59 protein-coding genes and 1 tRNA gene (2 of these 60 cut by a window edge) are annotated in these 57671 nt (G+C 43.0%); 8 read left to right on the forward strand and 52 right to left on the reverse strand.

Annotated elements, in window-relative coordinates:
- The 44 genes from L2740_RS13785 to L2740_RS14000 all read right to left on the reverse strand — a co-directional run.
- Positions 1 to 754 carry the 5' portion of a chemotaxis protein CheA gene (locus L2740_RS13785; protein WP_248950738.1) on the reverse strand. Its footprint begins 1514 nt before the window's first position, so 754 of the gene's 2268 nt are visible here — the first part of the coding sequence; it begins with the start codon at positions 752 to 754; its stop codon lies off the left edge, out of view.
- Positions 755 to 766: 12 nt separating this feature from the next.
- A complete protein-coding gene (locus L2740_RS13790; RefSeq protein WP_248950739.1) occupies positions 767 to 1504 on the reverse strand; it encodes a protein phosphatase CheZ in 738 nt (245 codons plus the stop codon).
- 13 nt (positions 1505 to 1517) lie between these two features.
- Positions 1518 to 1901: a chemotaxis response regulator CheY gene (cheY, locus tag L2740_RS13795; protein ID WP_012276572.1), complete on the reverse strand. Its 384-nt coding sequence runs from the start codon at positions 1899 to 1901 to the stop codon at positions 1518 to 1520.
- Between the two features lie 59 nt (positions 1902 to 1960).
- Positions 1961 to 2680, reverse strand: coding sequence for an RNA polymerase sigma factor FliA (locus tag L2740_RS13800; protein WP_248950740.1), 720 nt, complete (start codon positions 2678 to 2680; stop codon positions 1961 to 1963).
- Entirely contained in the window at positions 2673 to 3554 is an 882-nt protein-coding gene (locus tag L2740_RS13805; RefSeq protein WP_012154630.1) for a MinD/ParA family protein, read from the reverse strand. The genes L2740_RS13800 and L2740_RS13805 overlap by 8 nt, the downstream gene beginning before the upstream one ends.
- A gap of 4 nt (positions 3555 to 3558) precedes the next feature.
- Positions 3559 to 4968, reverse strand: a complete 1410-nt coding sequence (gene flhF, locus L2740_RS13810) for a flagellar biosynthesis GTPase FlhF (protein WP_248950741.1) — start codon at positions 4966 to 4968, stop codon at positions 3559 to 3561.
- An 11-nt stretch (positions 4969 to 4979) separates the two neighbouring features.
- The gene (gene flhA, locus L2740_RS13815) at positions 4980 to 7079 is read right to left on the reverse strand and encodes a flagellar biosynthesis protein FlhA (protein ID WP_248468612.1); all 2100 of its coding nucleotides are present in this window, start codon (positions 7077 to 7079) and stop codon (positions 4980 to 4982) included.
- A gap of 154 nt (positions 7080 to 7233) precedes the next feature.
- Complete coding sequence (flhB, locus tag L2740_RS13820) at positions 7234 to 8367, reverse strand: flagellar biosynthesis protein FlhB (protein ID WP_248468613.1); 1134 nt, start codon at positions 8365 to 8367, stop codon at positions 7234 to 7236.
- Between the two features lie 86 nt (positions 8368 to 8453).
- The gene (gene fliR, locus L2740_RS13825; protein ID WP_248468614.1) at positions 8454 to 9254 is read right to left on the reverse strand and encodes a flagellar biosynthetic protein FliR; all 801 of its coding nucleotides are present in this window, start codon (positions 9252 to 9254) and stop codon (positions 8454 to 8456) included.
- A 23-nt stretch (positions 9255 to 9277) separates the two neighbouring features.
- Complete coding sequence (locus tag L2740_RS13830; RefSeq protein WP_248468615.1) at positions 9278 to 9547, reverse strand: flagellar biosynthetic protein FliQ; 270 nt, start codon at positions 9545 to 9547, stop codon at positions 9278 to 9280.
- A gap of 7 nt (positions 9548 to 9554) precedes the next feature.
- Positions 9555 to 10301: a flagellar type III secretion system pore protein FliP gene (gene fliP, locus L2740_RS13835; RefSeq protein WP_248950742.1), complete on the reverse strand. Its 747-nt coding sequence runs from the start codon at positions 10299 to 10301 to the stop codon at positions 9555 to 9557.
- A complete protein-coding gene (gene fliO, locus L2740_RS13840) occupies positions 10298 to 10696 on the reverse strand; it encodes a flagellar biosynthetic protein FliO (protein ID WP_248950743.1) in 399 nt (132 codons plus the stop codon). Before fliO ends, fliP begins: the two co-directional genes overlap by 4 nt.
- Before the next feature lie 21 nt (positions 10697 to 10717).
- The gene (fliN, locus tag L2740_RS13845) at positions 10718 to 11095 is read right to left on the reverse strand and encodes a flagellar motor switch protein FliN (protein WP_248468618.1); all 378 of its coding nucleotides are present in this window, start codon (positions 11093 to 11095) and stop codon (positions 10718 to 10720) included.
- A gap of 12 nt (positions 11096 to 11107) precedes the next feature.
- Positions 11108 to 12136 carry a flagellar motor switch protein FliM gene (gene fliM, locus L2740_RS13850; RefSeq protein WP_248468619.1) on the reverse strand — a complete coding sequence of 343 codons (1029 nt, stop codon included), beginning with the start codon at positions 12134 to 12136 and terminating at the stop codon, positions 11108 to 11110.
- Between the two features lie 132 nt (positions 12137 to 12268).
- Positions 12269 to 12787: a flagellar basal body-associated protein FliL gene (fliL, locus tag L2740_RS13855; protein WP_248950744.1), complete on the reverse strand. Its 519-nt coding sequence runs from the start codon at positions 12785 to 12787 to the stop codon at positions 12269 to 12271.
- 74 nt (positions 12788 to 12861) lie between these two features.
- Positions 12862 to 14457, reverse strand: a complete 1596-nt coding sequence (locus L2740_RS13860) for a flagellar hook-length control protein FliK (protein WP_248950745.1) — start codon at positions 14455 to 14457, stop codon at positions 12862 to 12864.
- A gap of 246 nt (positions 14458 to 14703) precedes the next feature.
- The gene (gene fliJ / locus L2740_RS13865) at positions 14704 to 15144 is read right to left on the reverse strand and encodes a flagellar export protein FliJ (RefSeq protein ID WP_248950746.1); all 441 of its coding nucleotides are present in this window, start codon (positions 15142 to 15144) and stop codon (positions 14704 to 14706) included.
- An 81-nt stretch (positions 15145 to 15225) separates the two neighbouring features.
- Entirely contained in the window at positions 15226 to 16566 is a 1341-nt protein-coding gene (gene fliI / locus L2740_RS13870; protein ID WP_248950747.1) for a flagellar protein export ATPase FliI, read from the reverse strand.
- Positions 16538 to 17479, reverse strand: coding sequence for a flagellar assembly protein FliH (gene fliH / locus L2740_RS13875; RefSeq protein ID WP_248950748.1), 942 nt, complete (start codon positions 17477 to 17479; stop codon positions 16538 to 16540). Before fliH ends, fliI begins: the two co-directional genes overlap by 29 nt.
- A complete protein-coding gene (gene fliG / locus L2740_RS13880) occupies positions 17479 to 18528 on the reverse strand; it encodes a flagellar motor switch protein FliG (RefSeq protein WP_248950749.1) in 1050 nt (349 codons plus the stop codon). The genes fliH and fliG overlap by 1 nt, the downstream gene beginning before the upstream one ends.
- On the reverse strand, positions 18518 to 20218 hold the full coding sequence (fliF, locus tag L2740_RS13885) for a flagellar basal-body MS-ring/collar protein FliF (RefSeq protein ID WP_248950832.1): 1701 nt from the start codon (positions 20216 to 20218) through the stop codon (positions 18518 to 18520). The genes fliG and fliF overlap by 11 nt, the downstream gene beginning before the upstream one ends.
- Before the next feature lie 41 nt (positions 20219 to 20259).
- Positions 20260 to 20592, reverse strand: coding sequence for a flagellar hook-basal body complex protein FliE (fliE, locus tag L2740_RS13890; RefSeq protein ID WP_248468626.1), 333 nt, complete (start codon positions 20590 to 20592; stop codon positions 20260 to 20262).
- A 248-nt stretch (positions 20593 to 20840) separates the two neighbouring features.
- Positions 20841 to 22193: a sigma-54-dependent transcriptional regulator gene (locus L2740_RS13895; RefSeq protein ID WP_248950750.1), complete on the reverse strand. Its 1353-nt coding sequence runs from the start codon at positions 22191 to 22193 to the stop codon at positions 20841 to 20843.
- Complete coding sequence (locus L2740_RS13900) at positions 22186 to 23280, reverse strand: sensor histidine kinase (protein ID WP_248950751.1); 1095 nt, start codon at positions 23278 to 23280, stop codon at positions 22186 to 22188. The genes L2740_RS13895 and L2740_RS13900 overlap by 8 nt, the downstream gene beginning before the upstream one ends.
- Before the next feature lie 176 nt (positions 23281 to 23456).
- Positions 23457 to 24890: a sigma-54 dependent transcriptional regulator gene (locus L2740_RS13905; protein ID WP_275974246.1), complete on the reverse strand. Its 1434-nt coding sequence runs from the start codon at positions 24888 to 24890 to the stop codon at positions 23457 to 23459.
- A gap of 279 nt (positions 24891 to 25169) precedes the next feature.
- Positions 25170 to 25580 (reverse strand): flagellar export chaperone FliS, encoded by a 411-nt coding sequence (fliS, locus tag L2740_RS13910; RefSeq protein ID WP_248950752.1) that lies wholly within the window; start codon positions 25578 to 25580, stop codon positions 25170 to 25172.
- Between the two features lie 7 nt (positions 25581 to 25587).
- The gene (locus tag L2740_RS13915) at positions 25588 to 25914 is read right to left on the reverse strand and encodes a hypothetical protein (RefSeq protein ID WP_248950753.1); all 327 of its coding nucleotides are present in this window, start codon (positions 25912 to 25914) and stop codon (positions 25588 to 25590) included.
- Positions 25915 to 25950: 36 nt separating this feature from the next.
- Entirely contained in the window at positions 25951 to 27321 is a 1371-nt protein-coding gene (gene fliD / locus L2740_RS13920; RefSeq protein WP_248950754.1) for a flagellar filament capping protein FliD, read from the reverse strand.
- 41 nt (positions 27322 to 27362) lie between these two features.
- Positions 27363 to 27740, reverse strand: a complete 378-nt coding sequence (locus L2740_RS13925; protein ID WP_248950755.1) for a flagellar protein FlaG — start codon at positions 27738 to 27740, stop codon at positions 27363 to 27365.
- A 147-nt stretch (positions 27741 to 27887) separates the two neighbouring features.
- A complete protein-coding gene (locus L2740_RS13930) occupies positions 27888 to 28706 on the reverse strand; it encodes a flagellin N-terminal helical domain-containing protein (protein ID WP_248950756.1) in 819 nt (272 codons plus the stop codon).
- A gap of 309 nt (positions 28707 to 29015) precedes the next feature.
- Positions 29016 to 29837: a flagellin N-terminal helical domain-containing protein gene (locus tag L2740_RS13935; RefSeq protein WP_248950757.1), complete on the reverse strand. Its 822-nt coding sequence runs from the start codon at positions 29835 to 29837 to the stop codon at positions 29016 to 29018.
- Between the two features lie 93 nt (positions 29838 to 29930).
- Positions 29931 to 31121 (reverse strand): flagellar hook-associated protein FlgL, encoded by a 1191-nt coding sequence (flgL, locus tag L2740_RS13940; RefSeq protein ID WP_248950758.1) that lies wholly within the window; start codon positions 31119 to 31121, stop codon positions 29931 to 29933.
- 39 nt (positions 31122 to 31160) lie between these two features.
- Positions 31161 to 33083 (reverse strand): flagellar hook-associated protein FlgK, encoded by a 1923-nt coding sequence (gene flgK / locus L2740_RS13945; protein WP_248950759.1) that lies wholly within the window; start codon positions 33081 to 33083, stop codon positions 31161 to 31163.
- A 46-nt stretch (positions 33084 to 33129) separates the two neighbouring features.
- The gene (flgJ, locus tag L2740_RS13950) at positions 33130 to 34266 is read right to left on the reverse strand and encodes a flagellar assembly peptidoglycan hydrolase FlgJ (protein ID WP_248950760.1); all 1137 of its coding nucleotides are present in this window, start codon (positions 34264 to 34266) and stop codon (positions 33130 to 33132) included.
- A 28-nt stretch (positions 34267 to 34294) separates the two neighbouring features.
- Positions 34295 to 35401, reverse strand: a complete 1107-nt coding sequence (locus L2740_RS13955; RefSeq protein ID WP_248950834.1) for a flagellar basal body P-ring protein FlgI — start codon at positions 35399 to 35401, stop codon at positions 34295 to 34297.
- Between the two features lie 36 nt (positions 35402 to 35437).
- Positions 35438 to 36112, reverse strand: a complete 675-nt coding sequence (flgH, locus tag L2740_RS13960) for a flagellar basal body L-ring protein FlgH (protein ID WP_248950761.1) — start codon at positions 36110 to 36112, stop codon at positions 35438 to 35440.
- Between the two features lie 22 nt (positions 36113 to 36134).
- Entirely contained in the window at positions 36135 to 36923 is a 789-nt protein-coding gene (gene flgG / locus L2740_RS13965) for a flagellar basal-body rod protein FlgG (RefSeq protein WP_248468639.1), read from the reverse strand.
- 10 nt (positions 36924 to 36933) lie between these two features.
- Positions 36934 to 37677: a flagellar basal-body rod protein FlgF gene (flgF, locus tag L2740_RS13970; protein WP_248950762.1), complete on the reverse strand. Its 744-nt coding sequence runs from the start codon at positions 37675 to 37677 to the stop codon at positions 36934 to 36936.
- Positions 37678 to 37875: 198 nt separating this feature from the next.
- Complete coding sequence (gene flgE, locus L2740_RS13975) at positions 37876 to 39237, reverse strand: flagellar hook protein FlgE (RefSeq protein ID WP_248950763.1); 1362 nt, start codon at positions 39235 to 39237, stop codon at positions 37876 to 37878.
- Between the two features lie 104 nt (positions 39238 to 39341).
- Positions 39342 to 40106, reverse strand: a complete 765-nt coding sequence (gene flgD, locus L2740_RS13980) for a flagellar hook assembly protein FlgD (protein WP_420833534.1) — start codon at positions 40104 to 40106, stop codon at positions 39342 to 39344.
- An 88-nt stretch (positions 40107 to 40194) separates the two neighbouring features.
- Positions 40195 to 40611, reverse strand: a complete 417-nt coding sequence (gene flgC / locus L2740_RS13985; protein ID WP_028768665.1) for a flagellar basal body rod protein FlgC — start codon at positions 40609 to 40611, stop codon at positions 40195 to 40197.
- A gap of 2 nt (positions 40612 to 40613) precedes the next feature.
- The gene (gene flgB, locus L2740_RS13990) at positions 40614 to 41012 is read right to left on the reverse strand and encodes a flagellar basal body rod protein FlgB (RefSeq protein WP_248468642.1); all 399 of its coding nucleotides are present in this window, start codon (positions 41010 to 41012) and stop codon (positions 40614 to 40616) included.
- A gap of 188 nt (positions 41013 to 41200) precedes the next feature.
- On the reverse strand, positions 41201 to 42040 hold the full coding sequence (locus L2740_RS13995; RefSeq protein WP_248950836.1) for a CheR family methyltransferase: 840 nt from the start codon (positions 42038 to 42040) through the stop codon (positions 41201 to 41203).
- A gap of 139 nt (positions 42041 to 42179) precedes the next feature.
- On the reverse strand, positions 42180 to 43100 hold the full coding sequence (locus L2740_RS14000) for a chemotaxis protein CheV (protein WP_248950764.1): 921 nt from the start codon (positions 43098 to 43100) through the stop codon (positions 42180 to 42182).
- Between the two features lie 192 nt (positions 43101 to 43292).
- On the opposite strand from L2740_RS14000, the gene flgA reads away from it, so the two are divergent.
- The 3 genes from flgA to L2740_RS14015 all read left to right on the forward strand — a co-directional run bounded on the left by flgA (position 43293) and on the right by L2740_RS14015 (position 44923).
- Positions 43293 to 44066 carry a flagellar basal body P-ring formation chaperone FlgA gene (flgA, locus tag L2740_RS14005; RefSeq protein WP_248950765.1) on the forward strand — a complete coding sequence of 258 codons (774 nt, stop codon included), beginning with the start codon at positions 43293 to 43295 and terminating at the stop codon, positions 44064 to 44066.
- 77 nt (positions 44067 to 44143) lie between these two features.
- A complete protein-coding gene (gene flgM / locus L2740_RS14010; protein WP_248468645.1) occupies positions 44144 to 44461 on the forward strand; it encodes a flagellar biosynthesis anti-sigma factor FlgM in 318 nt (105 codons plus the stop codon).
- Positions 44462 to 44497: 36 nt separating this feature from the next.
- Positions 44498 to 44923: a flagella synthesis protein FlgN gene (locus L2740_RS14015; RefSeq protein WP_248468646.1), complete on the forward strand. Its 426-nt coding sequence runs from the start codon at positions 44498 to 44500 to the stop codon at positions 44921 to 44923.
- Between the two features lie 209 nt (positions 44924 to 45132).
- On the opposite strand, the gene L2740_RS14020 is transcribed toward L2740_RS14015, so the two are convergent.
- The gene (locus L2740_RS14020; protein WP_248950766.1) at positions 45133 to 45582 is read right to left on the reverse strand and encodes an LPP20 family lipoprotein; all 450 of its coding nucleotides are present in this window, start codon (positions 45580 to 45582) and stop codon (positions 45133 to 45135) included.
- Complete coding sequence (locus L2740_RS14025) at positions 45583 to 46194, reverse strand: FlgO family outer membrane protein (RefSeq protein WP_248950767.1); 612 nt, start codon at positions 46192 to 46194, stop codon at positions 45583 to 45585.
- Positions 46195 to 46627: 433 nt separating this feature from the next.
- On the opposite strand from L2740_RS14025, the gene L2740_RS14030 reads away from it, so the two are divergent.
- From L2740_RS14030 to L2740_RS14045, 4 genes are all read left to right on the forward strand, one after another.
- The gene (locus L2740_RS14030; protein WP_248950768.1) at positions 46628 to 47797 is read left to right on the forward strand and encodes a flagellar assembly protein FlgT; all 1170 of its coding nucleotides are present in this window, start codon (positions 46628 to 46630) and stop codon (positions 47795 to 47797) included.
- 218 nt (positions 47798 to 48015) lie between these two features.
- Positions 48016 to 48091: transfer RNA gene (locus L2740_RS14035), tRNA-Arg, on the forward strand.
- A 232-nt stretch (positions 48092 to 48323) separates the two neighbouring features.
- Positions 48324 to 49652 carry a motility associated factor glycosyltransferase family protein gene (locus L2740_RS14040; RefSeq protein WP_248950769.1) on the forward strand — a complete coding sequence of 443 codons (1329 nt, stop codon included), beginning with the start codon at positions 48324 to 48326 and terminating at the stop codon, positions 49650 to 49652.
- On the forward strand, positions 49652 to 49906 hold the full coding sequence (locus L2740_RS14045; protein WP_248950770.1) for a hypothetical protein: 255 nt from the start codon (positions 49652 to 49654) through the stop codon (positions 49904 to 49906). Before L2740_RS14040 ends, L2740_RS14045 begins: the two co-directional genes overlap by 1 nt.
- A gap of 144 nt (positions 49907 to 50050) precedes the next feature.
- Here L2740_RS14045 and L2740_RS14050 read toward each other — a convergent pair whose 3' ends face one another.
- The 6 genes from L2740_RS14050 to pseB form a co-directional block, all read right to left on the reverse strand.
- Positions 50051 to 50680, reverse strand: a complete 630-nt coding sequence (locus L2740_RS14050; protein WP_248950771.1) for a pseudaminic acid biosynthesis-associated methylase — start codon at positions 50678 to 50680, stop codon at positions 50051 to 50053.
- Positions 50681 to 50771: 91 nt separating this feature from the next.
- On the reverse strand, positions 50772 to 51824 hold the full coding sequence (gene pseI / locus L2740_RS14055) for a pseudaminic acid synthase (protein ID WP_248950772.1): 1053 nt from the start codon (positions 51822 to 51824) through the stop codon (positions 50772 to 50774).
- Positions 51817 to 53355, reverse strand: coding sequence for a UDP-2,4-diacetamido-2,4,6-trideoxy-beta-L-altropyranose hydrolase (pseG, locus tag L2740_RS14060; RefSeq protein ID WP_248950773.1), 1539 nt, complete (start codon positions 53353 to 53355; stop codon positions 51817 to 51819). Before pseG ends, pseI begins: the two co-directional genes overlap by 8 nt.
- The gene (pseF, locus tag L2740_RS14065) at positions 53352 to 54050 is read right to left on the reverse strand and encodes a pseudaminic acid cytidylyltransferase (protein ID WP_248950774.1); all 699 of its coding nucleotides are present in this window, start codon (positions 54048 to 54050) and stop codon (positions 53352 to 53354) included. Before pseF ends, pseG begins: the two co-directional genes overlap by 4 nt.
- The gene (pseC, locus tag L2740_RS14070; protein WP_248950775.1) at positions 54050 to 55195 is read right to left on the reverse strand and encodes a UDP-4-amino-4,6-dideoxy-N-acetyl-beta-L-altrosamine transaminase; all 1146 of its coding nucleotides are present in this window, start codon (positions 55193 to 55195) and stop codon (positions 54050 to 54052) included. Before pseC ends, pseF begins: the two co-directional genes overlap by 1 nt.
- Entirely contained in the window at positions 55195 to 56193 is a 999-nt protein-coding gene (gene pseB / locus L2740_RS14075; protein ID WP_248950776.1) for a UDP-N-acetylglucosamine 4,6-dehydratase (inverting), read from the reverse strand. The genes pseC and pseB overlap by 1 nt, the downstream gene beginning before the upstream one ends.
- 692 nt (positions 56194 to 56885) lie before the next feature.
- Here pseB and L2740_RS14080 point away from each other — a divergent pair.
- Positions 56886 to 57671: the 5' portion of a 6-hydroxymethylpterin diphosphokinase MptE-like protein gene (locus tag L2740_RS14080; protein WP_248950777.1), read on the forward strand. The gene runs 1686 nt beyond the window's last position; the window shows 786 of its 2472 coding nt (coding positions 1-786); the start codon lies at positions 56886 to 56888; its stop codon lies off the right edge, out of view.

Consider the following 57671-nt stretch of genomic DNA (forward strand, 5'->3'; position numbering starts at 1 on the left):
TTGCAGCAACAGCTGACGGTGTTTTGAACTGACCAGAACCATGAAGCTCATCAAGCAGTGATTCAAATTCATCATCGGTGATGTCATCTGCTGATGAGTTGGTAACACTAATAGATTCAACAGCAGACGCACTGATTCCCGGGCCATTACCCGTGCCATGCAGCGCATCTAATAGCGCTTCAAACTCGGCTTCATCAATATCATCAATGCTACTGCTATTGGCACTCTCAATCCTAGTGTCAACTTGAGTAATAGATTCAGTTGGCTGCTTTATCTCTTCAACAATAGTTGGCGCTATTATCGATTCAGCTTCAGGTGCTTCTTCGACTACTGCTGACGCTTGCGACATTTCAGACGCAAGTAACTCGCCAGCACTTAAGGTTTTTAATTGGGCCAATAATGCAGGCTCGGCTGGCGATTGGGGTTGGCCAGCTTGAGTTTCAGCAAACATTGAGTTGATGGAGTCTACAGCCTGTAAAATCACATCCATTAGATTGGCGGAAACGCTGCGTTTACCTGTTCGTAAAAGGTCGAATGTATTCTCAGCTTCATGACAAACGTCAACCATAGGCGATAAGCCTAAAAAGCCAGCACCGCCTTTAACGGTATGAAATCCTCTGAAAATAGCATTCAATAAATCAGTATCATCAGGGTTATTTTCTAACGCAACGAGTTGTTCCTGAAGAAGCTCTAAAATTTCACCGGCTTCAATCAAAAAGTCCTGCAGTATCTCTTCATCAACATCAAAGGACATTATTTGACTCCCTTAAAAACCTAAACTCGAAAGCAGATCGTCAACTTCATCTTGACCCGTCACCACGTCCTGGCGGTGCTCTGCATTCATAATAGGACCTTCGGCTTCTACATTTCGCTTTGGTTTGTCATCAGCGGCATTTTCCGGCTGCTCACCAAATGCGGTCAACATAGATACTAAACTACTTTCAACTTCTCTAACTAAATCAATGACTCGACGGATCATTTGTCCGGTCAGATCTTGAAAGTCTTGTGCGAGAAGAATTTGATTTAAAAGCTCTTTCACTCGGCTTGCATCTGACTCACTTCTATCGACGAATAACTGTATATCGTGACAAAGTGTTTTAAATTCAGTCAGAGGAAGTTCGCGGCGCATTAGCTTGTCCCAAGCAGGTTTAATTGCTTGGATATTATCATTGAGCTCAGTAGCAAGTGGCAGGCATTCCTCAACAGCATCCATAGTTTTATTCGCAGCTTGCTCAGTCATATCAATGACATAAGTCAAACGCTCTTTGGCATCTGGGATTTCTGTATTGGCTAATTCAATTAAGCGGCTATCAAACTGAAAGTCAGCAATAGCACTATGAAGCTGTCTAGTTAAACGACCAACTTCATCAAAAAGTTCCTTTTGGATTGGTGCAGCGATTTCTCGAACCAATTCATCTGCTTGATCTTGCTCTCCCTGATTAAGGAGTATCACTAGCCTCTGCGCTTGCTCGAGAGTAATCAGCGGTATAGATTCTTGCAGCATTGCTCATCCCTAATTAACCGAGTCTCTCAAAAATCTTATCTAATTTTTCTTTTAGAGTTGCAGCAGTAAATGGTTTAACAACATAGCCATTTACACCCGCTTGCGCCGCAGCAATAATTTGCTCACGCTTAGCTTCTGCAGTCACCATTAACACAGGTAAGTGTTTTAGGTTGTCATCAGCGCGGATCGCTTTTAATAGGTCAATACCTTGCATGCCTGGCATGTTCCAATCGGTAACGACAAAGTCAAAGTCGCCTTTTTGTAACATAGGTAGGGCTGTCGAACCGTCATCAGCTTCTTGAGTGTTGTTAAACCCCAAGTCACGTAATAGGTTCTTAATGATCCGTCTCATTGTTGAAAAGTCATCAACAACAAGGATCTTCATATTCTTATCCAAGGTTTCCTCCGCGGATCGCGCTTAACTGCGCGTGTAATGTGCTAACAATATTGCTAATTTTAATCTTGCGTCCAATGCTTAAGCTTACCTTTAAGCCTCAACATTGCCTGACTAAGGATCTGGCTCACTCTAGATTCACTGACTTCTAAAATGGCACCAATCTCTTTTAAATTTAATGCTTCATCATAATAAAGTGATAAAACTAATGCGTCTCGCTCTGGTAATAACTTAATTGCCGCGACCAAAGCTGAGTGAAACTCAACTTCCGCAAGCGATTCGAACGCTTCATCTGCATGGCTTTCTTCAGCACTCACGCCTTCAACCGCCACACCTAAATCTTCTATACCCACAACTTTACCCACGGATACGTCATTTAAAATGGCGTAATACTCTTCCATCGGGATCTCAAGTCGTTGGGCAATTTCGGTATCTTTTGCATCACGCCCTAGCTCTTGCTCAAGTTCGTCAATAACTTGTGCAACACGGCGTTGATTACGGTGTACCGAACGCGGCACCCAATCACCGCGTCTTATTTCATCTAACATTGAACCGCGAATTCGAATACCGGCAAAAGTCTCGAATTTTGCGCCTTTACTGCCGTCAAAGTTTGATGACGCTTCAAGAAGCCCCATCATACCGGCCTGTAATAAATCATCTAACTGCACAGATGCAGGTAAACGAGCCAAAAGATGATGGGCTATTCTTTTTACAAGCGGTGCATACTGTTCAACGATAGACGTCTTATTATCAAAACGAGTATACGCAGCCGCTTTATTCACCCGATTTATCCTCTTGATAATCAGGGCGCTGAACTAAGCGCTCAACAAAGAACTCTAAATGACCACCTGGTTGAGACGGCACCGGCCAGCTCATGATTTTATTTGCTAAACCTTGGTAAGCAATCGCAGCCGGAGACTTTGGAAACGCCTCAACAATCAATTTTTGCTTACGCACTGATTTACGCAAATTTTCATCAAATGGCACTGTCGCGACTAACTCTAAAGCGACATCTAAGAATCGATCTGTCACTTTACTTAATTTGGCAAAAAGTTCCATACCTTCTCGTAAACTGCGCACCATATTTGCAACAATTTTGAAGCGGAACACGCCATGCTCACGACTTAGAATTTTAATTAACGCATAAGCATCGGTAATTGATGTTGGCTCGTCACAAACCACAATCAATACATCTTGTGAGGCACGAGAAAAACTCAGCACCATGTCAGAAATACCTGCTGCAGTATCAACAATTAAAATGTCGAACTGAGTTCTCATTTCGCTAAATGCGCGAATAAGACCTGCATGCTGCGCTTGAGTTAACTCAACCATAGCTTGAGTACCTGAAGTGGCCGGAATAATCCCGATCCCTTTCGGGCCTCTTAAAATCACATCATCTAATTCGGCATCACCGGACAAAACATGAGATAAATTTCGCTCGGCGCGCAAACCTAGCATCACATCGACGTTAGCGAGACCTAAATCGGCATCCAATACCAATACACGTTTACCTTTTTCGGCCAACGCTACGGCGGTGTTAATTGAGACGCTAGTTTTACCCACGCCGCCTTTACCACCTGATACGGCGATTACTTTTACTTTTTCATTATTTGGCTGATTCATCATACGTAAACCGCTTGCTTGATCTGGAGTCATGGTTTCACTCAAATGCGTAGGTCATTTCGTTTGACCCGTCATTATTCTGTAATTGTTCTCTGGGTTCGTTATCTAATGCAGCTAATGCGTGATTGGCTAAAGATAAAGTATCAGCCACCTGCATATCTTCAGGAACTCTTTGCCCATCAGTAACATAACTTAATGGCAACCCACTTTGAATTAATACGCTTAGCGCAGGCGCTAACGATATTGATTCATCTAATTTTGTAAGTACCGCGCCCGAAAGCGGAATACGTGTAAACTGCTTTACAGCGTCTTCTAGCACACGACGCTGACCTGTTGCTGACATTACCAGATAACTACGAATAGGTAATCTGCTATTTGCGGCTAAGCTATCGAGCTGCTGAAATAAGCGCTGATCTCTTTGGCCCATGCCTGCGGTATCAATTAAAACCAGTTTACGATTTCTAAATTGATACAGAATTTGTTCTAACTCATTAAAATCATGGGCCTGTTTTACAGGACATCCCATTATTTTGCCATAAGTTGCTAATTGCTCAAAGGCTCCAATGCGATAATGGTCGGTGGTGATTAGTGCAACTTGATCTGAACCATGATGTGCCGCAAATCGAGCTGCCAATTTAGCCACAGTCGTCGTTTTTCCGACACCTGTTGGCCCCACAAAAGCAACCACACCGCCTTTACGAACAATATCGTCGCCTTGGTTATCAAGTAAATTTGCAAGACTACGTGGCAACGAAGCCACAAGTTCAGCAGGAGTATAGTGCTCACTTAAACTCGACAATTTTTTGGCAATCGACGGTGAAAATTCAGCTTCAAGCAATTTGCTTTCAAGCATTGCGCCAACAGGATCAACACGTTTTTTCTGCTCAACCATCAAACTGCTAACTTGGTGAGTCAATAAACTGCGAATAGAAGCCAGTTCCTCTTTCATCGCATCCATTTCTGCGCTGTTATTTTTAGCGCTGCTATAACTGTCTGGCGTGCGATTAGGAGTGAACTCAGCTTTCTTAGGCTCAGCCTTTTGTGGCATTTGTGCCTGTAAACCTTTAGCCCACTCCGGCATATCTAAATCATCGCTACGAGTCGATAACGTTTGCTGACTAATACGACTTTGTTGACGCTCAAGTAATGCTTGTAATGAGTCTGGTGCTGGCGTTGGTTTACTTTGGCTTTGCGCTCTTACATTCGGTGAGCGAGCTGTTTGTCCACCCAGAGTGACTCTTTCTTCAGATAAATCAGTAAACATTTGCGCCGTTGGTTTAGGCGTTGCGATTTTTGGCTTTGGCTCGTCATAGTCAACTGCAGCAACGATTTCGATGCCACCGGTAACTTTTTTATTCGACATGATCACCGCATCCGAGCCCAAGGTTTCTTTTACTTGGGCTAAGGCCGATCGCATGTCTTTTGCTAAAAATCTTTTAATCTTCAATTATTCGACCTCTACTGACCTACTGCCGAGACGATGCGAATTTGCTTCTCATCGGGCACCTCTTGATAAGAGATGACTCGTAAATTTGGAATCGTGTGCTTAACAAAGCGCGATAATGTTGAACGTAACATGCCTGACGTCAATAAAATTGCCGGCTGTCCAACCATTTCTTGACGCTGCGTGGCATCAACTAACGACTTTTGCATACGTTCTGCAAGGCTAGGTTCAATATTTGGACCATCACCACCTGTTGCTTGCATAGACTGATGCAACATTTGTTCCAACTCTGGCGCCAAAGTTATGACGGGAATTTCAAGCTCAGGCCCACTGATCTCTTGAACAATCATGCGTTTTAATGCGATACGCACCGCTGCTGTTAATACCTCGGTGTCATTACTCTTTGGACCATACTCTAGTAAGGTTTGTACTATGGTCTTCATATCACGAATAGACACCCCTTCGTTAAGTAGGTTCTGCATCACTTTAACCACAGTACCTAACGGCATAACATCAGGTATGAAGCCATCAACTAACTTAGGAGAGTGCTTACCAAGCATTTCAAGTAATTGCTGCACTTCCTCGTAGCCAAGTAATTTAGCTGCATTATTACTCAATAACTGGCTGATGTGAGTGGCCACTACCGTTGAAGCATCGACTACCGTGTAGCCAAGAGTTTGCGCATGTTCGCGCATCGCTGGTGCAATCCACACGGCATCTAGACCAAAAGCAGGATCTTTGGTCTCAATACCATCGAGCTTGCCGTAAACTTGCCCTGGGTTAATCGCCAGCTCACAGTCGTGACGAATTTCAGCTTCACCAGAAGAAACTCCCATCAACGAGATCCGGTAAGCATTGGGTGACAAATCTAAGTTGTCACGGATATGTACCGCAGGTACTAAGAAACCTAACTCTTGGGATAGCTTTTTGCGTACACCTTTAATGCGGCCGAGTAATTCGCCACCTTGACCTTTGTCAACAAGCGGAATTAAGCGGTAACCAACTTCAAGTCCAATCGTATCAACATGTTGCACATCATCCCAACTAAGCTCTTTCGGCTGAGTATCTCTTGGCTCAGTAGGTCCGGCTTTGGCAACTTCAAGCGCCCGTTCGCGGTCAGTTTCAAGTTTCTTCTTGATAAAATACGCGCCGCCTGCAGCGAGCGCTGCACATGAAAGAAATACAAAATGCGGCATCCCTGGCACGATACCCATTACAAACATTACGGCAGCAGCAATGGTTAATGCTTTAGGGCTGTCAAACATCTGCCCCATAACCATTTCGCCCATATCGCCAGACTCGTTTTGACGAGTTACCATCAATGCCGCTGCAATTGACAACAATAAACCTGGGATCTGGGCAACTAAACCATCACCAATGGTTAGCAAGGTATAAATCTCTACTGCGGAAGCAAAATCTAAATCATGTTGAGCGATACCAATAATAAAGCCACCAACGATATTAATGACCAGAATTAAAATACCCGCTATCGCGTCACCTTTTACAAACTTTGACGCACCGTCCATCGCACCATAAAAATCCGCTTCACGGGTCACTTCTGCACGTCTTAATCGAGCTTGTTCTTGCGTTAGTAGGCCAGCATTTAAGTCTGCATCAATTGCCATCTGCTTACCGGGCATAGCGTCAAGGGTAAAGCGAGCACTTACCTCTGATATTCGGCCGGCGCCTTTAGTCACAACCGCAAAGTTGATGATGATAAGAATTAAGAACACCACTAAACCAACAGCGTAGTTGCCACCAATCACCACTGAGCCAAAAGCTTCGATAACCTTACCTGCGGCATCACCACCATTATGACCTTCAAGTAGAACCACACGAGTAGAGGCAACGTTAAGCGCAAGGCGTAACAAGGTTGCGACTAACAAAACAGTTGGAAATGCTGCGAAATCTAATGGGCGGTCACTATAAATAGCAACTAAAAGTACGACTAAAGCTAGGGCAATATTGAAAGTAAAAAGAATATCGAGCAGGAATGCAGGCATAGGCAAAATGATCATAGCCAGAGCGGCTAAAACCAATAATGGTGTACCAATACCTTTTAAATGCGCAGGCTTTATCTGTTTTAATTGGCCTAGACTTGCTTTAAATTCCATTCACCCTGAGTCCGATCTTTGACGTCTGCTGCTTAGACAGCAAATACTGTACCAATTATTGGTTTATGCCCATTTTGACGACTATACCCTGAAAGCGATAAGCAAAGAATATCCACGCAATCAAATGGCGCTTTTTTGGTCAAAAATCAGATCTTTAGTGCTTTAACTCATCAGGAATAGGTTGCTTCACAGGAATTGGATTTGGGCGTCGTCCTTTACCTTTTTGATATTGACGTAACTGAAAAACATACGCCAATACTTGGGCTACTGCGGTAAAGAGCCCTTCAGGGATCTCTTGGTCAATTTTGGTGGTATGGAAAATGGCTCTGGCAAGAGGTGGCGCTGACACAATAGCAACATCATGCTCGCGGGCAATTTCACGAATTTTAAAAGCGACTTCATCAACGCCCTTAGCCACAACAAACGGTGCAGTAGATTTGGCTGCATCATATTTAACAGCAACAGCATAATGCTCTGGGTTAACCACGATCACATCGGCATTGGGTACTTCTCCCATCATGCGCCGTTGTGACATTTCATGTTGTAGTTGCCGAATACGACCTTTAACCTCAGGTTTACCCTCAGTGTCTTTGTATTCATCTTTCACTTCTTGCTTAGTCATCTTTAACTGCTTAGCGTGATTCCATACTTGAAATGGCACATCAATCACCACGATTAAAAATGTCGAGGCGCACAGCAGAATAAAAATCCACACGACAATATCCATCGCATGATAAATGTTGCCGGGAAGATGTTCCTGTGAGAGTAATAAAATGTCATTGAGGTAAATTGTTAGCAGTAAATAAGCCGTGATAGCCACTACCGAAAACTTAGCGATACCTTTGGTAAGCTCAACTAATGCCTGCACACCAAACATCCGCTTAAAGCCTGCAACTGGGCTCATCTTACTGGCTTTAGGCATAAAGGCTTTAACCGAAAAAGACATCCCGCCCAAGGCAACATTACCAGCAAAGGCAATTAGCGCTAAAAACAAGATAAAACCAAATAGAGGCACAGCAAGCTCACTACCAACCATGCCCCAAACGTTCATCATTTGATTAGTGTCAAAGATGTCGTCACGACTTAAGGTAAACAGCTTGGTCATGATGTTGTGCAGTGCTTGCGCCATATCAGGTCCGGTCATTAATAAACCGACTGATGCCGCGATAAGAACTGCAGATGTACCGAGTTCTTTCGAGCGTGCAACCTGCCCTTTGTCTTTGGCCTGTTGCAGTTTTCTGGAGGTTGCTTCTTCTGTTTTTTCTTGGCTGCTGTCATTCTCCGACATTTAGAGACGACCTCCCTGATCGAGGAGGCAAAGCTCGAGCACAATTAGTACCGCTTGCCAAATAAAAGTAATACAAGCGCCTAACATTAGTTAAGCCCGCCATCGACTTTGCACTGCAGCTCAAGCGCATTACACAATAGTATTTGAGTTTCGCGCCACACCTCATCAAAGTGCGACATGATAGGAGACAAGGTTAACCACAAAATAAATAATCCCGCGACCATAGTCACCGGAAAACCCACTGCAAAAATGTTTAGCTGCGGTGACGCTCGCGTCATCACACCAAAGGCCAAGTTAATGGTTAATAGCGCCACAATCGCCGATAGCGACATTGTTAGCGCAGCGCCAAACATATAACCCACAAATTCAGTAAATAAGCGATAACCAGTGAGGCTTAGCCCCTGCATTGACACCGGAATAGAGTCAAAACTGGCAATAACCATTTTGATCAGTAATAAATGACCATCTACCGCGAGAAAAATCATCGTCGTTAACAGCAGGAAAAAGTTACCTATTACCGGGGTCTGTTGGCCCGAACTTGGGTCGACCATAGAGGCAAAACCTAAACTGGTTTGCATACCAATAATTTGCCCGGTTAATACAAAAGTTTGCATTAATAGCAATGTGGCAAAGCCCATGGCTACGCCAATAATAATCTGCTGAGCAGTAACAAATGCTGCACTAAGTGAAAACAGATCAATACTTGGCATTGCAGGTAATACAGGAGCGACAGCCGCAGTTACGGTAACCGACAATAGTAAGCGAACACGAGTGGGAGTGGTGGTTGCGCCAAATACCGCCATAACCATAAACATGCTAGAGATCCGTGTTAACGGCCAAAGATAACCAGCAATACCATCCATTATGGTATCGAGCATTATCTCCATAGTTAACCTAGCACTTTCATGAGTTAGCCTATCACTTGGGGGATCATGTCCACCATTTGGAAAAAGAAGTCCATCATCATCTGTACCAACATATGACCCATTAACATCAGAGCCAATAAAGTGGTCAACAAACGTGGTAGAAAACTCAGTGTTTGTTCGTTAATCGAGGTAGCGGCTTGAAACACAGCAACAATAAGACCAATGATAAGGCCTGGCACAATAATCATCGATACGATGATTACAATCACAGCCAGTGCCTCGCGGAAGATATCTATCAGTGCTTCAGGACTCATAGCTTACCTATAATCCAAAACTATTCGCTAATGTGCCCATTACCAGGCTCCAGCCATCAACCAGCACAAAAAGCATAATTTTAAAGGGTAAAGATACAATCATTGGCGATAACATCATCATACCCATAGCCATCAAAATACTGGCAACCACTAAATCTAACACTAGAAAAGGCACGAATAGCATAAAGCCAATTTGGAATGCTGTTTTGAGTTCGCTAGTGATAAAGGCTGGAATAATCACTGTCATCGGAGCGTCTTCAGGCTCGTTAATACCCTGATAGCCTGAGATCTCAATGAAGGTATTCAAATCAGTTAGCCGTGTTTGCGCTAACATAAAATCCTTTAGCGGCCCTTGGCCTGATGTAAATGCTTGTTGTAGCGGCATACCTTGCTCTATGTAAGGTTGTACCGCTTGATCATAAATTTTATCAAACACAGGTGACATGATAAAAAATGTCAAAAACATGCTAATGCCGATCAACACTTGATTAGATGGCGTTTGCTGCAAGCCAATTGCTTGACGCAAAATTGACAGCACCACAATAATCCGCGTAAACGAGGTCAACATAATAACCATCGCCGGAATAAAGCTTAGCGCCGTCATCAGTAACAAAATTTGCATCGTTACTGAGTACTGAGTAGAGCCGTCGCTGCCAGTTGATACTGTTACCGCAGGCAAAATACCGTTTTCAGCCAATGCCGGTGCAGATACCGACATCGCCAATCCGGCAACAAGTAAAATCCATTTCATCATTGTGATTGCTTCGCTTGTCTTAGACGGGTGGCAAAGGACTCGCTTGCAACTTCAACAGGTTGCGCTAACTTATCCACCAAGCTCACCTGGTTTGGCGTTACCCCAAGCAAGTATTGTTGACCATCCACTTCAACTAAAACGAGTTTCTCTTTTTGGCCTAATGGCGTTACAGCAATGGTCTTTAATACTCCTTGGCTACTCGGCACCAAATTAAAGCGCTTTACTAGGTAAGCCAAAAAGAAAATAAGAACCAAAACAACAATGAGCCCACCAACCATACTTGAAAGCGTCGCAATACTTGATGCAGAACTTCCAGTATTGCTCGTTACGTTGGCTGCAGTACTCACTTGCGTCTCAGCACCAGCAAGGCTGGCTAAAACCAAATTAAAGCTCATCAACAATCCCTAATACTTTTATTATTTTAGCTTTTTAATTCGCTCTGTTTGGCTAATCACGTCTGTTAAACGTATGCCGAATTTATCATTCACCACAACCACTTCACCGTGGGCAATTAAGGTACCGTTAACCATAACATCAAGAGGTTCACCTGCAACGCGATCCAGCTCAACAACTGAGCCTTGGTTTAATTGCAGTAAATTACGGATATTAATAAAACTGCGGCCCACTTCCATCGAAATGGTTACCGGAATATCCATAATCGCATCAAGCTTTGATGCTTCTTCTTCGCTCAATGGCGTACTATCGTTACTAAACTCGTCCAACTCTACTGCCTTTGCTTCTTCAATCGCTTGCTCAGCCATCGCTGCAGCCCAATCATCCGTATCTGTACTCATTTACTTTCTACCTTATATCTCTGAGCGATCACGCGCTCGTCCTTTGTGAGTGACAAGCTGCAACTCTGATTTTACTGTTTCTGGTCGCGGAATTTGCTCGCAGATTTTTAATGCTAGATTTTCTTTTGAGCGGCCCATCTTACATCTGTAAGTTGGTAAGTCCTCAACCTTCAAAATAATGTGTTCAGGTAGCTCAACTGGGATCACATCACCGGCTTTAAACTCAAGCACTTCTCTTAATGTGACTTTATGTTCTACTACCGTGGCATCAATACCCACATCAACATCCATGATCTCATCGCGCAAAGCTTGTGACCATCGCATATCGGTATCTTGAGTATCACTTTGTACACCGGCATCGAGTAGCTCACGGATAGGCTCAATCATTGAATACGGCATCGTAATGTGGAAATCACCACCGCCACCATCGACTTCAATATGGAATGAGCTCACCACAACGACCTCTGTTGGACTAACAATGTTGGCCATGGCCGGGTTAACTTCCGAGTCAAGATAATCGAACTGCACATCCATCACCGGCGCCCATGCATCTTTATAATCTTCGAAGATTATTTTAAGCAGCAACTGCACAATACGACGTTCTGTAGGAGTAAATTCACGACCTTCAATCTTTGCGTGGAAGCGGCCATCGCCACCAAAAAAGTTATCCACTAAAATAAATACCAGACGCGCTTCCATGGTGATCAATGCAGTGCCTTTTAGCGGACTAAAACGCACCATGTTTAAGCTAGTTGGGACGAATAAGGTATGTACGTACTCACCAAACTTAAGCATTTGCACGCCGTTAATTGACACTTCCGCAGCACGGCGCATCATGTTAAACATGCTGATCCGTAAATGACGCGCAAAACGCTCGTTAACAATCTCAAGCGTTGGCATGCGCCCACGAACAATTCTGTCTTGCGACGAGAAATCATAGGAGCGTGCGTCTAGCTCATTATCATCAATAATGTCTTCATCAACATCATCGACGCCATGGAGCAGCGCATCAATTTCGTCTTGGCTTAATAAGTCACTCACGATATCGCCTTCACTTTAAAAACCTACTTTCATAAATTGTCACGTTATAAACTAAAACTTAATAAATCATTGCCTTACCGCGTATTACTTTACTATACAGCAATGACTTTACTCACTTCGCTTAGCCTCGCTTTATTGCATGACAAAGCCAGTAAATAATACTTTTTCAACCACTGTGCGACCAGTTACAGGTTGTAGTGTGTTTTGCACATTTCTCAGAGCAAGCAAACGCAGTTCGTCTTTACCTGCAGGAGAGCTCATCTTTTGAATATCTGCACTACTAAAAGTGGTTAGCAACGCATCTTCAATCAAAGGAATGTGTTTCTTAATCAGCGTATCGTCGTCAGTACCACGTACCATAAGCTGCACTTTAATTTCAACTAAACGCGTGCGACCATTATCAGATAAGTTAAATAAGAAAGGTCTTGGCATTGCCGCGTAAAATGCTTCTTTACCACTGGAAACCGCTTGCTCAGCAACAACTTCTTCACCCGGGTTCGCGACTGGCGCATCATCAGAGCTTAATAACATCCATGCAGTGACGGCAATAATAGTAATCAGCACGACACCGATAACGCCAAATAAAATCAGCTTCTTTTTACTTTTAGGCTCAGTGTTGTCTTCCAGCTCTAAGCTTGCTTCTTCTGCCATTTGGCTTCTCCGTCGCTACGCCAATTTGCGCGAGCGTCTTTAGCGGTTGTTTTTATTTGCTATAGGTTACCTGCTTATGCGTAATAATCTATACCTGAAGCAGAACTTGTTGATAGATTTGACCTTGCCAGCAGATCTTCTGCTGAAATTTCATCCATATCGTGTGTTCCTGAGCCACTTCCACGCTCGTTACTCCCTTCGCCCTGCCCTTGGCCGCCATTACCTTGTGACACTTGCCCATCGGTAAGCTGCATACCTTGCTCAGCTAGCATTTCCCGCAACCTTGGCATGGCTTGCTCAACAAGATCTCTTGTTTGATGCTGACTTACTTGAAATTGTACTTGCGTGTTATCGCCTTGAACTTGAATGCGCACCATCATCTGCCCTAGTTCAGGAGGGTCGAGACGGATCTCAGCTTGCTGCACACCGTTACTCACCATGGTGATCAGCTGCTGGTTCATTACCGGCGCAAATCGTTGGATCATCTGCTGCATTGATGGTGTCGCTTCGCCAGCTTGCTTTAACGATGCTTGTAATTGCGGGAGTTCTTGACGATTAGCTGCGGTTTGCTGCAATTGATGCTGCAGCGCCGTCAATGATTTGCTGTCTTGAACAGCGCTCGGCTCGCTGGTTAAGCTAGCTTCTAATCCAGCATGGCTTGGACTCATTTTTACTGTAAGCTCTGCGTTTTTTAATAACTCATTTGCTGCTGTTTGATTGGCAACTGCAGCGCTACCAGCATTAAGCTCAGCATTATTAGTAGATTTTGATGACTCTGCAGCCGTATTGGCGCCAGCAGGGTTAAGCTCTTTACCAAACAGGTCTTTATTTTCGTTTGGTAGCTTACTGTCATTTGCAAACTTAGCTTCAGCAAGCTTAGTTTCATCAAGCTGATTGGTATTAACTGTATTTTGCATCGCTGCAGAATTTAGACTGTTCGTCTCTGCAGCCTGTCCAGCAGTTGGGTTGACTCCAGAGCTAGAACTATTGATGTTAGTACTAGTGCTGTTGGCATTATTAGCTGACATTGCAGCTAATAATTCAGCGCTTGGTTTACCGCTAGCATCAACAAAATTGCCTTGTTGTAAAAGCGCCTTTAACTCTGGCTCTGACAACTGTGATAATTCTTGCTCAGTTAAACCAGACTGCATGCTTAATGTCAGTAAAACTTCATCAGGTAATGTCTCAACACTAAGCTCCGTTAGTTCATCGATAGCCTCATGATTGTCAGCTTCATTTGGCAACGGCAAGCTTTCGCCGTTAGCGGCAAGCTGGCTATCAGTTTCAACCCCTGTATTTAATTGGCTGGCTAAATTGATTTGTGCTAGTACGTGGCTGACATCATCTTTATCCGTAAAATCAGCATCTGCGCTATTGTTGCCAGCAGTGTCATTGCTTGATTCGCTTAAGCTGTTGGATTCTTTCAAGCCACCTTCATTTACTGCTTGAGTTTGTTTGTTAGGCTCTTGATTTTCTTTGTTAACAGATTGATTTGCATCGCTAACTTGCTCGGAGTTAGCCGCTTTCTCAAGCTCAGTTGAAAAACGATTATCTTGTTGTACATTAGTAAGACTGCTAGAGCGACTCTCTATACCAGACTGACTATGAGACTGAACGGCCTTTTTCCCTTGTTCAGGGCTGTTAAGTAAAATATTGTTCATCTGCTGCATGACTTCTCCATCAGCGTTAACAAATCGAACTGAACCTATGCGGTTACCAAGTCAAAATAACGGCTTTATGTGCCATTTATTGTGTATTAACAGTAATGAATGCAATACTGGTGCCAGAAAAAGCTATTTAAATTCTAAATAATGGAGTGTGATTCGAAAAGGCGGGACAATAAGAAAATGCAGCTGTATTGAAAGGATAAATTCCCAAGAGCTGGCTGAACATTTGCAAAAATTTGCTGCTCGCAGCTAGCGTCTACGATAAAACTGCTGCGATGCAAACTCATCTATCATCTTTTGCTCGCTGCGTAATTCAGCTAATTTAGCTTTCTCAGCTTTATTGACCAATAACAACTCAACCGCTTTGCGCTTTTGTTGCTTGGTTTGCCAATTAACTTGCCTGTGCTGCTTTTGATTATCAGCTTCCTTTACCGCATGAACCTGTTGACCAATTGCGGTATCAACTTGTCTTACAAACTGATGAAACTGATGATAATTACTTGCGCTGATGCTCTGCCCCTGTTGCAGCTCCATCTGTTTCATATAGTCAAGGCGATAGTTTTGTAACGCCGTTAATTGACTCTGGCGCCTTTGTAACTCAAATTCAGCTGAGCGAAGCTGCATAGATGCTTGCTCTTCTGCTTCCACCGCCAACTTTAATACCAAGTGTAATGGATCGGGTCTAACCATGTGTCACTGCACCTATATTGGTTAAAGCGAGTGTTATGAAGCACTGCTTTCTCTGCCAAGTTTTTACACTTGTTACTGTGATTAAACTTGGCATTGAGCGCCCATTTGACTCAACATTAACGCACTACTTTCAAACGTCACTGAGTCTTTCATGGTTTGGCGTAAAAACGCATTCATAGCGGGCTGTAAACGAATCGCGTTATCGATACGTGGGTCGCTACCTTGACTGTAAGCACCAATCGAAATCAAATCCTTATTTTGCTGATAGAGCGAATAAACCTGTTTTACTTTGCGCATAGCTTCTAGATGTTCAGCACTTATCACCATTGGGGCTACACGGCTGATAGAAGCTTCAATATCAATGGCAGGATAATGACCTGAGTCTGCAAGTTGGCGTGACAAAACAATGTGGCCATCTAAAATCGCACGTGAAGCGTCAGCAATAGGATCTTGTAAATCATCGCCTTCGGTTAATACGGTATAAAACGCAGTAATAGAGCCTTGTGTACCACCACCATTACCGGCGCGCTCAACAAGTTTAGGCAGTTTTGCAAATACTGACGGCGGATACCCTTTAGTCGCTGGCGGCTCGCCAACAGCTAAGGCTATTTCACGCTGGGCTTGGGCGTAGCGGGTCAAACTATCCATTAACAGTAAGACGTTATAACCGAGATCTCGAAAATACTCAGCAATACGAGTCGATGTCTCACACGCTCTAAGACGCATCAATGGTGATGTGTCGGCAGGTGCGGCAACAACAACAGAACGTGCTCGCCCTTCTGGGCCTAAAATCTCTTCAATAAATTCTTTAACTTCTCGGCCACGCTCGCCGACTAAGCCAACCACAATAATATCGGCGTTAGTGCCGCGGGTCATCATACCAAGCAGAACACTTTTACCTACACCTGAGCCCGCAAATAAACCCATCCGCTGGCCTTTACCAACAGTTAGCATGGCGTTAATTGCTCTTACCCCAACATCTAACGGTTCACTAATGGCTCGCCTTGCTAGCGGATTAATTGCAGCAACATGACTTGACGCTTTTTGATCTGTTTTTAAGTTACCTAAGCCATCAATGGGTTGACCGCTTCCATCTAATACTCGGCCTAGTAAAGATAAACCGACGTTAAGGCCTGACTGCTCACCAAGTGGGGTGACTTTAGCACCGGGTAATACGCCACGTAGCTCTTCAATCGGCATTAGGTATAGCAGCTGATCATCAAATCCAATCACCTCTGCAATAAGATTGCCGGCCATGGTTTCAATTGCGCACAAGCTACCAACCGCTGCGCGGCAGCCCGTTGCTTCAAGAGTTAAGCCAACTACACGCACCAGCTGACCACTCGCTTCAACGACAAATGGATGGATTTTTTGCTGATGCTGGGCAAGCTTGTTACGCAGGCTGTGTTGGCGTGTCGTCATGCTCACCTTCAGGAATGTTTGACGTGACTGCTTCGGCGTTAACCGGCTCTATATGCTCCGCTTCAGCATTAATCTGTGGCGCACCTTGCGCTCGTGCAGCTAATAATGATTCTTCTTGCTGCTCTTTGAGTTGAGTTAAGTCTTGCTGATGTTTATCGAGTTCACTAAACACATGTTGCATACGAGTTTCAACCGTCATATCAATATGGCTGCGACCACTATCGATAATACAATCACCAGCGCTTAGGCTTGGGTCGATTTCGATTTCCCAACGATTACGCTCTAATTGAGCTTGCGAATAAAGCTCGCTTACTAGTTTTTCATCGCTAGGTGCTAAACGTAAATTGACCTTTTGCTCTTTGATTGGCAAGGAGTCAACACCTTGACGCAGCGCAGATAAGATATGTTCAGGGTAGGTTTTTAGCTCATGGCCAATCACAACCTTTGCCAAGGTCATACTGGTTGCTAATAGCTCTTTCTCAATTTCAGTATCAAGGATTGCCAGCGGTGCTTCAAATTGACCGATTAACTGTTCAAAACGTGCAATCATTTCTGTTGCCGCTTGTAGGCCCTCTTCATAGCCCTGTTGTTGCCCTTGAGAAAAGCCCTCATTATGACCTTGCTCTAAGCCTTCTAAACGACCTTTTTCAAGCCCTTCGCTATAACCTTTGTCTTGGCCTTCAGCGAAACCTTCTTGCTCGGCGTGCGCGCGAATATCTTCAATTTCGCTCAAAGTGGGTGGCAAGATCGTTTCTGCTTCGCACTCATCATCTTCTGGTAGCTGCAGACTATTGCGACCAAACATATTCAATGATTGAGGGTCGAGCTCTTGGCTAATATCAGGCAGATCCCAGTGACCGAAATCTTCCGCGCTGATCAAGCTCGCACCTTGGGGCTTTTTAGGTTCAGTCATTATAAGAACTCTTCACCGCCGCCACCGCCAAGCATAATTTCACCACTATCGCTTAAGCGGCGCGCAATCGATAGAATTTCTTTTTGTGCAACTTCAACTTCACTGATACGAATTGGTCCCATCGCTTCCAAGTCATCTCTGAGTAACTCAGCTGCACGTTTTGACATGTTACCAAGCAGTTTTTCTTTAAGCTGATCATCGGCGCCTTTCAGTGCTTTCATCAACACATCTTGTTGCACTTCACGCAGTAATACCTGAATGCCCATGTCATCGACATCGGTTAGGTTTTCAAATACAAACATCAAGTCTTGGATCTGCTGCGCCATCTCTTCATCAGATTCACGCATGGTTTCCATCAAGTGACTTTCTACCCCAGTATCGAGGTAGTTCATAATATTCGCCGCAGCTTTTAAGCCACCCATCTTCGCCGCTTGTGCACCACCTTGCCCTGCAAATTGTTTCTCCATGATATCGTTCAATTCTTGCAGAGCCGCAGGCTGTACCTCTTCAAGGTTAGCGATACGCATCATTAGATCTAAGCGGGTATTTTCAGGGAATTGAGCAAAGATTTCAGCAGCCTGATCTGGCTCTAGGTAAGACAGTACAATAGTTTGGATCTGCGGGTGCTCGTTTTGAATAATGGTTGCAACTTGACGTGCATCCATCCATTTCAATGAGTCCAGACCTTTAGCGCCACTGCCCATTATAATCTGTTCAATCAAATTACCGGCTTTATCTTCACCCAGTGCTGCCGTTAGTGCTTTACGCACAAATTCTTCGCTATTAAAGCCAATTGAAGAATACTTTTGAATATCATCGAGAAACAGCTTATGCACACCTATTACTTTTTCTTGACCAAAATCTTGCATTGCCGCCATGGCCATACCGACTTTTTGCACTTGCTTTGGTTCAAGGTGCTTTAAAATTGACGCTGCGTCACTCTCGCTTAAGCTCAGCAATAAAATAGCTGTTTTTTCAATGCCATTTAAATCACTTGGCTTAAACGCAGTCGCGTCAGTTTTTGCCTCTACACTAATCTCATTTGTCATCTTCAAGTAACCAGTTCTTCACGACTTGTGTCGATAATTCAGGCTCATTTGCCACTAATGCACGGATTGCTTTGATCATATCATCATCTTTATGCAGATTAGGGATCAAGATTGAACCGTCATCGGCATAACTGTATTCGGCTTCTGGGCGCTGTAACATACCTAACGTATCTGCAGCATATTGATCTTCAATTTCAGCTAAATCACCGCCCATTTGTGGCTCATCTGGCATTTTAACGCTGTCAGGGTAAACCAGCTTTTTCAACATAGGTCGGACGACCGCCAAGATAAGTACCAAAATAACTAACGCACCTAAGACTAAGCGAACCGCACGCCAAAACCATGGCTCTTCCCACATCTTTGGTGTTGGAGCAGCTTCAATCAGTTGGTCCATAAATGGCACAGTAACAACTTCAATAACATCGCCGCGCTGAGTGTTAAAACCAACAGCACCTTCAAGCAAGCGACGGATATTGGCGATCTCTTGCTCTGTGCGTGGTACACGACTGACACTGCCATCTTCAGCAACGGGTGCGTTTTTAAAGTCAACTGCAACAGAAACACTCACTCGGCGCAACGTACCGATTTGCTGGCGAGTATGACTAATAGTGGTATCAAGCTCAAAATTACGGGTTGCTTCTTTATGTGAGCTACCCGATGTTTGCGTCGCCGCTTCAGTCGCATTAACTTCTTGTGGGATCTCAGCGTTCATTGGCGGTTGATTCGATAATGCGCCAGGAATACCACCTGTGGTGCCGCCATTCGAGTTATTTTCAACAACCATTTCACTTCTAAGTGCTGGTAAATCAGGATTGTAACGCTTGGCAGTTTGCTCAACAGCAGTAAAGTCCATGCTGACATCAACTTGGGCTGTAAAGTTTTCCGGGCCTAAGATTGGCATTAGAATCGATTCAATTTTATTGCGGTATTCCGACTCTTTTTGCTGCACGATTTCTAATTCGCGGCGGGCAATAGCTGAAACACCATCTTGGCTACCAGAGTTAAGTAGGCGGCCATTTGAATCAGTTACAGTAACTTTATTCGGCTCTAGGTTGTGTACAGCAGATGCGACGATATCAACAATCGAATCAACTTCTTCTTGGCTTAATCCAACTCGTCGGGTGCTGACAACAACTGTCGCGCTCGGCTTTGAGCGGTTACGGGCAAAAACATTTTCTTTGGGTAGGGCCAAAATAACCTTGGCACGGGTAACACTGCGTAGTTCTTCAATTGCGCGAGCTAGGTTTTGTTCTTGGCTGTGTTTAAGACGCGCCTGCTCCATGCGCTGACTTACACCAAAACCGCTGTCTTTATTCAGAAAGTCGTTATTGGCTTCTACATTGTCGAGCCCTTCGCGGCTCATCAGCATTTTTACTTCTTGATATTTATCTTCAGGGATTTTAACCACATCACCTTGGATCTCGTATTTAATTTGGTTCTTATCAAGAACATCAAGTACCTGCACCATCTCAGCGGTGGTCATTTCACCTAACGGACGATATTCAGGCTCTTGTGCCCAAATCATTACAAATACAGCTAACGCTAAACAGATAGCCAGCGCCAAAATCATCGTCACCTGACGCAGCATATCAACGCCGCCTAAGGAGCCCATTAATCCTGGTTTGTGCTCTTCTTGCACGCCTGATGTTTGTGGATCAGTTGCTAAACCTGAACCTGTTCCTACGACCATTTCTGTACTCACAATTGCACCCTGCTTTACTGATTAAAGGCCTAAACAGGCATGCTCATAATTTCTTTATAAGCTTCTACGAGCTTGTTACGCACTTGAACCGTTGCTTCAAATGCCACGCTGGATTTCTCTCTCGCGATCACGGTATCAGATAATGTCACTGTGGTATCTCCCATATCAAGTCGAGTGGCGAGATTAGCAGCATTTGATTGAAGTTCGCTTACATTTCCAACAGCTTGGGAGAGTAGCTGACCAAAATCAGCACCGGAAGTGTTTTGCACTTGGCGAGTGATCCCAGTTTGAATGCTAGAAGTGCCAATTTGACCATTTAGCGACTGCATCTCTTGCAGTAAAGAATTCGCACCAATTTGCATACTTAGCTCCCATGTCGTTTTCTTGACGAAAATGTTGATATAACTAAGTTAAAGCAAATAGCTTGCCAATATTTTATTCGAAGTAAAAACAGGTAGGTAAGCAAGAAAAATAGCAGATTTTGCATGTAGATAGCCGCAGTGGCTATAGTAATAATCTAAACATTACAAGTATGGAGCAGGTAAGCCACCTGCACCATACTGCTATTGTAGACAGTCTATTAAATCGTAATTTTAGAGTCACGCCCTACCTAAGCGGGTATTTGAATGCCTAAATCGCGCATTTTTGCCATTTTATAACGTAAGGTTCTAGCGCTAATCCCCAGCTTTTCGGCAACCAATTTACGGCTACCGTTACATTGGGATAAGGTTTCCAGAATAATCACATGTTCTTGGGCTTTAAGCTCCCCACCTAAGCCATCAAGTTCTGCAGGCTTTGAGTTATCTGACGCAGGTAATTCAGTGCTAAAATCCAGTTCTAGCGAATCAATAATAATATCTGCAGCGGTGATTTCATTGCTGAGGCATAAAATCAATGCCCGCTGCACGACATTATCGAGTTCACGAACATTACCAGGCCAGCGATGCACTAACAAACGTCGACATGCGCATTCACTAAACTCAGGCACTTCATTGCGATTAGCAATAGCAGCATGCCTTTGCAGTAAATGTCTTGCTAACGGTAAAATATCCGCAGGACGCTGATTAAGCGCTGGCCAAGTTAACGGAAATACATTAATTCGGTAATAGAGATCTTCACGGAACTCGCCTGATGTTGCCATCGCTTTTAAGTCACGGTTTGACGTTGCTAATACGCGCACATTTAACTTAATCGTTTTACGGCCACCTAAGCGCTCAACTTCACGCTCTTGCAGCACTCGCAGTAACTTAGCTTGTAACCCCACTTCCATCTCTGAGATCTCATCAAGCAGCAACGTGCCGCCTTGAGCTTGCTCAAACTTACCGGGACAGGCCTGAAATGCACCGGTGAATGCACCTTTTTCATAACCAAATAGGGTCGCTTCAAGCATGTTCTCAGGAATAGCAGCGCAGTTTATCGCCACAAAGGGCTCACCTGAACGCTGACTATGTTGATGGATATAACGGGCTAACACCTCTTTACCACTGCCACTAGGACCCATAATCATTACAGATGCATCAGACGCAGCGACTCTTTGGGCAAGTGATAACAAGGCTAAGCTTTTTTCATCTGCAACAACGGGCGTTCCCTCAATACTTTTGGCAGGCATGTAACGCGATACCTGATTGAGTAACACTTCAGGTGAGAATGGCTTAGATAAATAATCAACCGCCCCAAGCTTCATCGCATTCACTGCATTATCTATGGTTGCATAAGCTGTCATCAGTAAAACGGGGATTTTAGGATAGTATTGTTGCAGGTGATTCAGTAAACCAATCCCCCCTATGCCGTCCATCTGCACGTCACTTATAACCATGTCAAAGCGCTCTGATTTTAACGCCACTATTGCATCTTCAGCACAAGACACATCAACACATTCGTAATGAGCCAGCATTAAGGTATCGAGCAGTGCTTCACGTAATGAAGCATCATCTTCAACTAACAATAACTTACCTTCAGACATGTGCTGTCTCTCCGTGCTGGATTTCACTACTTTTTAAAATTAAGGGGAATTTTAATGATGCTGTGCATCCGTTACCTTGATGACAACTAAACTGCATTCGGCCGCCGTGATTATTAACCACTGACTGCACTACCGCTAAACCTAAACCAGTACCTTGCGACTTAGTAGTAAAAAATGGCTCGAGTACTTTGTGCTGCATTTCAACATCTAAGCCTTTGCCATTATCAATCACATCAAGATGCAGTGCTGTGCCAGTATCAAAAGCGTGCAGAATAACTTTGTTAGCGCCTGCCTCCATGCTATTCATTACCAGATTATTGATTGCGGAACACAGGGCGGCATCGTTAGCGCGGATTTTTTGTTTCGAGTCATTATTAAAAATCAACTCGCACTTTTTCTGCTCTGCTATCGGTTGGCAATTACTTAACACATTATCGACCACTTCATCGATTGTTAAAATGGTATCAAGTTGCTGCTGACGACCCTTTGCCATCAATAGCATATCGTTAACTTGGTGTTCTAGCTCATTAAGTCTATCGACTAACTTACCTTGAAAACGCTTTCTCGCGTCATCTGATATTTTCGGGCTTGCTAAGTTAGATGCGTATAACAGCGCTGCACTTAATGGGGTGCGTACTTGATGCGCAAGTGTGGCAACCATTTTTCCAAGGGCCGATAACCGCTGCAGGTGAGAAAGGTTTTTCTGCAATAATCGTGTTTCAGTTAAGTCTGTTAATACAATTAATTGCCCAGGCTCTGGTGTTAAGGGGGTAATAGCCAGCTTTACACGACGGCCATTGCGCAATGAAACTTCATGGCCATCATCGTCTTGCGGCGAAAAAGCTCGATTAATAATCTGTAGCCAACGTAAGCCCTCTAACGGACTACCTAACAGTTCAATTGCGACAGGATTTGCATCAGTCACGATTCCGTCACCATTAATGATCACTACGCCAGAAGGCATCGCCTGTAGAATATGATCCATTCGATTGGACATATTAGCGGCTTGTTGCACATCAACTAATTGCGGACGCAATTGTGCTTTCACATCGTTGGCATTAAGTTGTGGCTTCAAAATAGCGGACATGGTGACTCCGTCAAAAAAACTGCATTTGACCAGAGTTAAAGCAAATTTTACGCCAAAGTATAACTATGGTAAAAAACACCTTAAGAATTAGACTAGTAACATGCCGCATAAACAAAAAAGCGGTTATATCTAGGATATAACCGCTTTTATTCATTCTTTGTGTTAAATACGACTAACTAATCTTTGCTTAACCCGTATTTACGCATCTTCTCAACTAAGGTTGTTCGGCGAATACCAAGCATCTCTGCTGCGCGTGCGACCACATTATCTTGTTGATCCAATGCTTGTCGAATCATATCAATTTCAAGCTCTGCCAACAGATCTTTTAGGTTAACACCCTCTGGTGGTAACTCACTTGGGAAACGTGTTTCAGGGATCTCAATTGGCTCTTCATCATTGAAGATAGATGCTAATGCATCTCGCTCTTGCTGCTCTTCGCTGATCTCAACACAGTACTCAGGCACATCAATATGTCGGTACTTTATTGGTAAGTCGTTTACATCAACTAATCCGCCCGGATAAAGGATGGTTAGACGTTCAACCAAGTTAGAGAGTTCACGAACGTTACCAGACCAAGCATGTTCTTTTAACGATTCAATTGCACGCTGAGTGAATCGAACTCGACCACGCCCTTCGTTATAAACTCGACTAACAAGCTCTTGTAATAATAACGGGATGTCTTCTTTACGTTCACATAAAGCTGGCATTTCAATTGGGAATACATTAAGTCTGTAATACAGATCTTCCCTGAACTCACCTTGCTCGATCATGCTCTCTAGATCTCTATGAGTTGCAGCAACAACTCGCACATCAGCGGCAATGGATTTACTGCCACCAACACGCTCAAACATGCGCTCTTGCAATACACGTAATAATTTTACTTGCATCTGCAATGGCATATCACCAATTTCATCAAGGAATAAAGTGCCCTTTTCAGCTAATTCAAAGCGACCTTTACGGGCACTAATTGCGCCTGTAAAAGAGCCTTTCTCATGGCCAAAGAGTTCACTTTCTAATAATTCGGGAGGAATTGCACCACAGTTTACTGGGATAAAAGGTCCGTCGCGGCGATCTGAAATATAATGAATATTTCGAGCGACTACCTCTTTACCTGTACCTGATTGCCCCAAGATTAATACTGTCGCTTCAGAGCTTGCCACTTGATTAATCAAGTGACGCACATTGGCGATACCTTCACTGCGGCCAACTAAGCTTCTAAACAGTTTAGTTTGATTAGCACTCGTTGGCGTTTCAGGGCGCTTAACTTGGCCATAAACTTGGCAAAAATGAAGTAACTCGGTCAATTGCGGATAGTTTAATGGCTCCTCAATAATACCGAGCACATTAGACGCTTTGACTTCGCTAGCATCACCAAGCAGTAATATAGGCTGCCACGGAAGCGCACCAGTCAATGACTGAATGAGTTCTGGAGTTTGATTTTCAGACGGCAAAACAATCGCACGAAAGCGCGTCTGCTTAGTGTAAACGTCAAGTTTATCGAAATCGATTAACTCAACTTGCTCACCTAAAAATTCAAATACACATGACAAGCGATTAATTCGCTCAGACTGGTTACCGACCAGTAGAATTCGTTGATCTGTTTGCATCATTCCGAAGGCCGTTAGGCTCAAATATTTCAGCGCATTAATTATTAGTGTTGGTTGCTTTTTTCAAGCTTATTTTTTAAGCGGGCAGTTGTCAAAAATGCTTTTAAAATTAACTACCGATAGGAATAGTGTATTATCAGCCCGCCATAAGCAAGCCCCTGATGAGCTTTATGAGAAACTCACTTGTTTTTCGCTTAAAAAGTCTTCACCAATGGTGGCTGTTTGTCACCTTTTTGACAGATGACAAAAAGGAGGCTATTAAACCTCCCTTTTTAGTTACTTTTATATCGCACTCGCGTGTGAATCAATGTGGTGTTGCTCAGGCGGAATTGCGTCCCAGCCTTCTTTAATTGTTCTAAGAATATCACTTACATCATCTAATGCTTGAACGTCATTATTCAAGTTAGCTTCAGAGATCCTACGCAACATAAAGTCATATAAATCGCTAAGGTTCTTAGCTATGTCTCCACCAGCTTCCATGTTCAAACTATTATTTAAACCGGTAATAATGCCAATCGCTTTTCCTATAAACACACCTTTGTTAGCTAAGTCATTATTCTCAATGGCATAGCGACTTTGAGCTATGCGCTGAAGTGCGCCATCAAACATCATTTGAACTATACGATGTGGAGATGCAACTGAAATCTCACTATCTAATGAAACCTTGCGATATGACTGAAGAGAGCTTCTCATTAAAAACCTACCTGTTAGAATCTATAGTCTTGTACATATTTAATTGCCGCTTACTTTTACGCCCTGCATGTAACAGAGACTGTCTATGCGCCTTAATCATATTGGCCTTGGCCTCGAATGACTGACTCAGCGTAATTTGCTTTTTCAGTTCAACAGCATCTGCTGCTGTTGCATTTTCAAAAGCATTAACAAGTAAACTTTGACGCTTGCCAACTAACTCCTGCAAATATAATACCAACTCATCGGTAGACTCATCTTCTGCTGGCACTAGATTTAACTTATCTAAAAGCGCATCTAATTCATCATTCAGTTGATGTAAAGGCGTTAAATCCACACGAACTCCTTAAAAATCTGACTAGACTAATCGCAGTTATGAGCCAATTACACCAGGTAATGAATTCAGTCTGTCAGCTAACCCCGCACTTTGCTGGTTTAACTGGCCAACAATTAAATCCATCGCATTAAACTGCTTAAATAAACGTGCCTCTAACATCTCCATTTTTAAGCTGAAAGCTTCACGTTGATCATCAAGGCGTTGTTTATCATTGGTTAAGGCGTTATCACGGCTATCGATTAAGCCACCAGATTTGACGTAACCTTCTACTAGGTTATCTAGGCTTGCTGCAATACCTTTCTCTGGTGTTGCGAATAAACCTTCAACAGCGCCCATATCTTCAGCAATAACTTTATCGAGTTTCTCATCATTGATAGACATTTTGCCATAGCGGTCGGTTTCAATGCCGATATCGTATAAAGCGATCGTTTCACCGTCGACATCAACACGATTACTGATCATATTGCGCATCTGTGATTCAATCGAACGCAGCATTGAGTCACCTTGCAGCGCTGCAGACTCTTCTTTCTCAGCATCATACTTAGATAAACTACTGATCGACTCCACGAGGGTGTTATATGCGTCAACAAACCCTTTAACGTTTTCTTTAACCGCTTCGTTATCTTGCTCAATCTTTAAAGTTGAAGTCTTAGCAAGGTCCGCATCAGTCAAAGACAGGGTCACACCAGCAATGGCATTTTCAACATCATTACTTTGTGAGGTAACCTTTTGCCCATCAATGTGCAGCACAGCGTCTTGCGCTGCTTGTAAGGTTTCTAAACTGCCAGAGCCAAACATATCGTTTAGCCCAGAGCCAGAACCGACTGCATCTGTTGCTGTAATGCTAACTTGATTATCAGTACCGGTTTCATCAGAGCTAAAGACTAGACGACTACCACCATCACTTTTAATCACGGTTGCGGTAATGCCAGAATTATCTGCAGACTCATTAACTTTCTTAGCGATAGCGTCTAAAGAGTCGCCGGCCTCAATATCAACAGAGAAAGCTTTGCCGTTAACTTCTAGATCTAACGTGCCTTGACCTACGCCAGCTTTCGCATCTGCAACATTTTTACCTGCCAGTTTATGGGCCGCAGCAAGTTGCTCTACTTGGATCTGGTAACTGCCAGATTGAGCGTTTTTGTCTGCTGTCGCAGTAAAATAATCGTTGTCACCAGTCGATACTTTACGAATATTTAGCGCGGCAGGATCGCTTAGCTTTTCGAGGGCTTCCTGAAACGTAGATAATTGGCTTTTGAGAGTCCCCATTGCCGACACTTTGGCTTCAATCGTCGCCTCTGTTTTATCAAAAATCGCTTCTTTAGGTACTTTTTCGGCATCAACTAATACGCCAACAATAGTGTTGATATCTAAGCCGGAACCGATACCGGTTGCTGTTAATGCCATTTTTGCCCCCTAGACAAAATAAGTTATTTTTGACGCTCAACCTATGCTTCAGTCTTAAGCAAAGATCCCGCCACTTCTGCAAGTTTTTGTGCTAATTCTAATGCTTCTTCATTAGGGATTTGTCTAATAACATCACCCGAGTCCACATCCAATACACTGACAATACTTTGCCCAGACTGCTCATCGACTTTAAAAGCCAGCCCTTTGCGCATCAGCGATATCATATCATTAAGTTCATTTGCGACTTCATGCATATCTGCAGCTTTCTCTTCACCATCCTTAGATTGTGACGATTTTTCTGTGTCACTCGGCTCGTTAATCAGAACGGCTTTATCAACTGAGTCGACTTCTGTAGAAGTACTGTTTAATTCTTGCTTAACAGCAATAGGATTGGCAGCACTCGTGAAATTCACATCCATTGTCATACATCACCTCGGTAACTATTCAATCTAGGACGTATACCTCTATTCATTACGTCAAGGTTTATAAACAATAAAGGGAGATTCGTCATGAATCTCCCTTTAAACTGCTACTTTAGCGGTAAATACTCTTAACGAGAATCCCGATTAAAGAAGAGATAATGCAACTTGTGGTAATTGGTTAGCCTGAGCAAGCATCGCAGAACCAGTTTGTTGTAGTACTTGGTTCTTAGTCATTGCTGATGTTTCTTTAGCGAAATCCACATCAACGATACGGCTCTTAGCATCGGCAACGTTTGCTTGCGTGTTAGCACTGTTGCTGATGTTGTGTGCTAGACGGTTTTGTACCGCACCCAAATCAGCGCGTTGCGTATCAATAGTCTTGATTGCCGCATCAATTTTGCCTAATGCTGATTGACGAGCTGCAGAGGTTGCAAGTGTTAGACCACCAACTGACAATGAAGTCGCGTCAGTCTTTTTAACTTTAACAGTAATGTCTTCTTTAGCCTGGTGACCTACTTGGAAGTTTTTACCAGCCGAGAAAGTACCAGTCATTAGCTTAGTATTACCAAATGCGGTAGTTGTACCGATTGAAGTAATTTCTGTTGCTAGTGCGTCAATTTCTTTCTTAATCGCACCTAAGTCATCACTATTGTTTGCACCGTTAGATGCCTGGATTGTTAGGTCACGCATACGCTGAAGCATGTTTGTTTGCTCCTGCATCGCACCTTCTGAAATTTGTGCAATTGAGATAGCGTCGTTAGCGTTACGCATACCTACATCTAGACCACGAACCTGTGAATCTAGACGGTTAGAAATTGCTAGACCCGCAGCATCGTCTTTTGCACTGTTAATGCGAAGACCACTTGATAGACGCTCCATAGAGGTAGCCAAACCTTGGCTTGAAGAGTTCAAGTTCTTTTGCGCTTTCATAGAAGTCACGTTTGTATTTACTGTAATAGCCATAATTTGTTTCCTCTTTAATACCTGGCTTTAAAACTTGCCTGTCTATTTACGCCAGGCGGGTCTATTGGGTTACAGTAACTTTAACGGCTGCCATTTTTTAATCTTTAGTACTTTTTTCAAAAAAAATAATGTTTTTATAAAATAATATATAAAAACTAATAATATCAATAATTAAAACTATCAATAATTAAAACTATCAAACCAAACTAAAAAATCCATATTTACTGTGTTAACAGTCAATATGGATTTTTATTTGAAACTAACTTAGCCCGATTAAAATAAGCTAGTTAGTTTAAATGATGCTATCAATTAACCAAGTAATGACAAGGCAACTTGTGGTAATTGGTTAGCTTGAGCAAGCATAGAGCTACCTGTTTGTTGCAATACCTGATTCTTAGTCATTGCAGCAGTTTCTTTAGCGAAGTCCACATCTACAATACGGCTTTTAGCATCGGCAACGTTAGCTTGCGTGTTGGCGCTATTACTGATGTTATGTGCTAAACGGTTTTGCACCGCACCCAAGTCTGCGCGCTGAGTGTCAATGGTTTTGATTGCAGCATCAATTTTACCCATTGCCGACTGACGAGCTGCAGAAGTTGCTAGCGTTAAAGCGCCTACCGACAGAGATGTAGCATTTGACGTTTTAACTGTTACTTCAATATCTTCTTTCGCCTGGTGGCCTACTTGGAAGTTTTTACCAGCTGAAAAACCACCATTCAACAATTTCGTATTACCAAAAGCAGTACTGTTACCAATTGAGGTGATCTCAGTTGACAGTGCATCGATCTCTTTCTTAATCGCGGCAAGGTCATCACTGTTGTTTGCACCGTTAGATGCCTGAATCGTTAAGTCACGCATACGTTGCAGCATATTTGTCTGCTCTTGCATTGCACCTTCAGCAATTTGCGCAATTGAAATCGCATCATTGGCGTTACGCATACCCACATCTAGACCACGAACCTGTGAATCAAGACGGTTAGAAATTGCTAGACCTGCAGCATCGTCTTTCGCGCTGTTAATGCGAAGACCACTCGATAAACGCTCCATTGATGTCGATAAGCCTTGGCTTGACATATTGAGGTTCTTTTGTGCTTTCATTGATGTAACGTTGGTATTAACGGTAATAGCCATTGTGATTTCCCTTATCTAAAGTTACCGCCAAGACTTCAGGCTTGGCTAATTTCGGTTAATTTGAATTCTAATTATTTAGGTGGCGTGCCGAGCTTAAATATAATCAAACAATGACACTGTACCGACCTTAGTAAAAACGCTTGATGCGGCACTAAGAGCTTGTTGCTGTTGCTCCAATTGCGTTATCGCCTCGGCGTAATCTAAATCTTCCAACATAGATAGAGCCGAGTTATTCACAATCTTTTCTTCTTCATGGGTTGCGGCGTAACTGTCTAAGCTTTTTAAACTATTACCAGCCGAGCCTCGAGCAACATCCAATTGATTCATACCACTATCGATATTATTCAACATCTGTGCCAACTCTGATTTACCAGCCGGGGTATTAACCATATTTGGATCTTCAATTAGTGCTATTGCACTATTGATGGTATCGAGCAAACTCACTTCTGGCTTGTGTTCCAGCGAAAATGAGTCTCCGGCAGCGGGCTTGCCATCTAATTTAACTTCCATACCGTTAAACGATACCGGATTGTTAGGATCAAACGCCGGTACAGTTGTTACTACTGTATTTGACGAATCTCTGACTTCTAGATCGTTACCGACCATGGTAAATGTGAAGGTATCTGGCATATGTGTCGCAGGATCTGTCACTTTGGCGCTTTCAACTGAGAATTCACCTGTTTGACCGGCCAAATAATTGACGCTGTAATCGCCTAAGCCATTAGCTGCATTCATAAAAGCCTGATCACCAGGAATATTGGCGCCGATTGTGGTGCCCGATGCCACAACCGTTTCTCTTACGCCACTATCACCTTTGTAAATTGCATTACCGCTGGCGTCGAATTCAAAAGGCTGGCTACCGGTATTAAAACCACCAAACAGATAATTGCCCGATTCATCCTTACTATTAGCAATTGCCATCAATTCATCTAAGGTGCCGCGCAGTTCATCGGCAACAGTTTGCCGATCACTGTCAGTCAATGTGCCGTTTACCGCCCTAAGCACTTGTTCTCTCGCGCTGCTCGCTAACGTTGACGCGCTACCTAATTTACTTTCAGTAATTGATAAGCGGTTTTTGGCGTAATCAATATTCTTGATGAATTGATCAACCACTGCGTTTTGTTGGTTGAGATTACCTATGCCAGCTGCAGCAACAGGATCATCACCGGCAGTATTGACTCGTTTACCAGTTGATAACTGCTCAATGATTTGGCTGGTTTGCGACTGCTTATTAGTCACACTATTAATATTTTGGTGAAACATTTGTGCGGTTGAAATTCGCATGGTGTTAGTTCCTAATCCTTGCTCTCGTCGTTAACTGAATTAACGCAGTGAGCTAAATAGTGTGTTAAATATCTCATTGGCCGTGGTCATGATGCGTGCAGATGCCTGATAGGATTGCTGAAAACGCATTAAATTAGCAGCTTCTTCATCAAGGTTTACCCCAGAAACACTTTGAATACGGGTATACGCTTGGTTATAAATTGCTTCAGCAGATCCAACTGAAATCTCTGCCGATTTTGCCTTACTACCAACTGACAATGTCGTATCTTCAAATACATCACTTAATGTGGTTTTACCGCCATTCATCAATTTGGCTTCATTGAGCTTTGCCATATTGACCATATTGCTGTTATCACCTTCAGCAAAAGACAAATCAAAAGTGAAACGTTCTTTAGAAGCGGCTGTAGAATCAACTTCAATAGTAAAACCATGACTACTAATACTTGGCGGTGTATAAGGCGCGGCTGCACCTAGCGATGTGCCGTCAACATCAAACACTTCGTAAGTCGGCGGCGTTGCAGAGGGATCAATTTCAAATGTAAGCTCAGCTCCCTTTATAGGGAAGTTAGCCGCATTGCGATCATCAATACTCACGAGTTTGACTTCTGTATTTCCTGAATTGCTTACATCAGCGGTAATTTTTGCCGAAGCAGCAGCGATTCCTTTAGGATCTGTCATTGCAACAGAAAGTGAAGATGCTGCGCCTGCTGTCGGTCTAATTTCAAACGTGTCGCCCGATGCCATTGTGCCAGCATTAATATTGATGCTAAAACCATCAGCGCCTTCAAGCTTATTTCCGTTTAGCGTAAGCGGCGTAACATTGCCGCTGACGGAATCTTTTAATTCGTAGGTAGCAGGAGCGATAAATTTAAGCTCATAACTGCTACCCGTTAGATCGCCCACACTGTCAATATTGACACTTAGCGCCGCTGTACCAGTATTAGTTGATAATGCGCCAACACGACCTATTTGCATTGCTGGATCATTTATATCAGTAAAGATGTTAGCGCCAACCTGACCATTTAAATCTATGCCTTGTGCCTGCGCTTGATTAAATGCATCACTAATGCCCAGCGCAAACTGCCCTAATTCCATTTGTGATGGGATCAATGTATCGTCACGATAATTAACTAATGCACCTAACTGCCCGCCCATCTTGGATGCGTCAATCGTCATACTCTGACCACCTGATTGTGCGGTGATCTGCAATTCATTTGGGTAAGGATCGCCTTGAGATGTACCCAATTGCATTGACATTTCGCCAGAAACTAGCATTACAGAGCCGCCAAGCATGACACTTTTAGCACCAGACTCTAAAGGTACAACGTTAACCGAACCATACTCGCTAAGTTCCAAAATAAGCGCATCTTGCTTATCGAGTAACTGCATGTCTTGGCCTTGAGACTTCATTAGCTCACGGTTGATGTTGCCAAGTTCAGTACTTATCTCATTGATACGATCTGTCACTGCAGAGATTTGATCGTTAGTTTGAGTCATCTGGCCATCAAGATGACTTTGCATTTGATTGACGCTGCTTGCTAGCTGCTTAGCACTAGTAAGGAAAGAATCACGCATGCCGATATCATCAGGAATATCAGCTAATGCATTCATGCTCGCGAAGAAGTCATTTAATCCTTGGGGTACCGCTTTACCTAACTGTGAAAACAGCTGATCAAGTTCGCTCATTTTAGTGAACGTTGTTTGCGACTCACTCACAGCGGTTGAGCCGATGCGCAACTCGCGCGCTGCATAGTCGTTATACACGCGCTTAACGTCAGATACATAAGTACCTGCACCATAAAAATCATTACCGACACGCTGAGAGTCAAGAGTCGATTGCGAAACAACTTGGCGGTTATAACCAGCAGTGTTTGCGTTAGCAATATTATTACTGGTTATGGCAAGTTGTGACTGCGAAGCCAGTACGCCCGTACGAGCGATATTCATTAAATCTAAAGACATAATTACTGACTCCCTAAATCAAGAGGATGAACAATTTGTGTTTGCATTATTTAACCCCTTGTAAGACATCTTTAAAATCTCGAGTAATGGTTTGCATTACTTGAATAACTTTATCTGCGTATTTCGGATCGGTTGCATAACCCGCTTCTTGCAAAGAGCGAATAAAAGCTTGTGGGTTTGCAGCTTGTTTAAGTGCGTCTTGGTAGCGCTCGCCATTACCTACAAAATCAACAAAGTCATTAAAGCTTTGACCAATATCCTCATACACTCGGAAATTCGCGCGTTGTTTAACAGCGATACCTTGCTCGTATTCCAGCGTGTTAACAGAGGCATGATCCCCCTGCCAACGACTATCGGCTTTAATATTGAATAAGTTGTTACTTTGCTGACCTTGCTGGCCCTTAACCATTTTTTGCCCCCAGCCAGTCTCAAGTGCAGACTGAGCAATCAGAACTTCTGGTGTAGTGCCTAGATCTTTTGCCGCTTTTTCAGCATGAGGATACAAACGTGAAACAAACTCTTGCTGGCTAGTGAAATTGGCCTGAGACTTATCAGCATCGACTGCCGCTGACGGCAATACTTTGCCACTTAACAATGAATCTAAGGTATCTGTCTGTTTTGCTGAAAATAAACCGTTATTAGCAGCCACGGCTTGATTCGAGCCCGCTGTAACTGGATTATTTGGCAGATTAACTTGCTGCGTAGTGGCTTTACTGGCAGCAGTCATTAAGCCGACTTCTGCAGCCATATTATTTGAATTGACAGTGCGCGATGCTGGCATCTGCATTACATCGGCAGAATCCATGGTTAATGCCGCTGCTTTAGAGCCTGCATTGATATCACCACGCAATACAGAGGCTGGCGTCATTGGGCTGTTAGCAGGGTCAAGCTGTTGCACCATAAGATCAGCTAAACCTAACATGCCCTCACCTGACAAGTTTACCGACATCTGCTGATCATGCATCTGTTCATAAAACTTGGTGTACTGGCTATTCATAGGACTGTCTGATTCAAAGACAGCATTAGCGTCACGCATGCTTTGCATCAGCATTTGCACGAAGATCCCTTCAAACTGCTGAGCAACTTCTTTTAACGCACTGGTTTCATCTTTTTGTGCTCTGGATCTTAATGAGTCCAAGCCTCCAAGATCCAGAAATTGCGATGCGTTCGACAGCTTTTCCATGACACCTTTCCAATAAAACTGACAATATTTAGATAATTATCAGTTCACCATGCAAAGCTCCTGCCATCTTTAACGCTTCTAGAATAGCAAGTACATCTGAAGGCGCCGCACCGACCAAGTTAACCGCACGAACTAGCTCGTCTAGCGTGGTTCCAGGGTTAAACATAAACATGCGGCTATCTTGTTCTGCCACATCAACTGTGCTGTCGGTAGTGACCACAGTTTGACCGTTACCAAATGGGTTTGGCTGAGAAACCTGAGTCGCTTCAGCAATCGTCACAGTTAAGCCACCATGAGTGACTGCTGCTGGCAATAATTTGACGTTCTGGCCAACAACAATCGTACCAGTACGAGAATTAACAATGACTTTTGCAGACTCAGATGCAGGTTCTACTTCAATATTTTCAAGTGTGGCTAAAAACGATACCCGTTGGGATACATCACGCGGCGCACTCACCTGCACAGAAGCCGCATCAAGTGGTCTTGCCATGCCAGGGCCAAGTAGATCGTTAATCGCATCAGCTAAACGTTTTGCTGTAGAAAAGTCAGCACGACGTAAGTTAAAGGTTAAGTGGTCGCCGGTTGAAAATGGCGTTGCCACAGTACGCTCAATAATCGCACCATTGGGAATACGGCCAACGGTTGGGGTGTTTTGAATCACCTTAGATCCGTCCATACCTTCAGCACTAAAACCACTAACTACCATGCTACCTTGAGCAATTGCGTACACATTACCGTCGACACCTTTTAAGAAAGTTTGTAGCAAAGTGCCGCCTCGTAAACTTTTGGCTTCACCAAGGCTTGATACGGTGACGTCTAAGGTTTGACCCGGCTTAATAAACGGTGGCATATCAGCGCTCACAGCGACTACCGCGACGTTTTTAATCTTAGGTTGAAAATTATCTGGCAAGTTAATACCAAAGTTTTTCAACATGGTTTTAAAGGTTTGCTGAGTATAACGAGTCTTTTCACCAGTACCCGGCAAACCAACCACTAAACCATAACCAATAAGTTGGTTACTACGCACCCCTTGTACGTTGGCGATGTCTTTAATGCGCTGCGCTTTTACCGGCGTACTCAATGTAAAAGCTGATAAAGCCACCACCATACATAGCAAAACCAATTTGAATTTCATCATCCTAAATCCTTAACTCTAGCGCGTTGCTAACGCCTAGAATGGCCACCAGCTACCCATAAAGAACGAAGCTAGCCAACCCACTTTTTGCACTTCAGCAAATGTACCTGTACCACTGTATTGAATACGGGCATTGGCAACTCGTTGCGAGTCAATGGTGTTATCAGGGCGGATGTCTTGGGCGCGCACAATACCTGTGATACGCACAAACTCATCGCCATTATTAATACTGATCCATTTCTCACCACGAATAACTAAGTTACCGTTATTCAGCACTTGCATTACGTTGGCAGAAATACTGCCAGATAAGCTATTACTTTGGTCAGCATCAGACTCACGCTTAGTGTTCATGCTGTCTTTGTAGCGCAAATCAATAGGGTTACCGCCAATAGTCACATTGCCGCCACCTGCATAAATGGGATCAAGTGACAGGTCGGTACCTTTAGAGATCTCGTTGTTAGCACTCTTTTTCGCCTGAGTTTGCTCCATTAAATACACAGTAATAATGTCGCCGACTTTAAGCGCTTTAATGTCTGAATACAGGCTAGACGCTTGGCTATCTTGATACATAGAGCCCGTGGCTGCGATTTTAGTCGGCGGCGCTTCTGGATAAACAGGCGCATAGTAAGGATCGTCAGCAATTGGTTTTCCGTTGGTTGAGTTACAACCAGAGACCACCGCAATCAAGGCAAACACCAACAAATGCTTCATAGTTAAAGCCTCTTAAAAATGCTTAAAGATTCTGGTTTACGTAAGACAACATCTGGTCAACGGCCGAGATAACTTTTGAGTTCATCTCATAAATACGCTGACTTTCAATCAAATTAACAAGCTCTTCGGTCACGTTAACGTTTGAGGTTTCAAGCGCGCCTTGACGAATAGCGCCCATACCATCAAGCGAGGCAGTGCCTTGAATAGGTGTGCCACTGGCACCGGTTTCTAGATAAAGGTTTTGCCCCATAGGATCGAGTCCTGATGGATTAATAAAGTCAGAGATAGCTAGTTGACCAACAACTTGGTTTTCAGCGTTACCCGGTGTTTTCACTGACACTTCACCTTCTGCTGAAACCGTAATGCTTGTTGCATCATCAGGAATCGTAATCGCAGGCTGAACCACATAACCCGATCCAGGGGTCACTATCTGCCCTGTATCGTCTAAGCTAAACTGACCATTACGGGTATAGGCTGCTGTACCATCTGGTAATTGCACCTCAAAAAATCCTGGCCCTTCAACCATTAAATCTAATGAGTTATCAGTAGTCAGCATATTGCCTTGAGTGAACATCTCTTGGGTGGCTACTACTTTAGTACCCGCACCAATACTTAAACCGTTAGGTAACTTAGTATTGGATGCGCTAATGCCACCAGCTTGATTAACGTTTTGATAAAGCAAATCTTCAAATACTGCGCGGCTTTTCTTAAAACCTACAGTACTAGCGTTAGCTACGTTATTTGAAATAACTGAAATATCGGTTTGCTGAGCGTCTAAACCAGTCTTACTTATCCATAAAGCGGGATGCATAGTATCTCTCCTAGCTTATGCGCATTAAGGCAGAAGACGCGCGGTCGTTCTCTTCTGCGGTTTTCATCATTTTCACTTGCATCTCGAACTGACGTTGCAGGTCAATCATAGATACCATTTCATGTACTGCATTAACGTTACTGCCTTCAACAGCCCCGCTTAATAACCCAACGCTAGGATCGGCTGGTGCATTCTCACCAGACATAAGACGAAACAAACCGTCTTCTCCACGCATTAGGTTTTGATTACCCGGATTAACCAGTTTGATCCGAGCAACCTCTTCAATCACTTCAGCTGTGGCGCCAGATGGACGAACTGACACTATGCCGTCTTTGGAGATCTCAACTTTTTCAATTGGCAGCGGCAACACAATTGGGCCATTGTCGCCCATTACAGCCGTGCCTCTGTCATTACGCAGCACGCCAGTATTATCAAAGCGTAAGCTGCCTGAGCGGGTATAAGCTTCACCGCCATTTTCAGCTTGCACAGCAATCCAGCCATCACCCTTAACTGCAATATCTAAATCACGGCCAGTCGTTTTAATTGGACCACTAGCAAAATTAGCAGACGGAGTTTCAGTCATTGAAAAAACACGTGTAGGTAAGCCTTCACCAAAGGCCTGCATAGAGCGCGCTTGAGCGAGATCAGCCTTAAAGCCATCAGTATTCGCATTGGCCAAATTATTGGCACTGACAGCCAATGAATTCATATTCTGTTTTGCGCCGCTCATCGCGACATAGAGCAATTTGTCCACCTAACACTCCGTCAAACTTCCGTCTAAACAATATCGAAGCAAACATCGTGCCAAAGAGTGTTTATGAGTAAATTAAGATTTAAGCAAGGTGAGATTAGTCTGAGGTGCTTATTAAATATTTTATAAGCTCAAAAGCGATAGAAAGAGGAAACACGTTGCCTTTGCGGCAACGTGTTTTTCGTTACTTGCCGTTAAAGATTAACGGATCTGCAGGATAGATTGCTGCAAGGTATTATTCACTTCAAGAGTACGAGAGTTAGCCTGGAAATTACGCTGCGCAGAAATCAAATCCACCAGCTCAGTGGTCAAGTCCACGTTCGATTGCTCTAGTGCTGATGAACGAATACTACCAAAAGTGCCGCTATTCGCCTCGCCCGCTAATGCTGGGCCAGAATCTAAACTGGCTTTCCAAGAGGTATTACCCGCTTGTGTTAGTCCTTGCTCGTTAGCAAAACCAACCAAAGCTACACGGGCTAAAGGCACAGTTGAGCCATTACTGTAACTTGCGTTAATAAGACCGTCTGCACCCACTTCAACGTTGGTTAGACGACCAACTGTGGTACCGTCTTGAGTTAGCTCTGTCACTTCAAATGGTGAAGCGAACTGCGTTGGATTATTAAAGTTTAGGGTTAATTTTTGGCTGCCATCTGCGCCAGGGCCTAATACATTAGCGCCACCAACACCTAAGGCTTCGGTTGTAATAACCGCAGGGTCGCTGCCTTCATAACCACCAGTAGCATTAAATGACACAGCTGCGCCTTTCCAGCCCGCGGCGTTTTCAGCTTTAGCGGTTGAGTCAGCAATACCATCACCTGTGGTATCTGTTGCGTATTCACCAGATGCCGGATCAACATCAACAGGTTTACCGTCAACTGCATAAAACGCTACCCAGTTACTCTCATTGTTATGAGCCGCATTAGGTGGGCGAACAAAGTATGAGGTTAAAATATGTGGCTCACCGAGTGAGTCATAAATCGTTACAGAGGTAGAGTTGTTAAAGGTTTCTGGGTCATCCGGGTCAAACGCTGCAGGATCGAGTGTGCCCTCACCGGCATTCAGGTTCATCTGAATCCCAACATTGTCAGTTTTAACTGGGCTACCTGCAGTGTCAGGAATTTGCACTGGCTTAGTGGTGGTTAAACTCACTGAAGTCGAATTCCCCTCTTTATCAACAGGGAATGTTTGTAGGTAATTACCGGCTGAATCTACAATGTAGTTATTAGAGTCAAACTTAAATGCACCGGCACGAGTATAGGAGTGATCTTGTGAACCAATTTCTGATGAAGTTACAAAGAACCCACCGCCATTAATCGCCATATCAAGCGAGTTATTGGTAAATGCCATACTGCCCTGATGGAACTGCTGGGCAACTTGACTTGTGGTAACGCCGCCACCTACTGCCGTTTTACTATTTGAAAAAATAGAGTTGGCATATACATCAGCAAATTCAGCACGAGACTCTTTAAAACCTGTGGTATTAACGTTCGCGATATTGTTTGCTGTTGTATTTAGATCTTTTTGCGCTGATGAAATCCCGCTCAATGCAATATTAAATGACATGATTCACCCCAGTCCTTATGTAATTCTATTTTGAAGCGTTGCAAGCTCACTGTGCAGCGCTGCGTAATTAATTTGCCGCTAACGATGTTGCTAACTTTTCGCTATTAGGTTTCTGATACAGCGAGTACATCACTGATCTTAATGCCGCCAACACCACGTAGATTCAAAATCGCACCGGTTGCAGCAGTACCTAGCGAAACGCTAGTAACGTGGGCGTAAGTCGACACAGGCAATTCTTCACTCGTACCATCAACTTTACCGCTGGCTTTAAAGGTGTAATTACCCTCAGCAACTGGCTCGCCGTTCTTATCTAAACCGTCCCAGCTAACATCAATGTTGCCACCCGCGCTGCCATCAACGGTGTAAGTGTCAACAAGCTGACCTTTTTCATCTTCAATACGCACCGTGATTGAGTCGACTGGTTCAGGCGTACTAATGATGCCCTTCATACTGGTATCTTCTGCAGAGATATGCGCAGTATCTGATGGAATAAGCACCTTTTGACCAACAAGACCCGATGCTTGCAACGCCTGACTAGAGCTGGTTAACGCATTAAGGTTAACAATCTCTTCGTTCAACTTAGTAATACCATCTACCGTTGAAAACGATGCCATCTGCTGGATCATCTGATCGTTTTCAACCGGTTTAAATGGATCCTGCATCGATAACTGCTGACTCAAAAGCGCAAAGAAGTCTTCTTGAGTCAACTCTTGATTGTTGGGCTCCGGTACTGCGCTTTCTTCAGGTAAGCGCAATCCGTCAAGAAATGGGTTACCTGTCATTGTTTGTTCAGTATTGGTCGCTGCAGCCACATTACTTTGCGTTGTTTGGGCTGTTTGCGGCGAAATAGGATTACTCTGAGGAGAGATCCCACCAACTTGGGTTGCCCCAGGCGCTGCCGATGTTCCGCCAAGCGGATTAATAAGGCTCAAAATTTACCTCCAGCTTTCACTGAGTTTATTTGCCTATTCTAAGGGTCTGCTGAAGCATTGATTTCGCCGCTTCAGTGACTTGTACGTTCATTTGATAAGAGCGAGAAGCCGAGATCATATTCGCCATCTCCTCCATGACATTGACATTTGGCTTGTAAATAAAGCCATCTGTGTCGGCCATTGGATGGTCTGGCGCAAATTCTTTATTAAGTGGCAAGTCGCTTTCAACAATGCCCTTTACTGCAACAGATGCAGACGCACTTTGATGTTGCTGTGCTTTGCTCATCTCAGCTTCAAAAATCGGATGACGGGCACGGTATGTCTCTCCAACACTACTTGAGACTGAATCAGCGTTAGCAATATTACTGGCTGTGGTATTCAGACGCACAGACTGAGCTGACATACCTGAACCCGCTACATTAAAAATATTAAATAAGCTCATAATTAATCGCCTCTAATCGCTTTTTTCATACCGGAGAACTTCCCGTCTAAAAACCCTAATGACATTTGGTACTCAAGTGCGTTTTGCATAAACGCTGATTGCTCTTGCTGAATATCCACAGTATTACCGTCACCTGTATCGGGTTGATTCGGTACGCGGTAACTCACATGCTGTTGGCTTAGCGCTGCTAAATCAAAATGTTTACTATCACTTTTAGCCATAGTTAAACCCGACTGTTTTGACTGCGCTGCGGTCATAGCTTTAGCAAAATCAACATCACGAGCTTTATAGTTTGGCGTATCGGCGTTAGCTATATTTGAAGATAAGACTTCAGCACGTTGAGAACGGATCCCCAAAGTGTGTTGATGAACGCCTAATGCTTTATCAAAACTAATCGCCATAAAATTGCCTCCTAAGCTCTATGGCTAAGTCAAAGCAATACTTGTGCCAAAAAACTAACTGGATAAAGGATTTATACTTTTTAGAGGGGAATTGCGAAAAGTTAAGCACGGAACAGATAAAAAAAATGACAAACAAGATACAAAAAACGCGTCATAATAGACGCGTTTATTTTAGTTAAAGCCGCTCATTAGCTACGTTTTTGGTAATAGATGCCTGGATTACAGCGCACCATATCAAATTCATCAGACAAGCCAGCAATGGACTCAGAAGCGCCCAAGAACAATATGCCGTTAGGATTAAGTGCGGCAGCAAATTGCCGCAAAATCTTCCGCTTTGCCTCTGGAGAGAAATAGATCAATACATTACGGCAAAAGATAATGTCGAACTTGCCAAGTAAGGTGTAGCTCTCAAGTAAATTATGGGCTCTAAAATTAACTAATCGTTTTACATTAGCCTTAACCACCATATTCCCCGATGGTAACGCATCAAAAAACTGACGCTTACGCTCATCAGACAAACCACGACCAAGGGCTAAGTTGTCGTATTCAGCATTTTTACAACGCTCTAGCATTGATGGTGATAAATCCGTTGCTAGAATACTTGCGCTACTTGGCAAGCTACCTGGTTTGCGCTGCTGATGCTCTAACACGCTCATTGCTAAAGAATAAGGTTCTTGACCAGATGAACACGCTGCCGACCATATTTTAACTGGGCGACCTAAGCGGTTAAAAGTTGGCAAAATTGAGTTACTTAATAACTCGAAAGGATAGCGGTCACGAAACCACAAGGTTTCGTTGGTGGTCATGGCATCAATCACCTCTGTACGCAATTGGCGTTCAGTAGGTTTCATTGAGTGTTTAACCACATCAGATAAAGACGGTAAGTTATACTTACCCATTAATGGTGCTAAGCGGCTACGCACTAAATACTGCTTATTTTCTCCCAGCACAATACCGCTATGCTGCTCCAAGAATAATCGAAACTGATTGTACTCATTCTCAGCGAGAGATTTATTTGACACGCTTATATCCTAATTAAATAAAATAAACCGCATTGGCACAGTCGCCGATGTATCTGCGATAGCCAAAAACGAACGCAGCGTTATACCTTAGCGAGGAAAGAAACACAAGTCAGCCACTGTGCCCTCTCCCCTTATGTAATCGAAATTACAGACTTAAGTGCTTGTTTACGGCGGCTGCTAATTCATCTGGGTTAAATTTAGCGATAAAATCATTAGCGCCAACCTTTTGCACCATGGCTTGGTTAAAGACCCCACTTAATGAAGTATGCAGTACCACTTTTATATTCTTAAGCTTAGGATCATCACGAATTTCAGCGGTTAAGGTATAACCGTCCATTTCAGGCATTTCAATATCTGAAATGATCAATGGGATCTCTGTTGAAACATCATCTAGTTCAGCAGAAATTGCTCTTAGCTTATCTAGCGCTTCTTTACCGTCTTTAGCTGTATCGATTTGTAGATCGAGTGAGGTTAATGCGCGAATAATTTGCTTACGAGCAACCGATGAATCATCGATAACCATAATATGATAATGCTTATCTCGATCAATCGTTAACGCTTCATCAAGCTCTTTACTGGTATTAGTGTTTACAGGAGAGATCTCATCAAGGATTTTCTCAACATCTAAAATCTCAACCAATTCGTTATCAATTTCTGTCACCGCAGTTAGGTAAGAAAATTTACCCGCTCCCTGAGGTGGTGGCATAATCGCTTCCCAATTCATATTAATGATGCGCTCAACAGAGCTCACCAAGAAACCTTGAATACTGCGGTTATACTCAGAAATAATAATAAAACTGTTTTCGAGGTTCTCAATTGGGCGGCCACCTGTTGCCGCACTTAAATCAATTACCGAAATAGTCATGCCGCGGACATGCGCTACGCCACGAACTTTAGAATTGAGCTTCGGCAAGTTAGTTAAGGGCGGGCACTGCAGCACTTCTTTTACTTTAAACACGTTAATGCCGAATCGTTGGCGTCCATTAAGCTTAAATAACAATAACTCTAAGCGATTTTGCCCAACCAATTGAGTTCGTTTGTTTACTGATTCAAGAATATTCGACATACAATTTTTTGCCTTGTTACCTATTTATATAGGTTTATATCTGTTTCATTTGATAATGTTACGCAAATACACCGTTACTCTGTTATTCAGGTCAATATTTGCTACTGCAGTATTCGGCACACAACTTGCTTAATGATGGTGAATTGAGCGAGCACGACAATCTAATGACGCTCACAATACATAAGGATAACAATGACTGCTGCCCAAAAAACTACACCATACAGAAGCATTCTAGCTAATCAAGCAATTGCATTCATTAGGAATTTGTACTTTGGGCTAGTTTTAATCGCGATTTTGTTATCTGCTCGTACATATGCAGTCGAGCCAGCAAGTATCCCTTCTATATCGACCTTATCTCGATTAGCTATAGCTGCTGTTGAAGAAAAAATTCAAGCGCCTGAAAAAGCAAAAATTCAGATCACTCCACAAAGCCTCGATACCCGAGTCAATCTGCCAAACTGCTACCCACCAATCACAGCTGAAATTGCCAGCAATCGTGAAATCAAGCGCACTAACACCGTCAAAATCAGCTGTAATAGCCCAGACTTAAGTTACCCTTGGCAAATATTCCTATCAGTTAGAGCTGATATCCTTTACCCCGTAGTTGTGGCTAAATCGACAATGGGACCAGGTGATTTACTCTCTGAGAGCGATCTAGCAATAGAGTACATAGATCAAACTAGCTTACGCGGCCACCAATTTGAAGATTTGTCTGAAGTGGTAGGTGCTAGACTTAAAAGGCGAGTGGTACCAGGGCAGCCAATATTTGAAAACCAACTATGTATTATCTGTAAAGGTGATAGCGTTTCTATTTATGCCCGCTCAGATAACTTTGTCATTAAAACCGTCGGTGAAGCCCTTCATGATGGCAACGTCGGCGATAAAATTAGAATTAAGAACAGCCACTCTCATAAAAGCCTTGATGCACAAGTCACAGCCGTTGGCCAAGTTGAAGTAAGAATGTAAAATAAGCCTAAAGTAATTAATCATGCTGCCGATAGCATGTGTAAGAAACTATTTTTTATAAAATGTTGGATCTCAAAATGGCTATTGATATTAAACAAGTAAACCCTCATGCCAATTCTCGAATTGGTACTGGGACAAGCGCAAAAGGAACGCCTGCACAAACGGCTCCAGCTAGCGCAGCACCGACGCCTCAAAAAAGCGATTCAGTGTCTATTACAGCTCAAGCTCAACAAATTCAAAACGTGCAAACGAAGATGGCCGATATGCCCGATGTTGATCAAAACAAAATAAATGAAATTAAAGCTGCAATTGCTGAGGGACGTTACAAAATCGATCCTGATAAGCTTGCATCTAACATTGCTAACTTTGAAAATGAGCTTAAAGACTTAAGCTAATTTTAGCGGCAAACATGACTAATTGAGCAAGGCAATATGACAAATCTATCTCAACTTCTTAGCTCACAACACCAAGTGTTGACTGAGCTAAACGCAGTGATAAGCCAAGAAAAGCAGGCATTGCATGAGCAAAAAGCCGATGCTTTACTCGCGCTTGCCAGCACCAAGGCAAACTTACTCAGTAGCCTAAAGCACAATGATGAGATGATAGCAGCGCAACCCGACCTTGACTTACTAAAAACTGATGCAGAGCTAATTGCACAAGTGAGCAGTGCCAAAGCTTTATTAGCGCAATGCCAACAGCTTAATGCTGAAAACGAATCATTAATCGAATTAAGTTTAGCCAGCTTGAATCGGTTCTCACAAGCTTTGCAAGTCAGTAGAAATGCATCGAGCTTGACCTATGATGGCAAAGGCAAAACCTCAAGTATTTCAACTTTGGGTAATAACCTGCAAGCGTAAAGCTGAGTTGAGAAGGACGCTTAGCTACTAGGACGTGACTACGTCACTTTGAGGGCGTCGCGCAGCGACTTCTAGATCCTAGGTAAAAGCTAATACCATCAGATAAGAATGTTCGTCTTTGACTTTGTCTTTGCTTGTGCTTTTCCTAGCACCTAGAAGGACGAAGTCAACCCTAGGTCCTCGAAGTGAGCTTACGAACGCCCTGTCTCTTAAAAATAAGTTACTTGCTTGATGCGCTGCGAACGGTGTTGCTGTTGATATAGCGCCCATACTTGTTCGAAATCTAACTCTAACTCAGTAATATAATGCTCACCTGCTGGGTAGCTTTTTACTACTTTAGCACCACGAATAACCCCTGAAACTGACGCCTGAACCTCATCAGCGGTCAACACCCAATCGCTCACTTGACTGGTCGCACTCAACTGCTGCCCATAAACTTGCTCAGCAAGTTCACGATAAGCGGCAATTTTTGATGCCTGCATAGCCATTAACACTCTTTGAGATTGCTCTGTAGCAGGTTGAACATCAAGTGATGCATAACCAATAGCTGTTAATTTTGGGAACGACTTTGGTGCTTCAGTCTCGTATTGCACATACCTGTCTTGGGTGGAACAGGCTGCCAGTAATAATGCTATGCAAAAACATAATATTGCTTTCATTTATCTCTCTCCTATCACCCTAACCGCCTGCTCTGCAGCATGAGCATTCCGGTAAAGCAGCCCATGCGCTGAGACTACTTTTTCAGAGGGCTGAATGTAGTCGTTCAAGTCATTTGCATTGACAAAGCCTTGTGCAGCCGATACCACTCTATTATTAGTTACATTCACAATACGGCTATTAAGCGCCATTCCGGCATTCGATAAACTCATCGTAGACACAACAACATGTTCAACCGCAATATCAGCCGGCAGTTGTTGCCAATCACGAGTTAAAATAAAATCACCATCTGCAGTTATTTTTAGCGCGTCAGCAACATTAATATCGACTAAGTTAAACTGCTTTTGATGCATGGCGGCAATTAGGCCTTGCTGAAACTGCAAACCAAATGAATTTGTGCTTTCTAAGTCGCTAATTAATACTGGCGTAGTGACAATCACAGGTTGGTCTGGGCGTAAACTATCGTTTTGCAAAGCTAAACTATTGACCATTTGCTGCGAAATTTGATTTATCGCAGCACTATTGAGCATGGTTAAGTTTTGCGTCTCACCCTGTGACGTTGCTTCGCAGCCTAGCGCAAACAATATCGGTAAACAAATAATGGATTTATACATTCTCTAAGCCTTATATAACGCCAGCGCCTATGACTGAGTGCTCACAAAAACAATGACTAACCTCAATTCAACTATTGAACTCATAGTAAGCAAATTGCAGCTTATTGCTAAGTCAACGCGATTAAGAGGCGTTGACTGTTCTTATGCTATATAAGCCCTTATCGGCAGCAGAGTAGAAAACTTTATAATTTTCACAATCGCTGTTGTCCTAAGGTGTAGCATGGTTTCTGTATGCCCCTTAGCTTTGGCAATCGCATTCCTTGCCTAAAAGCTACAAACTGCACATTTTTCAGCCAATCCAACCGGCCAATTAGCCACAATCATTCTATTGCAGGCACACTATTTGCTTAATGTATTGCAATAACAGCAAAAGCGTCAGATAAGCGACGTTTGCAAATGATTTAGTTTGACTAATACCGACCGGAAAATTGAGATGAAATCAGCACTATATTCAGTAACCGCATTGTTGTGCTTCATATCATCAGCAATAACAACGCCCGTTGAAGCTAAATGGATCACAGTAAGTGGCCAAGCAGAAATTATTGATAATGATGTAGCCCAAGCTCGAGAAGATGCGATTCATCAAGCAGTCAGTTACGCAACCCTTAAATCTGGAGCTCAATTTGTTAGTCAGCAAACAGTCAGTAACGGCCAGCTAATTGAAGATTCATTTACTGTGGCTCACCAAACCCAAAGCCAAAATATTGAGCTTCTATCTGAGAAAGTAGATAACAATGTGCTCACAGTTAATATCCGACTCGATCTCATTGAGCCGATAAATCTGGAGTGCCAGAGTGGCGAGTTAAAGGCCGCCATTCTTATTCCGCAATCACTGATTAACGATCGCACGCAACTAAGATACGGTAATCTAGGTCTGTTTGAACAAAATATTTCGCAGCGTTTGGCGTATATTTTAGCCCAGCAATCAAGCAGCAGCTTCCCTCAAGTTCATGCAAATGAGCGCCTAGATATAGATCAAGCTTTAGTTGATGTTCGCGGCTACAGGCTGCCAACTTGGTTAGGTGAAATTACCGATAGCCAATATATCCTATTACCTGAAATCATTGATATTTCAACCGAGCCATTTACTAGCACGCTAGGCCTGTGGGACAACGACCCACAACGTACATTCCAAATACGTGTGTCACTATTTCACGCTGTCAGTGGTGAGAAAATTTGGAGTCAACAATATCAAGACGAAGCAGAGTGGGAGTTCAAACGTCAGCAAACCGTTAATTCAAATAGCGAAATGTTTTGGCGTTCTGAATACGGTGAAGCCATTGACCGAGTGCTCACGCAAGTTAGCCACGATATTGATGACAATTTAAATTGCCGACCACTGCTCGGGCAAGTGGTATCTAGGCAAGGCGATAGAATTATCATTAATCTTGGACGTGAGCATGGTATTAGAGTTGGTGATAAATTACAGATTGTTTTACAGCAAAACATGCCTGACAGATTAGATAATATGCGCGCAGTGGCCAGTAAGAGCAGAGCAAGCATCACTATTGACCAAGTGAGTCAGCAAAGCGCAACCGCTGAACTTAAAGGCATAGCGGCATCTATAAATGTCCAATTAAGTGATTTAGCCATAAAGCTATAACGACTTTTAGCCGATGACTAGCAAGCGTTCTATTGCTGAGCTGACAATGGTGAGCAGTAAAAACAGCACAAGTTTAAAATAATAGCCGTTACCAATAGCGAGTTATTCTCGCTATTGGTCATTAAAATTGACTGAGCGAACATTTATTAAGCAACTAAATTTAAAGACTTTTCATCTGCTCTTTTCATCTAGTCTAAAACCAGTATAATCAGCTCAGTCTCCCTATAGCTCAACAGGATAGAGCAGTCGCCTCCTAAGCGATCGATCGGGGTTCGAGTCCCTGTGGGGAGACCATATACATACCTTTTTGGTGATGTTACATCTGCTATATCATTTTCATTGTTTACTTTTAGCCTCTACGCGGCTCACAAACTAATCCTCACAGTGTTAGCTCTACTTTTTGTTTTTACTCTTATTTACGCTCAAAATCACCTATTCAAGTTCAGCCGCTTATCGTTAACTGATACCATAAAGACTATGCGTTAGCAGCACTGTTTTCGCTAGCTCAATTTCAAGGATCCTTTAAATGACTGAACTGTTTACAAGCAATTTAAATATTATAAGTCAACGCTGGCCTGCTGTTGCGTCACAGCTAACACTTGCAAAATTTGACCATTTTGATGCCAACCTTGTAACCGGACAGAACCAAACCATCTCGATTGATGGGATCCAGTTAAGTAGCCGCCATAATCGCCTTGCAGAAGCGCAACTCTTTATTGAACAGCTGCCTAAAAACTGTATTGATGTGACAGTTTACGGCGTAGGAATGGGAGATGTTATTTCACTCTTGTGTGATGACTCTATAATTGACGATTCACTGCAAACTCCCGTTAAAATGAAGCTGAAAACTATCACGGTTTGCCCACTTAACTTTTCGCTATTTGCATTATTACTTTGCTATACAGATCAAAGTGAGTGGCTTACTGATCCTAGGGTAAATATTAAAAGTGAATTAATGCAGGATGTGACTGATGGCCCTTATATTGCCATCACGCCAGATCTATTATTGATTGATGATAGTAATGCCTCGTTACGTGATCTTTTGGTTTATGAGAACAACCGTGCTTATGCCAATCAGCGCTCACAAGACAATGAAACGACTTTTCTTGAAAGACTCGCAGCAAATCAATATCTGCTCAAAAGAGACCCTGATGCAGCCATACTTAAGGAGCAGTTTAGCCAATCCACAGCGTATGTAATTGGCACAGGGCCTTCTTTAGAGCAGCACTATCAGTTTTTAGCTAAAGAAAGGCTTAAGCCATTAGGCAAGCGGCCAATATTCATTGCTGTAGACACCGCATTAACGCCGCTTATCAGTAATGGCGTTATCCCTGATATTGTGGTAAGTATCGAGCAAAACATTACTCGCGAGCACTTCCCGCAAACATTAGCTGACGATATCAACTTGGTTTATTTTCCGACCGTACCTACAGATGTGATTGAATGGTGGCCTGGCCCTAAATACAACGCTTATTCACAGCACGTTAAATATGATGCTATCAATAAGCAACTTACTAAGTTAAGGCTATTTTCTAATGGAAGCGTTCTTCATCCAGCTATCGATTTGGCCGTTCATCTGCAAGCATCTGACATCACCCTTTTTGGTAGCGACTTCTGCTACCCGAATAATAAAACCCATGCCCATTGGCAGGACGGCGCCTTAGGGTTAAAGGCTGAGCATGCTAAGCATTGGGTGTTTAACGGCTTAGGGGAAAAAGTGGCGACCGAGCTCAACTTTAGAGGCTATTTAAGAAGTTTAGAGCAGTATATTAGTGCAAAGCCTGATGTTAGTTTTTATCAGTCCAGCTTGTCTAGTGCGCGTATTAAAGGTGCCTGTTTTAAGGAATGCAACTAATGACTCAAATGGTAAATAGCCCTCTTATTCAGCAATTAATAAGCACAGCTCATCAATTAAGGTTAGGTCATGAGGCACAAGGTTCATTACAGTTGACCGAATGCATCGATAAGTTGATTGAGCTGCAACCTTCTTTGACGAATAATCAGCAAATCATGCCCATATTAAGCAGTATGCTTGCCGCGCAAGAAAAGCATGACTGGTTAGGATTAGCGGATGCTTTAGAGTATGAATTACCCTTATTACTTTCATAAGAGCAGCTTACATGAGATCAGCTTTAACAAACGCTGTTTGTTAAACTAAGTTAGCCTGAAGCAAGTGACTTGTTCTTCAGGCTATGCGCTTTAAAAGCGTAATACTTAGTCCTGTTATAGAGCCTGCTGTAATCGCAGGTTCATTTAAGCAGGGATTGATGATTTTTCTAATAAAAACCAAGTTAAATCGTCTTGCGGAAATTGTCTGTCTCTATGGTAACTAAATCCATAATCAACAAGTTTAAGATCGGCATACTTATCTAACATTTCACCGGCAAAGTCTCTCTTGAATAACTTACCACTATGGCCACGGTAAGGTACTTCAACCGGTGACGGATTATAATATTCCACAATACAGATGTAGCGAGCACTCGCATTGTATAACGCGTCATAAACCTCAGCTAAGGCTTCTGGGTTAATGTGAATGAGTACACCTTTAATAAAGGTCATTTCATATTGGCGCTCAGGCGTAAATGTCAGCAAGGAATCATGAATGACGGTTAACTCAGAGATCTGTTTTAGCTGCTCAACCGCAGTGGCATTAATCTCAATAGCTGACAGTTCGCTATTTGGTAGCAATTGCTTAAAAGCTCGAATATTCATGCCTATATTGGCACCAAATTCAATAAGTGAACCGACCTTTTCTGTGCGGCTAAAAATACGCGTGAACAGGGCTAGGTTACTCGCTAATAGCTCTGCCCCCTGATTACGCTTGATGTATTCATTACCAAATTCGCCCGCCCAAAAACTTTCTTGCTCTGTCTTATATGCCATGCTCAACTTACCTATTATATTATCGTCACTCGTAAACCCGCTCACGAGCTGCTAACGGTTATCAATCCCGACCAACTAACTAACTAACTAACTAACTATGGACATGCTCCATTTTCAAAGCTGTCCCCGCAGTTAAATCTTGGCTAAAGCGCGTCCCAATAACGGTTTCTAAATGTTTGGGTGCTAAACCAAAACCTGGACGTATACTTTTCACATTATCTAATGTGACCAACTCTCCGGCCTTAACAGGCTTCACCACATACAGTGACCGCCTGAACTTTACATTCGCTTGTTCAGCGGCGCTGCGGGCATAATTGACCTTACCGAGTGCTGACCAAGCCAACTTACTATCGCGGCAAAGTTGCTCGAGTTCGTTTGGTTCTAACGAGAAACTATCGTCAGGGCCGCCGCCAGTTCTATCGAGTGTGACGTGTTTTTCAATAATACTGGCGCCTAAGCTAGTGGCAGCAATTGCAGTGATATTGCTTAAAGTATGATCTGACAGTCCAGTTACCAGATCAAATCGATCTTTCATATCAACCAGAGTAGCAAGGTTGTAGTCCTCAGCCGCTGCAGGGTAAGCACTAACACAATGTAAAATTGCGAGCTCTTTACAACCTGCACTACGCGCAGCGTCGATGGCTTCTGCAATCTCTTCAGCATTAGCCATGCCTGTTGATATGATAAGTGGCTTACCTGTTGCCCCTGCGTATTTAATTAACGGCAAGTCAATGGCTTCAAACGAGGCTATCTTGTAAGCTGGCGCATTAAGATCTTCTAATAGATCAACAGCGGTTGAATCGAATGGTGAGCTAAATAGAGTAATGCCTAATTGGCGCGCATAATCAAACAAAGGTTTATGCCAATCCCAAGGTGTATGCGCCCACTCATACAACTGATATAAGCTTTGTCCGTGCCAAAGGCCACCTTCAATTTGAAAATCACTATGATCGCAATCTATGGTAATGGTATCAGGTCGATAAGTTTGCATTTTTACCGCATCAGCTCCAGCCTTTTTTGCTGCTGCAATAATATCGAAAGCGGTTTGAATATTACCATTATGGTTAGCTGATAACTCAGCAATAATATAGGGCGCATGTCCGCCACCAATCACTCTGCCATCAATTGAAATTTGATTATTCATTGGTTTCCTTCGCAGGGTACTGTATCCATTGTTCTTCAGTTAACTGCTCGTATCCAGCACCTTTAAATAGTGCTTGCGATGCATAGTTGTCAGTCAACACCGTGGCGTGAATCGTTATCAATTTAAAAGCTTGTCTAATCAACAACAGTGCGGCTTTCGCGATACCTTGACGGTAACAATCTGGTGCAGTCAGGATTGAGATCAAATAATGATTAGGCTCTGCTAGTGGATCTAAGCGTACCATGCCAATGTCACTACTATTACGACGCAACATAAACAGATAACTGTCTGCTTGAGCAATTTTGTTGGCAAACCAAGCACAGTGCTCTTGCCATGTAGGAACTGTACTGTTTAGCGCATAACGTCGCGTTGCTGGGCTTAACTGCCAGTCGTATAAACATTGGCAATCACTATGGCTGGCGCGTTTTAAATAAATCGAATTGTCTTGCAAATCTTGGGCGCTGAATAAGCTTAATGCGACTCGACTTGCCCCGAAACCATCAACAAGCTGACGACTGGTATTAGCCATCTGCTGATAATTGGCATCGCATTTCACTAAAGCCGCCTCAATAGCAGCAGTTGTTAATGATTGTGCATCACCAAGCGATATTGCCACCCCTTGTTCATCTAAGCGTTTTGCTATAGTGCGCTGATTATCGGCTAAGATGATATTTAGCGCAGGTAACGATAACGCGCAGCGCTCCCAAGCGCTTGAACCTGCTGCGCCAATAGCAACATCAGCCTGAGTGATAAAGCGCGCCATGTCAGTAACGGCAACAAACAACTGGCACTGCAATCTTGTCTCACAAATCGCTTTCTTAAGTTTGTCAGCATGGGGGTTATTAGGCCCTATAATGACATTTACTTGGGTACTATCAGCAAGAGCGCTGGCATCTAACAGTCTAAGAACGCGTTCAGTAATATTATCAATGTCAGTGCCGCCTAGACTAAGCAATATCGTTTTAATCCTATGATATTTCAGCCTATTATTTTTAGCTTGTTCCGCATACTCACTAAACTCATCTCTTAGTAAGCAAAACTCTGTTCCGAACAAGCGCTCTGCTGGTAAATTAGTATCACTGCAGTAGTCACTAGCTTGGCGCTCAAAGGTCTGATCAAGTAATCGTTCACAGGCATAAGCACGATCCACAAGATCATCAATGACCATTAACTTATAAGTATTACCAGTTTTGGCCGCCACCGCTTTATGCCAATTAAGATCTAGACTGTAATGATCAACAATCAACCAATCAGCATTTGCCTGAGTCATTATTTGCTCAGTTAGCAAGGCATCTTGCTGCCATGTTCGACCAAGAATCGGGGCGTCAAGTTGCTGCGTTGCAACAACTGGCAAAGTATGTAACACATAGCCCTTTTGAGCGATAAATTGATTTAAATTACCGGCCACTTCGCCCGTAATAAATTCAACCTCACAGCCAAGTTTGCTTAATTGCGCCGCTAACGTAAGGCAGCGATATACATGGCCGCAACCAATCATTAGCGAAGCATCGGTTCGAATGATGATTTTCAAACAGCTAACCTTTGCTGATAAAAACTAAATAAGGCTTCAGCCAACTGCCAGTCTTCAGGGGTATCAATATCAACCACACTGCCCTTTGGCAAAACTAGACCACTAGCCTTTTCACTATATATTGGCTTAGAAGCAAGGTAGGCCGTGACTTTGCCCCAATAAAACTGACCAGTGTCATAATATGCTGCGGTTAAATCTTGGCTGCGAGTATTAAGGTGCTCTGGTGCAAACATCGCCACATTCGTGTTGTCATCGAGGCGAATTGCTCTTTGAATTGGTGCAGGGAATTCACACACAGGAAACAAATAGTCGGCTTGCCTTTGCTGCATTTGCTGCAAACCTTGTTTTAACTGCTTAGCGGTTACAAAAGGGGCTGTAGCATAGATACAACAACAGTTCTGATATTCAGTACCATCAAGCATTAATGCAGTAAGAGCATGCTCTATCACCATTAACGTTGTGGCATAATCGTCAGCTATTTCAGCTGGGCGCATAAAGGGCACTTCGGCGCCATATTGCTTTGCAACCTCTGCAATTTCACTGTCATCTGTAGAAACAATTACTCTCTCAAAACAGCCACTTTGCAGCGCGGCTTCTATTGAGTAAGCAATAATAGGTTTACCGTTAAAATGCTTAATATTTTTGCGGGGAATACGTTTACTGCCGCCCCTAGCAGGAATAATTGCGACATTCATTAAAGTAGCCCTGTTAACGTATCGAGAATATAGCCTTGTTCCTGTTCAGTGAGATCAGGATATAGCGGCAACGTTAAACAGTGTTGATAAAAATATTCAGCCTCTGGGAAATCATGTTCAGCAAAGCCCTTGTTTAAGTAGTAAGGCTGCAAATGCACCGGGAAATAGTGAACATGAACAAAGATATTCGCTGCACGCATAGCATCAAAAACCGCTTTACGGTCAATATGTTCTGGTAATACCACTATCATCAAATGGTAGGCACTATAACTATTATCAAGTGGTACAACACAAGTGATATTTAGCTTCGCAAGCTCAATTAAATAAGCCGCTGCTAGCTTATTTCTTTGCTCAACAAAGCTACTTAAACGTTTAATCTGACTATTACCCAATGCCGCTTGCAGCTCTGTCATGCGATAGTTAAAACCTAACTCATGCTGCTCATAGTACCAATCCCCTTCTTCGGGTCTTAGCATTTTTTCGGGGGTTTTAGTGATTCCATGACTCCGTAAAAGCTGCATAGATTCTGCGAGATCAGGGTTATTAGTTGTTGCGACACCGCCCTCAGCAGTAGTAATTATTTTTACCGGATGGAAACTAAAAATAGTGATATCGCTGTACTTGCAAGCGCCAATTTTGGAATCTAAATAACTGCCACCGATGCCGTGCGAAGCATCTTCAATCACCCTAACCCCATAAGCTTGTGCTAGCTGCCATATCGCCTGCATATCGCAACTATGACCAGCCATATGCACTGGGATCAATACTTTAGGCAGACGGTTTTGTGCTTTAGCTTGCTTAAGTTTGCTCTGTAGCGCCTTGGGGCACATGTTTCCTGTGTGACGATCTACATCGACAAAGTCAATTTTGCCGCCGCAATAAAGCGCGCAATTGGCAGAAGCGACAAATGTAATAGGGCTCGTCCAAACATAATCTCCGTCACCAACCCCCAAAGCGAGACACGCTAGATGCAACATAGAGGTTGCGCTGTTTGCCGCTACCGCATATTTAGCCGATGTAAACTCACAAATTTTTTGTTCAAATAGAGGAACTTGCGGCCCCTGTGTCAAACAATCGGACTGCAGTACAGCCGTTACAGCAGCAATGTCTTCTGCGGAGATATTTTGGCGCCCATAAGGGATCATTAGTCTTTACCTTCATCAAGCAACTTAATTTGCTCTACTGATAAAAAGTCAGGATTGTTGCCTGAGTGATATTCAAAGCCCATTTCAACCGCTTTTCCCTGCTCATTAAGCAAGTTTTTAGAGTAATCCATGTCTTTGCCAAAAAAGATGATGCTTGGTGTGATAACAAAATGATCATCAAACTCAATGGTGTGATGTGAATCGTCACCTGGACACATAATTTCGTGCAGCTTTTCCCCTGGTCTTATGCCGATAATTTCATGCTTTAGACCAGGCCCACAGGCTTCAGCAATATCAGTAACTCTTACTGATGGGATCTTAGGCACAAAAATCTCACCACCTTGCATTCTGGCAAAGTTCTTCAATACAAAGTCAACACCGTCTTGTAAAGATAACCAGAAACGAGTCATTTCAGGATGCGTAATAGGTAATGAAGAGGTGCCTTCACTAATAAGACCTTTAAAGTAAGGCACCACAGAGCCACGAGAACCGACGACATTGCCATATCTGACAGCAGAAAAGCGTGTAACCCCCTCGCCCACCATATTATTGGCTGCAACGAAAAGTTTGTCAGAGGCCAGCTTAGTCGCACCGTATAAATTGATTGGATTGGCCGCTTTATCGGTTGATAATGCAATTACACGCTTAACATTGTTAGCGATGGCTGCTTTGATAACATTCTCAGCACCATAAATATTAGTCTTTATACATTCCATAGGATTGTACTCGGCTGCTGGTACCTGTTTAATGGCGGCGGCATGAATAACATAATCTACATCTTTGAATGCTTGCATCATCCGGTCGCCATCACGCACGTCGCCAAGGAAGTAGCGCATGCATGGTGCATTAAACACTTGCTGCATTTCATACTGCTTTAGCTCATCACGAGATAAGATAATTAATCGCTTTGGTTTATAACGCTCTAGAATCGTTTTGGTATATTTTTGGCCAAAAGACCCGGTGCCACCAGTAATAAGGATCGACTTATTATCAAACATGTTATCTCCAATTTATCACTACAGTGCTCTGAATGAACAATTATAAAGCCAGCTTAAACTTCGAAATTACAGAGCAAAATACATACCAAAAAAGGTTCATAATTAAAATTAGCACTTAGATTATTCTTAATTACGTCTTTAATTTGCTCAAAACCACTCAAAAAATGCTCTACCTTACATAGATAATTAAAATAAAAGCAAAGATTTAGCAGTGTATTTTACCAATAAAGTGACTATATAGAAATATCCCCTCAGCATCGACTCTATTGGTTATGGCTTTGATCGCCCGAATAAAAAAACATCAACTCACTTGTAGTTGAGTGGCTGAATTTTGACGCTCTAAAATCAATTCAATGCTAACGTTAAGTATTAAACACTAAATAACTGTAATCGATTGCCAAGCTAGGCCTAATAAAACTAGCTTTATCCAAGCTCCCTCTTAAACCAACCGGCTTAGGCATCTAAAGTAATGTTTTTACTTATCACTATTTCAAAGCCGATTACTTCAGCTTACACTCCAATTCAATTAATTTAGAGTCTGGTAACTAGTCCTGCATTGGCGCATTTTTTGCTACTCTTTTTCAGCAATCTACTCACCACAATAGATTAGCGCTTAAAACGACAATTCCCTGACGTAGTAAGCAAGGTATACCAAGACATCTAACAACGACTGATAAAGGCATTAATTGGCAATGAACGTATCTGAATCTGTAATTACCAATCAATTCGCAATTAGCACTTTTGGCGAATACTTCTTACCTAGTGTAAATCGAAATACGTTCGAAAAGATTGACTCCAAAACGGCCTTTAAAAAACGATTCAAAGAGACCATTTTTCAAGAAGATAGTTTACATATCATTGTGGGATTAGATTCAGGATTGCTTGCTAACTATGTACTTGAAAGCCCTGTGCCTATGGGAAGTAAATATATCTTTGTCGAGCTTGACCCTGTATTAGCCTTACTCAATGTCGAAATTGATGCAGAAAAACAAAAGCAGATTCAAATCTTAACCTTTGACCAGTTTCAATCCGAAATGGAGTCAGGGGACAACGATCTGTATCTAATAAAAGAGCAATATGTCATTCATCACTCTTTTGCATCGACTATGGGCATCATCGAAGAATATAGCTCGTTAATCAATTTAGTTGATAAGCAACTTTCGTTTAGAGCCGTTGAGCGAAAATCGCATTTTGAACAAAAGATTTTCCTCATCCAGCAACTAAAAAACCTAGCTGAAAATCAATACCCTGCTGCGCTTCTGAACGGAAAATTTACTGGAAAAACTTGTATAATCATTGGTGGTGGCCCTTCACTGGATGAACATTTCGATTGGATAGTCGATAACTACCACCAGCTGTTTGTGATTACTGTCTCTAGAATGGCTTCAAGATTATCTAATGCCGGGATCCCAGCTCATATTATTGTATCAGTTGACCCGCAAGACTTTAGTTTCGAGGTTAATCGCGACATGATGGCG

The sequence above is a fragment of the Shewanella pneumatophori genome, assembly GCF_023283895.1.
In the GTDB taxonomy this organism is placed as follows: domain Bacteria; phylum Pseudomonadota; class Gammaproteobacteria; order Enterobacterales; family Shewanellaceae; genus Shewanella; species Shewanella pneumatophori.

What these genes read in the sequence shown, in the direction of transcription:
- L2740_RS13790 (WP_248950739.1), bottom strand. Translation starts at nt 1,504, where the DNA reads ATGCTGCAAGAATCTATACCGCTGATTACTCTCGAGCAAGCGCAGAGG.
- L2740_RS13805 (WP_012154630.1), bottom strand. Translation starts at nt 3,554, where the DNA reads ATGACTCCAGATCAAGCAAGCGGTTTACGTATGATGAATCAGCCAAAT.
- flhA (WP_248468612.1), bottom strand. Translation starts at nt 7,079, where the DNA reads ATGGAATTTAAAGCAAGTCTAGGCCAATTAAAACAGATAAAGCCTGCG.
- flhB (WP_248468613.1), bottom strand. Translation starts at nt 8,367, where the DNA reads ATGTCGGAGAATGACAGCAGCCAAGAAAAAACAGAAGAAGCAACCTCC.
- fliR (WP_248468614.1), bottom strand. Translation starts at nt 9,254, where the DNA reads ATGGAGATAATGCTCGATACCATAATGGATGGTATTGCTGGTTATCTT.
- L2740_RS13830 (WP_248468615.1), bottom strand. Translation starts at nt 9,547, where the DNA reads ATGAGTCCTGAAGCACTGATAGATATCTTCCGCGAGGCACTGGCTGTG.
- fliP (WP_248950742.1), bottom strand. Translation starts at nt 10,301, where the DNA reads ATGATGAAATGGATTTTACTTGTTGCCGGATTGGCGATGTCGGTATCT.
- fliO (WP_248950743.1), bottom strand. Translation starts at nt 10,696, where the DNA reads ATGAGCTTTAATTTGGTTTTAGCCAGCCTTGCTGGTGCTGAGACGCAA.
- fliN (WP_248468618.1), bottom strand. Translation starts at nt 11,095, where the DNA reads ATGAGTACAGATACGGATGATTGGGCTGCAGCGATGGCTGAGCAAGCG.
- fliL (WP_248950744.1), bottom strand. Translation starts at nt 12,787, where the DNA reads ATGGCAGAAGAAGCAAGCTTAGAGCTGGAAGACAACACTGAGCCTAAA.
- L2740_RS13860 (WP_248950745.1), bottom strand. Translation starts at nt 14,457, where the DNA reads ATGCAGCAGATGAACAATATTTTACTTAACAGCCCTGAACAAGGGAAA.
- fliJ (WP_248950746.1), bottom strand. Translation starts at nt 15,144, where the DNA reads ATGGTTAGACCCGATCCATTACACTTGGTATTAAAGTTGGCGGTGGAA.
- fliI (WP_248950747.1), bottom strand. Translation starts at nt 16,566, where the DNA reads ATGACGACACGCCAACACAGCCTGCGTAACAAGCTTGCCCAGCATCAG.
- fliH (WP_248950748.1), bottom strand. Translation starts at nt 17,479, where the DNA reads ATGACTGAACCTAAAAAGCCCCAAGGTGCGAGCTTGATCAGCGCGGAA.
- fliG (WP_248950749.1), bottom strand. Translation starts at nt 18,528, where the DNA reads ATGACAAATGAGATTAGTGTAGAGGCAAAAACTGACGCGACTGCGTTT.
- fliF (WP_248950832.1), bottom strand. Translation starts at nt 20,218, where the DNA reads ATGGTCGTAGGAACAGGTTCAGGTTTAGCAACTGATCCACAAACATCA.
- fliE (WP_248468626.1), bottom strand. Translation starts at nt 20,592, where the DNA reads ATGCAAATTGGTGCGAATTCTTTACTGCAAGAGATGCAGTCGCTAAAT.
- L2740_RS13895 (WP_248950750.1), bottom strand. Translation starts at nt 22,193, where the DNA reads ATGTCTGAAGGTAAGTTATTGTTAGTTGAAGATGATGCTTCATTACGT.
- L2740_RS13900 (WP_248950751.1), bottom strand. Translation starts at nt 23,280, where the DNA reads ATGTCCGCTATTTTGAAGCCACAACTTAATGCCAACGATGTGAAAGCA.
- L2740_RS13905 (WP_275974246.1), bottom strand. Translation starts at nt 24,890, where the DNA reads ATGATGCAAACAGATCAACGAATTCTACTGGTCGGTAACCAGTCTGAG.
- fliS (WP_248950752.1), bottom strand. Translation starts at nt 25,580, where the DNA reads ATGAGAAGCTCTCTTCAGTCATATCGCAAGGTTTCATTAGATAGTGAG.
- fliD (WP_248950754.1), bottom strand. Translation starts at nt 27,321, where the DNA reads ATGGCATTAACAGCAACCGGTATCGGTTCCGGCTTAGATATCAACACT.
- L2740_RS13925 (WP_248950755.1), bottom strand. Translation starts at nt 27,740, where the DNA reads ATGGATGTGAATTTCACGAGTGCTGCCAATCCTATTGCTGTTAAGCAA.
- L2740_RS13930 (WP_248950756.1), bottom strand. Translation starts at nt 28,706, where the DNA reads ATGGCTATTACAGTAAATACAAACGTGACTTCTATGAAAGCGCAAAAG.
- L2740_RS13935 (WP_248950757.1), bottom strand. Translation starts at nt 29,837, where the DNA reads ATGGCTATTACCGTTAATACCAACGTTACATCAATGAAAGCACAAAAG.
- flgL (WP_248950758.1), bottom strand. Translation starts at nt 31,121, where the DNA reads ATGCGAATTTCAACCGCACAAATGTTTCACCAAAATATTAATAGTGTG.
- flgK (WP_248950759.1), bottom strand. Translation starts at nt 33,083, where the DNA reads ATGTCTTTAGATTTAATGAATATCGCTCGTACGGGCGTACTGGCTTCG.
- flgJ (WP_248950760.1), bottom strand. Translation starts at nt 34,266, where the DNA reads ATGGAAAAGCTGTCGAACGCATCGCAATTTCTGGATCTTGGAGGCTTG.
- L2740_RS13955 (WP_248950834.1), bottom strand. Translation starts at nt 35,401, where the DNA reads ATGAAATTCAAATTGGTTTTGCTATGTATGGTGGTGGCTTTATCAGCT.
- flgH (WP_248950761.1), bottom strand. Translation starts at nt 36,112, where the DNA reads ATGAAGCATTTGTTGGTGTTTGCCTTGATTGCGGTGGTCTCTGGTTGT.
- flgG (WP_248468639.1), bottom strand. Translation starts at nt 36,923, where the DNA reads ATGCATCCCGCTTTATGGATAAGTAAGACTGGTTTAGACGCTCAGCAA.
- flgE (WP_248950763.1), bottom strand. Translation starts at nt 39,237, where the DNA reads ATGTCATTTAATATTGCATTGAGCGGGATTTCATCAGCGCAAAAAGAT.
- flgC (WP_028768665.1), bottom strand. Translation starts at nt 40,611, where the DNA reads ATGAGCTTATTTAATATTTTTAATGTAGCGGGTTCAGGTATGTCAGCT.
- flgB (WP_248468642.1), bottom strand. Translation starts at nt 41,012, where the DNA reads ATGGCGATTAGTTTTGATAAAGCATTAGGCGTTCATCAACACACTTTG.
- L2740_RS14000 (WP_248950764.1), bottom strand. Translation starts at nt 43,100, where the DNA reads ATGTCGAATATTCTTGAATCAGTAAACAAACGAACTCAATTGGTTGGG.
- flgA (WP_248950765.1), top strand. Translation starts at nt 43,293, where the DNA reads ATGACTGCTGCCCAAAAAACTACACCATACAGAAGCATTCTAGCTAAT.
- flgM (WP_248468645.1), top strand. Translation starts at nt 44,144, where the DNA reads ATGGCTATTGATATTAAACAAGTAAACCCTCATGCCAATTCTCGAATT.
- L2740_RS14015 (WP_248468646.1), top strand. Translation starts at nt 44,498, where the DNA reads ATGACAAATCTATCTCAACTTCTTAGCTCACAACACCAAGTGTTGACT.
- L2740_RS14020 (WP_248950766.1), bottom strand. Translation starts at nt 45,582, where the DNA reads ATGAAAGCAATATTATGTTTTTGCATAGCATTATTACTGGCAGCCTGT.
- L2740_RS14025 (WP_248950767.1), bottom strand. Translation starts at nt 46,194, where the DNA reads ATGTATAAATCCATTATTTGTTTACCGATATTGTTTGCGCTAGGCTGC.
- L2740_RS14030 (WP_248950768.1), top strand. Translation starts at nt 46,628, where the DNA reads ATGAAATCAGCACTATATTCAGTAACCGCATTGTTGTGCTTCATATCA.
- L2740_RS14040 (WP_248950769.1), top strand. Translation starts at nt 48,324, where the DNA reads ATGACTGAACTGTTTACAAGCAATTTAAATATTATAAGTCAACGCTGG.
- L2740_RS14045 (WP_248950770.1), top strand. Translation starts at nt 49,652, where the DNA reads ATGACTCAAATGGTAAATAGCCCTCTTATTCAGCAATTAATAAGCACA.
- L2740_RS14050 (WP_248950771.1), bottom strand. Translation starts at nt 50,680, where the DNA reads ATGGCATATAAGACAGAGCAAGAAAGTTTTTGGGCGGGCGAATTTGGT.
- pseI (WP_248950772.1), bottom strand. Translation starts at nt 51,824, where the DNA reads ATGAATAATCAAATTTCAATTGATGGCAGAGTGATTGGTGGCGGACAT.
- pseF (WP_248950774.1), bottom strand. Translation starts at nt 54,050, where the DNA reads ATGAATGTCGCAATTATTCCTGCTAGGGGCGGCAGTAAACGTATTCCC.
- pseC (WP_248950775.1), bottom strand. Translation starts at nt 55,195, where the DNA reads ATGATCCCTTATGGGCGCCAAAATATCTCCGCAGAAGACATTGCTGCT.
- pseB (WP_248950776.1), bottom strand. Translation starts at nt 56,193, where the DNA reads ATGTTTGATAATAAGTCGATCCTTATTACTGGTGGCACCGGGTCTTTT.